We start from the raw sequence: 56,791 nt of genomic DNA on the forward strand, positions 1-56,791 counted from the left end.
GTGTCGGAGGGCGACCGGGTCGTCACGCACTTCTTCGAGTGCAAGGAGTTCGGCTACCGGGGCTGGCGCTGGGCGGTGACGGTGACGCGCGCCTCGCGCGCCAAGCTCGTCACCCTCGACGAGACGGTCCTGCTGCCCGGCCCCGACGCCCTCCAGGCCCCCGAGTGGGTGCCGTGGAGCGAGCGGCTGCGGCCCGGGGACATGGGCCCCGGCGACCTGCTGCCCACCGAGGCCGACGACCTGCGCCTCGAACCCGGCTACACCGGCGAGGACGCGCCGCCGCCCAACTCGGTGCTCTCCCAGGAGCTGGCCGAGCGGATCGAGGCGGAGGACGCGGAGCTGTCCGAGCGCGACACCCCCGCGGGCAGCGCGCGCGGCTCCATCGCGTCCGTCGCCGACGAACTCGGCATGCGCCGGGCGCGGGTCCTCTCGCGGTACGGGCTGCACGCGGCGGCCGACCGCTGGGAGGAGTCCTTCGGCGGCAAGACCGCGATGGCTCAGGCGGCGCCGGCCTCCTGCGTGTCCTGCGCCTTCCTCGTGCCGATCGCGGGATCGCTGTCCCAGGCGTTCGGTATCTGCGCCAATGAATTCGGTCCCGCGGACGGGCGTGTCGTGGCGTTCGACTACGGTTGTGGTGGCCACTCCGAGGCGGCCGTCATGCCTACGCCGCCGCGGCCGGCTTCGCCGGTGCTGGACACGGTGGGGGCGGATCCGCTGGTGTTCCGGCCGGATCGGGGTGGGTCCGTGCCGGATGCGCCGGACGCGACGGAGGATCTGGGCCACTCCTAACCCCCTGGGGCTCCGGCCCGGCCCGGGGGGTTTTCCCACCCACCCACCCGTGCGGCGGGTTGGTTGGTTCCGCCCTCCCTGGGGCTCCGCCCCAGACCCCGGGCCCTTTGCCCACCCGCCCGCCCGTGCGGCGGGGTTGGATAGTTCGGGCCTTCCTGGGGCTCCGCCCCAGACCCCGGGCACCTCGCCCACCCACCCGCCCGTAGGCGCAGGGTTGGTTGGTTCCGGGACCTCTGGGGCTCCGCCCCAGACCCCGTTCGCGCCTGAACGGCGCTCGTCCTCAAACGCCGGACGGGCTGAAATGCCCGATGCCGGCCAGCACCAGTACCGCTAAGGGGCGCGGGGAACTGCGCGAAAAGCGACCACGGCCCGCAGACCGAAGGGCTTTCAGGGGCGCGGGGAACGGCGCGAGAAGCGACCACGGCCCGCACACGACCCATGGTTTTGGGGGCGCGGGGAACTGCGCGAAAAGCGACCACGGCCCGCGGACGAAGGCGGGTTCCTGAGGGGCGCGGGGAACTGCGCGAGAGGCGGGCGCGGGCCGCAGGCGCGAGGAGCGGGCACGGTCCGCAGGCGCGAGCGGGTTCAGGGGTGCGGGGAACTGCGCGGAGAATGTCCTCGGTCCGCAAGGGAGGCGCATCCCCCGGAGGGTCTCGGGAAGGGGCGGGGTGGGGAAGATTCCAGTCCACAGCCCAGCGCGCGGTACCTTCGGGCCGCGGTCCCGGCACGCGGGGCAGGACAGAGCGGAGTACGGCGTGATCGTCAAGGCGATGGCGGCCGAAGGGGCCGACCCCTTCGGGACGGCGCGGCTACGGCGGGGCGTCCTGAACGCCTGGGGCGCGGGCCCCGCCAGATTCCGCGAGGACGCCAACGCCGAGGAGGACCTCGCCCTCGGCGGCTACCGCGACCGCCTCGTCGTGGAGCTCGCCCAGAACGCCGCGGACGCCGCCGCCCGCACCGGCACCGAGGGCCGACTCAGGCTCACCCTGCACCCCGGCGGCCCCGACGGCCCCGCCGTACTGGCCGCCGCCAACACCGGCGCCCCCCTGGACGCCGTCGGCGTCGAGTCGCTCTCCACCCTGCGCGCCAGCGCCAAGCGCGCCGACACCGAGGTCGCCGTCGGCCGGTTCGGCGTCGGATTCGCCGCGGTGCTCGCCGTCAGTGACGAGCCCGCCGTGGTCGGCCGCACCGGAGGCGTGCGCTGGTCGCTCGCCGAGGCCCGCGAGCTGGCCGCCCAGGCCGCCCTCGCCAGCCCCGGCCTCGGCGACGAGCTGCGCCGCCGCGACGGACACGTACCGCTGCTCAGGCTGCCGCTGCCCGCCGAGGGCGCAGCCCCCGAGGGCTACGACACCGTCGTGGTGCTGCCGCTGCGCGACGCCGCCGCCGAGGACCTCGTACGCCGTCTCCTCGACGGCATCGACGACGCCCTGCTCCTCACGCTGCCCGGCCTGAGCGAGATCGTCGTCGAAACCCCGGGCGCCACAAGGGTGTTGAGGCGCTCGGTGCACGACGCGTACGTCCACATCGACGACAGCCGCGACCAGAGCGTGCACCGCTGGCGGACCGTCAGCCACCACGGGCCGATCGGCAAGGAGCTGCTCGCCGACCGCCCCGTGGAGGAGCGGCTGCGTCCGCACTGGACCATCACCTGGGCCGTCCCGGTGGACGAGGACGGCGCGCCCGAGCGGCCCCGTACCGCAGCCGTGGTGCACGCGCCCACCCCCACCGACGAGCCGCTCGGCGTCCCCGCGCTGCTCATCGCCTCGTTCCCGCTCGACACCGCGCGCCGCCACCCGGCGCCCGGCCCGCTCACCGACTTCCTGGTGCGGCGCGCCGCCGACGCCTACGCCGAACTCCTCGGCGCCTGGCGCCCGGTGTCGACCGGCACCGTCGACCTGGTGCCCGGCCCGCTGGGGCGGGGCGAGCTGGACGGCGCCCTGCGCGCGGCGGTCCTGGAGCGGCTGCCCCGCGTCGCGTTCCTGGCGCCCGCCGCGCCCACCGAGGAACTTCCCGCGCTGCGCCCCTTCGAGGCGGAGGTCGTCGAGGGCGCGGGCGCCGACACGGTACGCGTGCTCGCCGAAGTCCTGCCCACGCTGCTGCCCGCCGGGCTCGAACGCCGCCCGGAGCTGCGGTCGTTGGAGGTCGGGCGGCTCTCGCTCGGTGACGCCGTCGAGCGGATCGCGGGCGCCGAGCGGCCCCCCGAGTGGTGGCACCGCCTGTACGACACGCTCGCGGGCGTCGACCCCGACCGGCTCTCCGGGCTCCCCGTGCCGCTGGTCGGCGGCCGCACCGCCATCGGCCCCCGCCAGATCCTGCTGCCGCTCGCCGACACCCCCTCCGACCTGGGGCGTCTGGGTCTGAAGGTCGCCCACCCGGACGCGGCCCACCCCCTGCTCGAAAAGCTCGGCGCGCTGCCCGCCACCCCCTGCGCCGTGCTGACGACCCCTCAGGTGCGGGCCGCCGTCGCCGCCTCGCTCGACAGCGGGGAGATCTGGGACGAGGACGCGCTCGACGCCGACGAACTCGCCGAGACCGTACTGACGTTGGTGCGCGAGGCCAATCTCGCGCCCGGCGACGAACCCTGGCTCGGGGCGCTCGCCCTGCCCGACGAGGACGGTGAACTCGCCCCCGCCGGAGAGCTCCTGCTGCCCGGATCGCCCTTCGCCGACGTCGTCCGGGAAGGTGAACTCGCCGAGGTGGACCGGGAGTTGGCGGAACGCTGGGGCGAGCAGCCGCTCACCGCGTGTGGCGTGCTCGCCACGTTCGCCCTCGTACGGGCCACCGACGTCGTCCTGGACCCCGACGAACTGGAGCCCCGCGAGGGCGACTTCGCCGAGCCCGACGACGCCGGGCTGCTCGACGCGGTGGACGTGTGGTGCGAGGACGTCCTGGACCGGCTGCCCGACACGCCGGTCCCGCCCGTGGCCACCGAGATCGTCGCCGTCCGCGACCTCGACCTCGTCGACGACGACGCGTGGCCGCGGGCCCTCGCCCTGCTCGCCCGGCCGCCACTGCGGGACGCCCTGGTCCAGCCGGTGCGCGTCCTGCTGCCCGACGGCACCACCGAGTCCGTACGCCCCTACACCGCCTGGTGGCTGCGCGACCATCCGGTCCTGGACGGCCGGCGCCCCGCCGGGCTGCGCGCGGCCGGCTCCGATCCGCTCCTGGCCGGCCTGTACGAGTCCGTGGACGCGACCGGCTTCGACGACGCGCAGGTCCTGCGGGCGCTGGGAGTACGCACCTCGGTGGCCGCGCTCCTGGACGAGCCGGGTGGCGCGGCGGAACTCCTCGGCCGCCTCGCCGACCCCGACCGCTCGGTCTCGTCCGCCCAACTCCACGCCCTGTACACGGCGTTGGCGGACCTCGACCCCGAGCAGGTCACCCTGCCGGACGAGCTGCGGGCGGTCGTGGACGGCGAGGTGCGGGTCGTCGACGCATCCGACGCGGTCGTGGCGGACGCCCCCGACCTGCTGCCCCTCGCCTCCGGCCTGGCCCTGCTGCCCGTCGCCCCGGCCCGGGCCGCCGAACTCGCGGAGCTCCTCCAGGTGGGGCGGCTCAGCGAGGCGGCGCCGGGCGAGGTGACGTCCGTCGGGGTCGAGCGCGAAGTGCCCGATGCGGTACGGGTCCTGCTCGGGCCGCTCGCGCCGGCGACCTATGTCGAGCACGAGGCGCTGCTGGCGGGCGGGGTGGAGCTCGACTGGCGTCGGGCGGGGGACGGGGTGGTGCATGCGGCGACCTTGGAGGGGGTTGCGGCGGGGCTCGCCTGGGCGGCGGGGCAGTGGCCTCGGCGGTTTGAGGTGGGGGCGCTTCTGGAGGACCCGTCGCGGACGGCCGAGCTGTCGCGTGACCGCTGGTTCGACTAGGCGCGGCCGCATTGCAACTGGGGCTCTGCCCCAGCCCCCGTTGGCCCCGTTCGGCCGACGGGGGTCCCTGTGCTGGGGCTCCGCCCCAGGCCCCGGTGGCTCCCGTTAAGCCGGCGGGGGTCCCTGCGCTGGGGCTCCGCCCCAGACCCCGTGGGCCCCTCCCCGCCCCTTCCCTAAACCCTCCGGGGGCTACCACCGCCCCTGCGGGCCGTGGTCGCCTTTCGCGCAGTTCCCCGCGCCCCTGAAAACCGGTTTTCGTCTGCGGGCCGCAGGTGGCTGGTCGCGCAGTTCCCCGCGCCCCTAAAAGCGCCGGCCGTCTGCGGGCCGTGGTCGCTTCTCGCGCAGTTCCCCGCGCCCCTTAGCGGTACTGATGCTGGCCCGCATCGAGGCATTTCAGCCCGTCCGGCGTTTGAGGACGAGCGCCGTTCAGGCGCGAACGGGGTCTGGGGCGGAGCCCCAGAGGTCCCGGAACCAACCAACCCGCTGCACGGGCGGGTGGGTGGGCAAAGGGCCCGGGGTCTGGGGCGGAGCCCCAGGGGGCCCGGAACCATCCAACCCCGCTGCACGGGTGGGTGGGTGGGAAAACGCCCCCGGGGTCTGGGGCGGAGCCCCAGGATCTAGTCCGGCCAGCGGTGGGTCACCCAGCGCCAGGTCAGTTCGAGGGCCGCCGAGGCCACCACCGCGATCCCCACCGCCGCCCACGGCAACACCGCCCCCACCAGCTTCAACGCGAAGAAGTCCTGGAGCCACGGCACCGCCAGGACCAGGAGGAAGGCCACGGCCATGGATACGACCAGGGCGATCCGCCACCACGTGTAGGGGCGGGCGATGATCGCCAGGACCCACATGGAGACCAGGAACAGGGTCAGGGTGGTGACGCTGGTCTCCGCGTCCAGCTCGCCCGAACCCGTGTAGTACGCCCGCGCGATCATGTACGTCACGAACGTGGCCACCGCCGCGATGCCCCCGCTGGGGATCGCGTACCGCATCACCCGCCGTACGAAGTGCGGTTTGGCGCGCTCCTTGTTGGGGGCGAGGGCGAGGAAGAACGCCGGGATGCCGATCGTGAAGGTGGACAGCAGGGTCAAGTGGCGCGGCAGGAAGGGGTATTCGACCTGGAAGCACACCACCAGGACGGCGAGCAGGACCGAGTACACGGTCTTGGTGAGGAACAGCGTGGCCACCCGGGTGATGTTGCCGATCACCCGGCGCCCTTCCGCCACCACCGAGGGCAGCGTCGAGAAGCTGTTGTTCAGGAGCACGATCTGGGCGACCGCGCGCGTGGCCTCCGAGCCCGAGCCCATGCTCACGCCGATGTCGGCGTCCTTGAGGGCGAGCACGTCGTTGACGCCGTCGCCGGTCATCGCGACCGTGTGGCCGCGTGACTGGAGCGCGGCCACCATGTCGCGCTTCTGCTGGGGGGTGACCCGGCCGAAGACCGAGTGGGAGTCGAGGACGTCGGCCATCTCGCCCTGTTCGGTGGGGAGTTGGCGGGCGTCGACCGTGTCGGCCGCGCCCGGCAGGCCGAGCTTTCCGGCCACCGCGCCCACCGAGACCGCGTTGTCACCGGAGATCACCTTGGCCCGGACGTTCTGCTCGTCGAAGTAGCGCAGGGTGTCGGACGCGTCGGGCCGCAGCCTCTGTTCGAGGACGACCAGGGCGCTGGGCTCGGCGTCGGAGGCGATGGCGGGGTCGTCGAGTTCGCGGGAGGAGCGGGCGAGCAGCAGCACGCGCAGGCCCTGTTCGTTGAGCGCGTCGATGTCGGCGAGCGCCGGGTCCCCGGTCTTGAGCAGCACGTCGGGCGCGCCGAGCAGCCAGGTGCTGTTCTCGCCGTCGCCCTCGCTGAACGCGGCGCCGCTGTACTTGCGGGCCGAGGAGAACGGCAGCGACTCGGTGCAGCGCCAGGCCTCGCTGTCCGGGTAGGCGTCGATGATCGCCTGGAGGGAGGCGTTGGGCCGGGGGTCGGACTCGCCGAGCGCGCCGAGCACGGTGCGTACGTACGCCTCGTCCGCGCCGTTGAGGGGGCGCAGCTCGGTGACGTCCATGCCGCCCTCGGTGAGCGTGCCCGTCTTGTCGAGGCACACCACGTCCACGCGGGCCAGGCCCTCGATCGCGGGGAGTTCCTGGACCAGGCACTGCTTGCGGCCGAGCCGGATGACGCCGATGGCGAAGGCGACCGAGGTCAGCAGGACGAGCCCTTCGGGGATCATCGGGACGATGCCGCCGACGGTGCGGGCGATGGAGTCCTTGACGTCGTTGTCCTTGACCACGAGCTGGCTCAGGACCAGGCCGAGCGCGGTGGGGATCATCATCCAGGTGACGTACTTGAGGATGGTGGAGATGCCGCTGCGCAGCTCGGAGTGGACGAGGGTGAACCGGCTCGCCTCCTCGGCCAGTTGAGCCGCGTACGCCTCGCGCCCCACCTTGGTGGCCCTGAACGCCCCGCCGCCCGCGACGACGAAGGCGCCCGACATCATCGTGTCGCCGGGCTTCTTCAGGACCGGGTCGGCCTCGCCGGTCAGCAGGGACTCGTCGACCTCCAGGCCGTCCGCCTCGACCGCCTCGCCGTCCACCACGACCTTGTCGCCGGGCCCGAGTTCGATGACGTCGCCGAGCACGATCTCGGAGGTGGAGATCTCCACGGCCCGGCCGTCGCGCCGTACCGTCGGCTTGGCCTCGCCGATGACCGCGAGGCCGTCCAGGGTCTTCTTGGCGCGCATCTCCTGGATGATGCCGATGCCGGTGTTGGCGATGATCACGAAGCCGAAGAGGCTGTCCTGGATCGGCGCCACGACCAGCATGATCGCCCAGAGCACGCCGATGATCGCGTTGAACCGGGTGAAGACGTTGCCCCGGACGATCTCCGAGGTGGAGCGACTGCTGCGCACGGGTACGTCGTTGACCTCGCCGCGCGCCACCCGTTCGGCGACCTCGGCCGCCGTCAGACCGCCCGCCCGCCGCGCCGATTCGGGCGGGCTCATGGGATGGACGGGGTCGAGTTCCGCCCCGGCGTCGATGTTGGCGCGCTGCGTCATGTTGTCGACGGTACGGCGGGAACGGGCGGTTCACCTGCCGGGACGGCCGAACATCCGACCCGGGGAGGAGACGAATGGTCCTGTGGCGGTACGCGCGTCCCGGGTACGGGGGCCTTTGGGCCCTTGCGGCTATTCGGCGGGGGCCGACTGTTGTGCCGCGTGCCGCTTGAGGGCGGCGTCGCGGCCGCGCACGTACCAGATGCCGATGAGGCCGAGGCCGCCGCCGGCCAGGCAGGTCCACACCCACCACAGATGGCCGTGCGCGTCGAACCAGCCGTAGAAGGGGAGCTGGACGAGGAAGAGGACGAACCAGAGGATCGTGCCGCCCGTGATGGTGGCGACCACGGGACCCTCAAGGGGCTCCGGCGCCTCGTGCTTCGGTGATCCCGTGGAAAACGCAGCCATGCGGTCAGTGTAGGGCGCGGGGTGTTCTGGTCCGGCGGGGCGGCCGGACGCCTGCGGCTGCTGGGTCTACGCGCGGAGATGGTGATCTTCGACTGATGTATTCATACTGAAACGGCTTACGGCTGACTCATTCTGTTCGTTAAAACGTCCAAAGAAGTTCGGGTACGTGCCGTTTCCCCGCCCCCGTCACCAGCGAGGTTCCGCATGAACGGCCTGGACCGCTACTTCAAGATCTCCGAGCGGGGCTCCACCGTGGCCCGGGAGGTCCGTGGCGGCTTCGCGACCTTCTTCGCGATGGCGTACATCATCGTGCTGAACCCGATCATCCTCGGCAGCGCCAAGGACATGTACGGACATCAGCTCGACAGCGGACAGCTGGTGACCGCGACCGTGCTCACCGCCGCCTTCACCACGCTGCTCATGGGCGTCATCGGCAACGTACCGATCGCGCTGGCGGCGGGCCTCGGCGTGAACACCGTGGTCGCCCTCCAGCTCGCGCCCCGGATGAGCTGGCCCGACGCCATGGGCATGGTCGTCCTCGCCGGCTTCGTGGTGATGCTCCTGGTCGCCACCGGGCTGCGCGAGCGCGTCATGAACGCGGTGCCGCTCGGCCTGCGCAAGGGCATCGCGATCGGTATCGGCCTGTTCATCATGCTGATCGGCCTGGTCGACTCCGGTTTCGTCTCCCGCATCCCGGACGCCGCGCACACCACCGTCCCCCTCCAGCTCGGCGGCAACGGGCACCTGCTCGGCTGGCCCGTCCTGGTCTTCGTCCTCGGCGTGCTGCTCACGCTCGCTCTGATGGTGCGCAAGGTGCCGGGCGCGATCCTGATCTCCATCGTGGCCATGACCGTCCTCGCGATGATCATCAACGCGGTGGCCACCGTGCCGTCCTGGGGTCTGACCACCCCGAAGTGGCCGGGCAACCCCTTCGACACCCCGGACTTCGGACTCGTCGGCCAGGTCAGCCTGTTCGGCGGCTTCTCGAAGGTCGGCGTCCTGACCGGCGTCCTGTTCGTCTTCACCGTTCTGCTCTCGTGCTTCTTCGACGCCATGGGCACGATCATGGGCATCAGCGACGAGGCGGGTCTGACCGACGAGAAGGGCTACATGCCCGGCATGAACCGGGTCCTGTTCGTCGACGGCATCGCGGTCGCGGCGGGCGGGGCGTCGTCCTCGTCCGCCACCACGTGTTTCGTGGAGTCCACGGCGGGGGTCGGCGAGGGTGCGCGCACCGGCCTCGCGAACGTGGTCACCGGTGGCCTGTTCACCATCGCCCTCTTCCTCACCCCGCTCGCCACGATGGTGCCCTCGCAGGCGGCCACCCCGGCGCTGCTCGCCGTCGGCTTCCTGATCCTGTCCGGCTCGATCCGCGAGATCGACTGGGCGGACTGGACGATCGCGATCCCGGCGTTCGTGACGATGCTGATGATGCCGTTCACGTACTCCATCACCAATGGCATCGGGATGGGGTTCATCAGCTTTACGGTGCTGCGGTTGGTGGCGGGGCGGGGGCGGGAGGTTCCGGTCGCGATGTACGTCGTGTCGGCGGTGTTCGCGTTCTACTACGTCATGCCGGCCCTCAACCTCACCTGACCCCGCCCAGCCCGGCGGCGGGGGCCACCCCCAACTCCCTGGGGGTTTGCCCACCCACCCGTGCGGGGGGTTGGCTGGTTCCGGGACCCTGGGGCTCCGCCCCAGACCCCGGGCCCTTTGCCCACCCGCCCGCCCGTGCATCGGGGTTGGATGGTTCCGGCCCTCCTGGGGCTCCGCCCCAGACCCCGAGGCACCTCTCCCACCCGCCCGCCCGCCCGCCCGTGCGGCGGGGTTGGATGGTTCGGGCCTCCTGGGGCTCCGCCCCAGACCCCGTATCGCGCCTGAACGGCGCTCGTCCTCAATCGCCGGACGGGCTGTAGGTGCCCCAGCACCCCCGGGCGGGGGCTCCGCCCCCTGCACCCCCGTTCGCGCCTTAAGGGCGCTCGTCCTCAAACGCCGGACGGGCTGTAGGTGCCCGATGCGGGCCAGCACCAGTGCCGCTAAGGGGCGCGGGGAACTGCGCGAGAAGCGACCACGGTCCGCAGACCGAAGGGCATTCAGGGGCGCGGGGAACTGCGCGAGGAGCGACCGCGGCCCGCACGCGACCGATGGTTTTGGGGGCGCGGGGAACTGCGCGACCAGCCACGCACGGCCCGCAGACCGAAGGGTCTTTGGGGGCGCGGGGAACTGCGCGAGCAACCACGCGCGGCCCTCGGGCGAGGGCGGGTTTCAGGGGCGCGGGGAACTGCGCAAAGGTTCCGCCGGGGGGCAGAGGCGGCGTAGCCGCGCCGGCGCGGCTACGCCGCCCCGTAGAACCTCTCCGTCTCATCCACCGCCGCCTTGAACCGCTCATCGAAGTCGTCCCGCATAAGCGTCCGCACCACATAGTCCTGAACGCTCATGCCGCGCCTCGCCGCATGGTGCTTGAGCCGTTCGAGCAGCTCACCGTCTATTCGCAGGCTGAGCACACTGGTCCCCATGGAGCGAGGGTGACCGCCCGCCCGGCCGTCGCGGGTCACTTTTCGACCGAGCCTCACTCGTTCGGGTGAAATGTCGGCCGCCCCACCTCGCCGACGCGGCGCACGCACCCCCGTAGCCCCGCCCAGCCCCGAGCCCCAGCCCCGCACCCCCGCGGCGCAACCCCACCCCTGTGACGCCACGACACCCATGTGGCGCTCGACACCTCCGCTGAATCCGGTGGTATTTAGCCAGAGTAATGAGTTAAGCTAACGAACATGTCTGACCTGTCCCACGGCACTGGCGACAACGCCGCCGCCGTGAACTCCCTGCGCTCGGCCGTCATGCGGCTGGGCCGGCGCCTCAAGCATCAGCGCGTCGACGAATCGCTCAGCCCGACGGAGATGTCGGTGCTCGGCACCCTTGCCCGGTGCGGCTCGGCCACCCCCGGTGAGCTGGCTCGCAAAGAGCACGTACAGCCGCCGTCGATGACCCGGATCGTCGCACTGCTGGAGGCGAAGGGCCTGGTCAGGCTGGAGCCGCATCCCGACGACCGTCGGCAGAAGGTGGTCAGCCAGACCGCGGAGGCCGAGGCGATGCTCGAAGAGAGCCGCCGCAAGCGCAACGCCTGGCTCGCCGCCCTCGCGGAAGGTCTGGACGAGGACGAATGGGCGAAGCTGCGCGCGGCCGCCCCGGTCCTGGAGAAGCTCGCACATCTGTAAACGCGCATCGCTAGGAGGCGAGCCCTTTTGAGTACGGGATCCGGAGCACACTCCGCCCCCGCACCGAACCCCACCTACAACAAGCGTGGCGGGGGGACGTTCTCCTCGCTTGCGGTACGCAATTACCGACTGTTCTTCTCCGGCGCCATCGTGTCCAACATCGGCACCTGGATGGCCCGGATCACCCAGGACTGGCTGGTCCTGACGATCACCGGTTCCTCGGTGGCGGTGGGCATCACCACCGCCATGCAGTTCCTGCCGATGCTCCTGTTCGGCCTGTACGGCGGCGTCATAGCCGACCGGTTCGCCAAGCGGAACATCCTCTTCGTGACGCAGGCGGCGATGGGCCTGGGTGGTCTGTTCCTCGCCGCGATGACCCTGTCCGGGCACGTCCAGGTGTGGCATGTCTATCTGACGGCGTTCTTCACCGGCCTGGTCACCGTCGTCGACAACCCGACCCGGCAGTCCTTCGTCTCCGAGATGGTCGGACCCGACCGGGTGCGCAACGCGGTCAGCCTCAACTCGGCGAACTTCCAGTCCGCCCGGCTCGTCGGCCCGGCCGTCGCCGGTGTCGTGATGGCGGCCGTCGGGCCCGGCTGGGCCTTCCTCGCCAACGGCCTGTCGTTCACGGCCCCGCTGATCATGCTGTTCCTGATGCGGACCAAGGAACTCCAGCCGACCCGGCTCGCCCCGCGCGGCAAGGGTCAGCTCAAGGAGGGCCTCGCGTATGTCTCCGAGCGGCCCGAGCTGATCTGGCCGATCGTGCTCGTCGGCTTCGTCGGCACCTTCGGGTTCAACTTCCCGATCTGGCTGAGCGCCTTCGCCTCCGACGTCTTCCACGGCGACTCCGGCCTGTACGGCCTGTTCAACAGCCTGATGGCGATCGGTTCGCTGGTCGGCGCGCTGCTCGCGGCCCGCCGCGCCAGTACGCGGCTGCGGATGCTGGTGCTCGCGGCCGGTCTGTTCGCGGTGCTGGAACTCGTGGCCGCCGGTTCGCCCGGCCTCGGGGTGTTCATGGCGCTGCTCATCCCCGTCGGCATCCTGGGCCTCACGGTCAACGTGACCGCCAACGCCTCCGTGCAGATGGCCACCGATCCCGAGATGCGGGGCCGCGTGATGAGCCTGTTCATGATGGTCTTCACCGGCGGCACCCCGCTGGGCGGCCCGCTCTTCGGCTGGCTGACCGATGTCTACGGCGTCCGCGTCAGCCTCGCGCTCGGCGGCCTCATCTGCGGCGTCGCGGCGATCGGCGTGGGCCTGATGCTGGCCCGCGCGGCCAACCTGCGCCTCAAGGTCGACGTCCGCCCCGGCCACCGCCACCTCGAATTCGTTCCGAGGAACCCGGCGCTCGTGGCGGCCGCCTGACCGTACGTACTGAACGCACGGACTGAATGCGCGTACTGCCCGTACGGACGAGATCCCTCGTGCCACGGCCCGGCCCCCCGCATACCCGGGGGGCCGGGCCGTGGCACGCCCGGTGCCGATCTTGCTTAACTGTTCCCATGCGTCTCTTCGCCGCCGTCCTTCCTCCCGCGTGGGCCGTCGCTGAACTCGGCCTGGCGGTAAGGGAGTTGACGGCGCTGCCCGGAGCGGACGGGCTGCGCTGGACCGGGCGGGAGGGGTGGCACCTGACGCTCGCGTTCCTGGGCGAGGTCGACGAGGCGCTCCTGGACGAGCTGCGCGAGCGGCTGCGCAGGGCGGCCCACCGCACCGACCCGTTCGCACTGCGGCTGCACGGCGGCGGCCGGTTCGACGGGCGTGCGCTGTGGGCCGGCGTCGCGGGCGGCCTCGACGAACTGCGGCTGCTGGCCGAGCGCGCGGACGCCGCCGCCCGCCGCTCCGGCGTCCCGATGGACCAGCACCGCCGCTATGTGCCGCACCTCACCCTGGCGCGTTCGCGTACGCCGATGGACCTGCGGCCGTACGTCACGGAGCTGGCCGCGTTCGAGGGCGGCCCGTGGCAGGTCACGGAGTTGGCCCTGATCCGCAGCAGCCTCCCGCGCGACGGCATCCCGGGGGAGCGCCCCCGGTACGAGGCGGTCGCCCGCTGGCCGCTCGGCGCGGGCGGCTAGGCTCAAGGGGTGGACCCGAAGACCAGGAACCGGATCATGGCCGGTGTGCTCGTGTTGATGTTCGTCGTCGTGGCGGTGGCGGCCGCCGTCGGCTGACCGCCACCGCGCCTCGACCCGTGGGCCACCGGATGAAAGCCGCCCACCGGACGAAAGCCGCCCACCGGACGGAGGCCTCAGTGGTCTGCCGGGGGGCGCAAGGCTCTCCGGTCTACCAGGCGAAGGCCTCCGGTGAGGGGCCGGGGCCCGGGAAGACGTCGTCGAGCGCGCTCAGGAACTCCTGCGGCAGGTCGAGTTCTACCGCCCGCAGCGCCGAGTCGAGCTGATCCGCCGTGCGCGGCCCGACGATCGGACCCGCGACACCCGGCCGGCTGAGCAGCCAGGCCAGCGCCACTTCGGCGGGGTCGAGGTCGTGCTTGGCGACGAGTTCCTCGTACGCCTGGACCTGCCGCCGCACCGCCGGGTCCGAGAGGGCCTGGGCCGCGAGGCCGCCCTGGGAACGGCCCGCCGTGCCCTCGCGCTGCTTGCGCAGGATGCCGCCGAGCATGCCGCCGTGCAGCGGGGACCAGGGGATGACGCCGAGGCCGTACTCCCGCGCGGCCGGGACGATCTCCATCTCGGCGCGGCGTTCGGCGAGGTTGTAGAGGCACTGCTCGCTGACCAGGCCGACGCGTCCGGTCCGGGTGGCGAGCTCGTTGGCCTGGGCGATCTTGTAGCCGGGGAAGTTGGACGAACCGGCGTACAGGATCTTGCCCTGGGCGATCAGGACGTCGATCGCCTGCCAGATCTCCTCGAAGGGGGTGAGGCGGTCGATGTGGTGGAACTGGTAGAGGTCGATGTAGTCGGTGCCCAGCCGCTTGAGCGAGGCCTCCACCGAGCGGCGGATGTTGACCGCCGACAGCTTGTGGTGGTTGGGCCAGGGCTCGCCCGCGGCCATGTTGCCGTTGAGCTTGGTGGCGAGGACGGTCTTGTCGCGCCGGTCGCCGCCCCGGGCGAACCAGCTGCCGATGATCTCCTCGGTGCGCCCCTTGTTCTCGCCCCAGCCGTACACGTTGGCGGTGTCGAAGAAGTTGATGCCGGCGTCCTGCGCGGCATCCATGATCGCGTGGCTTGCGGCCTCGTCGGTCTGCGGTCCGAAGTTCATCGTCCCCAGGACGATCCTGCTCACCTGGAGACCCGTGCGTCCGAGCTGCGTGTACTTCATGAAAGTCCAGCCAACGTCTTCGAGCGCGCTCAAAGCAAGAGGCCGGACCGGAACCGGGCGTTTCCCGGCCCGGCCTCTTCGCGTACGGCCGCGTACGGCCGCGTGCGATCGCGTACGGCCGCGTGCGATCGCATGGGTCCACGCGCGGCCACGCACGGGTTGCCCGCGGCCGCGTACGGGTGCTACCAGGCGAAGGCCTCCGGTGAGGGGCCCGGTCCGGGGAAGATCTCGTCCAGGGCGCCGAGCAGCTCCTCGCTCAGCTCCAACTCCACGGCGCGCAGGGCCGATTCGAGGTGGGCGGGGGTGCGGGGGCCGACGATGGGACCGGTCACGCCGGGCCGGCTGAGCAGCCAGGCCAGCGCCACCTCGCCCGGGTCGAGGTCGTGCTTGGCGAGCAGGTCCTCGTACGCCTGGACCCGGGCCCGGACGGCGGGGTCGGCAAGGCCCGCGGCGGAGCGGCCGGTCTTGGTGGAGCGCGAGCCCGTGCCCTCGCGCTCCTTGCGCAGCGCGCCGCCGAGCAGGCCCTGGTGGAGCGGGGACCAGGGGATGACGCCGAGGCCGTACTCCCGCGCGGCGGGGATGACCTCCATCTCGGCGCGGCGCTCGGCGAGGTTGTAGAGGCACTGCTCGCTGACCAGACCGAGCCGTCCGGTGCGGGCCGCCGTCTCGTTGGCCTGGGCGATCTTGTAACCGGGGAAGTTGGAGGTTCCCGCGTACAGGATCTTTCCCTGGGTGATCAGGACGTCGATCGCCTGCCAGATCTCCTCGAACGGGGTGGCCCGGTCGACGTGGTGGAACTGGTAGACGTCGATGTGGTCGGTGCCCAGCCGCTTGAGCGAAGCCTCCACGGAGCGGCGGATGTTGACCGCCGACAGCCTGCTGTGGTTGGGCCAGGCCTCGGTGTTCCAGGGCTTGCCCTGCGTCATGTCGCCGTACATCTTGGTGGCCAGGACGACCTTGTCGCGCCGGTCGGCGCCCCGCGCGAACCAGGAGCCGAGGCTCTTCTCGGTGAGTCCCTTGTCCTCCGCGACGCCGTAGATGTTGGCGGTGTCGAAGAAGTTGATGCCCGCGTCGAGGGCGGCGTCCATGATCGCGTGGCTGCCGGCCTCGTCGGTCTCGCCGCCGAAGTTCATCGTGCCGAGAACGAGACGGCTGACCTGGAGTCCGGTGCGTCCGAGCTGTGTGTACTTCATGGCGTCATCAAAGCCGGTTCGTGTGCACTCAAGGCAAGGTCTTTCGCCTCAACTGCCCAGCCAGCTGGACGCGTCGAGGCGGAAGGCCTCCGGCGGTACGACCGCGCGGAGCGACGCCTCCAGCTCGCGCACCCGGTCGGGCCCCAGCAACTCGGCCCAGCCGGACCGCAGTTCGCCGAAGATGGCCGCCGATCGCGCGAGGGCGTCCAGGCCGTGCGGGGTGAGCCGGACGAGTTTGCGGCGGGCGTCGCCGGGGTCGTCGGCGCGTTCCGCGTAGCCGAGGGCGATCAGGCGGTCCACGGTCTTGCCGGCCGCCTGCTTGGAGACGCCGAGCCTGCGCCCGATCTCGCCGGCGGTCGACCCGGGAAGCCCGATGGCCTGGAGGGCGAAGCCGTAGGCGGGCCGCACCTCCGGGTGCCCCTGACGAGCGAGCTCGTCGTGCAGCCGGTCGATGAGGGATCGGAACCCGGCGAGGAGGAGCAGGCAGCACACCCTGGAATCGGCTCCGGCCGCCTCGCGCCCGTCCATGGAGGCGACCATCCGGCATCTCGGCCGGCTCACCCCGCCGGTCGCGAGGCTGGCGACCTCGCCCCACCTCCTGGACGGCTTCCTCAAGCTGAACGGCATCTTCGAGCGGACCACCCTGGATCCGGTGGCGCGCGAGGTGCTCGTCATGACGGTGGCCGTCCGCAACGAGTGCCATGTCTGCGTGGCGATGCACACGCACAGGCTGCGCGACCTGGGCGCCGACGAGGAGCTGGTGGCCGCCCTGCACGAGCGGCGGCCGCTCCAGGATCCGAAGCTGGACGCCGTACGCCGCTTCACCCTCGCGGTCCTCGCGACGGCGGGCGGTGTCGGGGACGAGGCCGTGAAGGACTTCCTGTCGTACGGCCACACCGAGCAGAACGCCCTCGAAGTGGTCCTCGGCATCGGCACCTACACGCTGTCCACCTTCGCGAACCGGCTGGCGGGTGCCGGGTTGTGACGCGTCAACTCGGCGCCCCCGAGCGCTATTTGGAGCCGATGGGACCGATGTAGGTACCCGGGTGGGTCGCGCCGTCCTGGAGCAGGACCGAGGAGAAGTCCCAGGGCAGGGTGTGGGAGTGGGTCTCGTTCGGCGGGGTGATCACGATGCTCCTGGGCTTGAACTCCTGGCCGTCGCCCTGGTGGAACGGCAGATAGAAGAGGGTGAAGGTGGTGGTGGCGCCGGGGCGTACCGCCACCGCCTTCGGGGTCTCCGAAGTCCCGCGCGTCAGGGACCACTTGGTGGCGCCGTCGACCAGGTTGACGCCCGGATAGCCCTTCATCGCGCAGGACTTGGCGCCCCTGTTGGTGAGCTCGATGGTGACCACGCCCTGCGAACCCTGCGACTGGGCGCCGCTGCCGGGGGCGACGGCGAAGCCGAGCTGGGAGGTCGCGCAGTGCGAGCCGGCGGCGCCGGTGCCCGCTCCGGTCCCGGCGTCGGTGCCTCCCGTACTGCCGCCGGAGGGGGCCATGGTCCGGCCGCCGCTGGTGCCGGGGGTGCTGGGCCCGGTGCCGGTGCCGGTGCTGGTGCCGGAGCTGGCCGAGGTGGTGCCGCTCGGGGTGTCGGTGGCGACCCGGCTCGATCCGCCGTCGCCGCCGCAGGCGGTCAGGGTCAGGGCGAGGCCGGCGGTGAGTGCGACGGTCGCGGCCAGGGGGGCGGTGCGCAGACGCAACACGGCGATCCTTTCGGTTCGATGTCCGTCCGGGTGCCCCGCGGGGCCGGTCCCAAGCGGACATCATGGGACCGGAGCGGGGGCCGGAGCGGGGGCCGGGAATGGGGTCCGGGACCATGGGGGCCGGGCGCCTTGTGGGCGTCCCGTACACCGACGGTCGCACCGCCCGGCCGCCACCGCCCCCTCGGCGCGCCGGTTCTCCGTCCACACGGTGTGAGCGGCGGGCGGGCGCGCGTTTCGTGGTTCCGTTCGATTGCTGGGACGATCGAGTCCGTACGGACGGAACGGATGGAGGCGCCCCATGCCGGTGAGGGGACCCAGCGCGGTGACGCCGTCGCGCGCGGACGGAGAGGTGCGGTGATGGAAGCCGTCGACCGCGCGTTCGCCGCGGCGCTGTACATCGAGGGCGACGCCGCCCTGGACACCGGCGCCTCGCTGCTCGCCGCCGCACCCGAGGCGGACGTCGAACTCGCCCTGCGCGGGCGGGAGTTCGTGCGCCGCGCCTGGGACCGGGGCTGGCAGCCCGCCGATGTCGTACGGATCGTACGGCGTGACCTGGACGAGCCCCAGGTACGCATCCTGAGCGGGTTGATCCGCGACGAGCTCGCTTCGTACGAGCGGCTGCCCGCGCGGTGGCAGGGGCAGGTCGACGAGTTGCCGGGCGAGCCGTGGCGGGCCGACCGCTTCTCGTACGCCACCGCCGTGCTGGAGCTGTACCGGACGCTGCTCGCGCTGCCCGCGATCGAGCCGGCGGGGCCCGCGCCGGGGGCGTCGGGGGCGGCCGGGCTCGGCCCGCCGGTGCACGGCGAGCCGAAGACGCTGGCCCGCATCAGGGCGCTGCTCGCCAAGGCCGAGGCGACCGGCTTCCCCGAGGAGGCGGAGGCGCTCACCACCAAGGCGCAGGAGCTGATGGCGCGGCACAGCGTGGACGACGCGCTGCTCGCCGGGCGTGGGCTCTCGCCGGGCGGCGAGGTGCCGGGGGCCTGCCGGATCGGGGTGGACGCGCCCTACGAGACGGCGAAGGCGATCCTGCTCGACGCGGTCGCGTCCGCCAACCACTGCCGGGCGGTGTGGAACTCCGCGCTCGGGTTCTCGACGGTCGTCGGGTTCGAGGCGGATCTGGAGGCGGTGGAGCTCCTGTACACCTCCCTCCTCGTGCAGGGTACGACCGCGATGGCCAAGGCCGAGGCGGCGCAGCGGGCGGGTGGGCGGCGCCGCACCAAGACGTTCCGGCAGTCGTTCCTGCTGGCGTACGCCGCCCGGCTCGGCGATCTGCTCGCGGCGGCGGCGCGGGGGGTGGAGGAGTCCTTCGGGGGTGAGCTGCTTCCGGTGCTGGCGTCGCGGGCGGTGGCGGTCGGGGGGCGGGCGGAGGAGATGTTTCCGCGGACGGTGGCTACGCGGGTGCGGGGGGTTTCCGACGAGTCGGGGTGGCGGGACGGCCGCGCGGCAGCCGACCGGGCCCACCGCACCCGCACCCCGGGCCTACCCCTCTGACCCCGGTCCCCCCGGCGGGGGCTCCGCCCCCTGCACCCCCGTTCACGCCTTAAGGGCGCTCGTCCTCAAACGCCGGACGGGCTGTAGGTGCCCCAGCACCCCCGGGCGGGGGCTCCGCCCCCTGCACCCCCGTTCGCGCCTGAACGGCGCTCGTCCTCAAACGCCGGACGGGCTGAAATGCCTCGATGCGGGCCAGCACCAGTACTGCCAGGGGCGCGGGGAACTGCGCGACCAGCCACGCACGGTCCGCAGGCGGAAACGGGTTTTGGGGGCGCGGGGAACTGCGCGAGAAGCGACCACGGCCCGCAGACCTAAGGGCCTTTAGGGGCGCGGGGAACTGCGCGACAAGCGGGCACGGCCCGCGGGCCGGAGAGGGGTTGGGGGCGCGGGGAACTGCGCAAGGCGTGGGGGTGGGCCCAGGGGCGAGGGGGTTACCCTCGGGATCATGAGCTGGCTCCGCGCGCTGAAAGAGACCGCCCGCTCGGGGCTGACGGTCGAGCGGCGAAGGCTCGAACCCCTCGTAGCCCTCCGCGGCGCCACCGGCCTCGCCATCGTCGTCGGCGTGAGCCTCACCCTCTTCGGCCCCTCCGTCGCCGCCAGCTCCGCGTTCGGCGCGTTCCAGGGCGCCATCGCCACGTACCAGCGCAGTTGGCGCCCCAGGCCCGTGCTCGCCCTCGCCTCCGGGCTCTCGCTCGCGATCAGTACCTTTCTCGGCTATCTCGTCGGCACCCACTCCCCGTTCTTCCTGCTGCTGCTCGCGCTGTGGACGTTCCTGGCGGGCCTGGCCTGGGCCGTCGGCCCGACCGTCGGCGTGATCGCCTCGTCGAACGTGGCGATCATGCTGGTCACCGTCACCCTGCCCAGCTCGCTCGCCGAGGCCGCGGGTCACGCCGCGATGATCGCGTTCGGCGGGGTCGTCCAGGCCGCCCTCGTCGTCCTGTTCCCCATCCGGCGCTGGGGCGCCCAGCGCGACGCGCTCGCCGACGCCCTCGCCGCCGAGGCCGACTACGCGCGACGGCTGCGCCACGACCCCGTCGCCCCCTTCGACCCCCAGCCCCTCATGACCGCCCGGCTCGCCGCAGCCGTCACCCCCCGCGAAGCCCGCCGCAGGCCGTCCGAGCTCCACGGCGCCCGGGGCGTCGCGGAGCGGATCCGGCCGGTGCTCGCCTCGCTCGCGGACCCGGCGCTCGGCGTGCCCGACGAGGGCGTCGAACGCGACCGGGCCCGGGAGTTGCTCGCCGCCGCGGCCACCGTCCTGGACGCCGCGGCGCGGGCCGTCCGGCACGGCGAGGCACCCGTCATCCCGCCCGCCGCCGAGGCCGCGCTCGCCACCCCCGACACCGGCGCCATCCTCACCGGCCCGGCCCGCCGCGCCGCCGCCCGGCTCGTCGCCCTGCTCGCGGACGTCGTCGAAACAGCCCAGGGGAGCGGCCCGGGCGGGGGAGCGAAGCCCCTGCTCAGGCCCACCCTGCCCCGACTGGTCCCGCTCGCCCTGCGCACCATGCGCGACGAGCTGGGCCGGCGCCGATCACCGGTGTTCCGGCACGCCGTACGCGTCTGCGCGGTGGCCACGGCGGGCTATCTGCTCGGCCACGTCCTCCCGTTCGGGCACGGCTACTGGGCCCCGATGGCCTCCGTGATGGTCATGCGCCCGGACTTCACGCTCACGTACTCCCGCGCGGTCGCCCGCTTCGGCGGCACCCTCGTCGGCGTCGCCCTGGCCACCGGCATCGTCCAGCTCACCCACCCCGACACCGGCCTGTCCGCCGCCATCGCGGTGGTCTGCGCGTTCCTGGCGTACCTCTTGATGCGCACGGGCTACGCGGTGCTCAGCGGCTGCGTCTCCGCGTATGTCGTCTTCCTGCTCGGCATGGGCGGACTCCAGTGGACGCAGACCGTGCCCGACCGGGTGTTCCTGACGCTGATCGGCGGCGCGCTCGCCATGGCGTCGTACGCCCTCTACCCGGCCTGGGAGACGCCGCGGCTGCGCACCCGGCTCGCCGACTGGCTTGCCGCGAGCGGCCGTTACGCCTCCGCCGTCGTCGCCCACTACGCCGACCCCGACCGCGGTTCCGGCGCGGTCCGTCAGGCCCTGCTCGACACGCGCGCGGCTCGTATCGCCTGGCAGGAGGCGCTTGACAAGGCCACCCATGAGCCGGTGCGCCACCGCGGCCTGTCGCGTTCGGCGGCCGCGGAAGCCGACCACGCGCTCAGCCAACTGGGGCGTACGGCCATGCTGATGGAGGCGCATCTGCCGGAGCGGGACGCGGTGCCGGTACCCGCGGCCGCGAAGCTCGCCGAGGCGCTGAGCGAGGCCACCGAGCAGGGCGCGAAGGCGGTGCGCGAGCGGCGGGTCCCGCGGTGGGAGGGGGTGGAGCAGGCCCTGGACGCCTGGGACGGCGAGGGCGTGCCCGACCGCGTGGTGCGCAGGGGAGCCGGCCTCGTCCTGCACTGCCTGGACGATCTGACCGACGCCCTCACGCTCCCCAACCCGCCCAAACCATAAGGGGGTTGGACCCGCCGCGACGGGGGGCGGCGTTACGGGGTCGGCAGGCCGGCGGTGGGGAGTCCGGTCGGCAGCTTCCCCTTCGTGCCGCGGGTGAAGGTCTCCTTCTTGAAGCCCTCCCAGTCGACCTCAAGCGTGCCGTTGGTCAGCTTGAGCATGCCGCGCGAGCGCTTGTCCTTGTCGTCCCCGTTGCACTCGCTCATCGTGACCATCGTCATGCCGTCCGCGCTGTCGAACTTTCCGACGCACATGTGGCGCCCGGTGAGGGTCACGGTCTTCTGCGAGGTGAAGAGGAGGATGACGTCCTTGTCGGTGTCGGAGAACCAGGCCGGGCCCGTGAGATCCCCGGTCTTCACGGTGCCGACGCCATCGGTGCCGGTCGTGGCGGCCCCGGTGGCCGACGCCCTCGGGGCCGCCTTCTTGTCGCCACCGCCGTCACTGCTCCCGCAACCCGTCAGGACCAGAGCGACCGAGAGCCCGGCCGCGGCGATTGAGGCGGTACGTATGTGCTTGTGCATGGCGTGCGTCTTCCCCCTGTGAACGGTGTTCGGGACCGCGACAAGTTACCAGCCGTTCCACGCCGCACCGGTCTGAACCGGAGCGCCCTCCCCTGCGTCTCTCATAGAGGGGCTGCTTCACCATGTCCTGGGGGTTACGCACCAGTAGGCCCGCACGCGCGCTCCGGCGCGGAAGCGGCTGTAACCGCCCGGGCACCCCGCGTGCACGTGCATCTTCCCATGCATGCGCACATGAACACAGCTATGATCCGGGGCAGTTGACCATTCACAGTTGCATGTCTGCACATCCCGGGAGCGACCTTGCACCACGCGTACAACGGCATGGCGGCAGCGGAGCTTCAGGGTGCCGCGTGGCAGAAGAGCAGGCACAGCAACTCGCAGGGATCCTGCGTCGAATTCGCCAAGCTGCCGGGCGGGGGCGTGGCGGTACGCAACTCACGCCATCCCGAGGGGCCCGCGCTGGTCTACACCAGGGCGGAGATCGAGGCGATGCTGCTGGGGATCAAGGACGGCGAGTTCGACCATCTGATAGCCGACTGACGGCCCAGAGGTAAGGACGGCCGGTAGCCGACCGACGACGGCGCCGCGGCCGCTCAGTCCGCCGGCTGGAGCCGGAACAGCGCCCAGACGACCTTGCCGCGGATCGCCCCGGACAGCGGGTGCCAGCCCCAGCTGTCGGCGAACGACTCGACCAGGAACAGACCGCGGCCCGACTCGGCACCGAAGTCGTCGCCCTCGCGGGCCACCGGGCTCTCGTCGCTGGGGTCGCGCACCGCGCACACCAGCCGGCTGGTCCAGCGCATCAGGTGCAGCCGGACCGGCACCTCGGTCTCGCGCGGAGTGTCGGCGGGCAGGGCGTGCCGCAGCGCGTTGGTGACGAGTTCCGAGACGACCAGGGCGACGTCGTCGAAGCGCTCGGCGAGCTCCCACTGAGTGAGGGTGGACCGGGTGAACTTCCGTGCCCCGCCCACCGCTTCATAGCGCGCGGGCAGCGCGCAGGAAGCAGAACCCGCCACGGTCGAGGGGTCGATGGGGGGAAGCGCATGCCTCAAGGGCTCGTAAGGCTCCAGCATGGTCGATCCATTCGTCCCCATGCGAGGCACTCCCGGGTTCGCGGCCGTGGCGGTACAGGACGCAAGCGACTAGACGCAGTTGAGCACGCAGGTGCGCGAGGGCCATGGTTCCGAATGCTTCGGCCCGATGCAAGGGCAGATGCACGTGCACGCGACCGACCTGTCCCCGACCGTGCCGTTTCTTGCTCATTTCTTCCTCAGAAGTTCCTCAGGCCGATTTCACTCCTTGACCATTTCCGTAATCACGCGGGTACGGGGTGAAGCGTTTTGATGGCAGACTGCCCACCACCATTGGATGGGGAGGACGGCGAAGTGACCGCAGGGGAGGCGTGGGGATCCCCCCGGCCGAGTGCAGTCGAGGCCGGCGGGGGTTCGGTGGTCCGGCGCATTCTGCTGGGCTCTCAACTCAGGCGCCTGCGCGAGTCGCGCGGCATCACGCGGGAAGCAGCCGGCTATTCGATCCGGGCGTCCGAGTCCAAGATCAGTCGTATGGAGTTGGGGCGCGTGAGCTTCAAGGCCAGGGATGTTGAGGACCTGCTCACGCTCTACGGCGTCGGCGACGAGTCGGAGCGCATGTCGCTGCTCGGCCTCGCCAAGGAGGCCAACATCGCCGGCTGGTGGCACAGCTTCGGCGATGTGCTGCCGGGATGGTTCCAGACATACATCGGTCTGGAGGGCGCCGCCTCGCTGATCCGTATCTATGAAGTCCAGTTCGTGCACGGCCTGTTGCAGACCGAGGCGTATGCGCACGCCGTCGTCTCGCGCGGTATGCAGGGGGCGCCGTGCGCCGAGGTCGACAAGCGCGTCGCGCTGCGTCTTGAGCGCCAGAAGGCGCTGGTGTCCGAGCGGGCACCCCAGTTCCACGCGGTGCTCGACGAGGCGGCACTGCGTCGGCCCTACGGTGAACGCGAGGTCATGCGGGGCCAGTTGAAGCATCTCATCGAGATGTCGGAGCAGCCCAACATCACCCTTCAGGTCATGCCGTTCAGCTTCGGCGGGCACGCGGGCGAGAGCGGCGCCTTCACCATGCTGCGGTTCCCCGAGTCGGACCTGTCGGACATCGTGTATCTCGAACAGCTCACCTCCGCACTGTATTTGGACAAGGCCGAAGAGGTCGCCCAGTACGAGAAGGCGATGGTGCGCCTCCAGCGGGACAGTCCGGGCCCGGAGGAAAGCCGCGATCTTCTGCGCGGACTACTCCAACTCAGCTGACCCGCCAGTAGGATGACGTCACATCAGGCCAGTGACGCGGTTGACCGCGCGAAGCCGGCGGACACAGCAGTAGGGGATGGCATGTCCTTCTTCACCGACCTCGCCCACCAGTTCATAGACGGCCAGTGGCGCACCGGCAGCGGGTCGTGGGACATCATCGACTTCGATCCGTACAACGGGGAGAAGCTCGCCTCCATCACGGTCGCCACCGTCGAGGAGGTCGACGAGGCCTATCGCGCGGCCGGGCGTGCGCAGCGCGAGTGGGCCCAGACCAATCCGTACACCCGCAGACTCGTCTTCGAGCGCGCCCTGCGCATCACCGAGGAGCGCGAGGCCGAGATCATCGAGGCCATCGTGAGCGAGCTGGGCGGCACCCGCCTCAAGGCGGTGTACGAGGTCCACCTCGCCAAGGAGTTCCTGCGCGAGGCGATCCAGCTCGCCCTGCGTCCCGAGGGCCGCATCCTGCCGTCGCCGGTCGACGGCAAGGAGAACCGGGTCTACCGCCTGCCGGTCGGCGTGATCGGGGTGATCAGCCCGTTCAACTTCCCCTTCCTGGTCACCCTCAAGTCCGTGGCGCCCGCACTGGCGTTGGGCAACGCGGTCGTCATCAAGCCGAACCAGAACGCCCCGGTCGTCGGCGGTGGGCTCATCGCCAAGATCTTCAAGGATGCCGGGCTGCCCGCCGGTCTGCTGAACGTCCTGGTCACCGACATCGCCGAGATCGGCGACGCGCTGATAGAGCACCCCGTCCCCAAGGTGATCTCCTTCGCGGGCTCCGACCGCACCGGCCGCCATGTCGCCTCGGTGGCCGGCAGCCACTTCAAGCGCGTCATCCTGGAGCTGAGCGGCAACAGCGCCCTGGTCGTCCTCGACGACGCGGACATCGACTACGCGGTGGACGCGGCGGTTTTCAGCCGCTTCGTCTACCAGGGCCAGGTCTGTATGGCCGCCAACCGGATCCTGGTCGACCGGTCGGTGGAGGAGGAGTTCACCGGCAAGTTCCTCGCGAAGGTCGCCTCGCTCAGGACCGGCGACCCGGCCGACCCCGCCACCGACATCGGCCCCGTCATCAACAACTTCCAGGCGGAGTCGCTGACTTCACTGGTCGAGCAGGCGCTCGCGGAGGGCGCCACCGCGCTGGTACGGGGCCGCACGCGCGGCAATCTGGTGGAGCCCACCGTCCTGACGGGGCTGCCCGCCGATTCCTCCGTACTGCGCCAGGAGATCTTCGGTCCCGTCGCCCTGCTCATCTCCTTCGACGGTGAGGAGGAGGCCGTACGCATGGCGAACGACAGCCCGTACGGGCTCAGCGGGGCCGTGCACACCGCCAATGTGGAGCGCGGGGTGCGGTTCGCCAAGCGGATCGAGACGGGGATGATGCACGTCAACGACTCGACGATCCAGGACGAGCCGCTGGTCGCCTTCGGCGGCGAGAAGTACTCGGGGCTCGGGCGGCTCAACGGCGACTCGACGGTCGAGGCGTTCACGACCCAGAAGTGGATCTCGGTCCAGCACGAGCGCAGCCCGTTCCCGTTCTAGCGGGCATCCAGCGGACATCCAGCGGGTATCCAGCGGGCACTTACGCCCGGTCGGCTGTTCCGACCGGGCCGTCCAAGCGGACAGGATCTGACCTCTATCCGCCCTACCGTGTTTCTTGTCAGCAGCCAGCACCCGGGGCACAGGACTTGAAAGAAGGCGGTTGAACATGGTCACGCACGTTCCCTCAGAGACCCGTGGCGACGAGCGCGGCGCGCTTCTCCAGTTCGTCGAGGCTCAGCGCGGCGGGCTGCGGCGCGCGCTCATCGGCCTGACCGAGGAGCAGGCCGCGAGCCGTCCGAGCGCCGGCGAGCTGTCCCTGTCCGGGCTGCTCAAGCATGTCGCCGAGTGCGAGCTGAACTGGCTGCGGATGGCGCAGCAGATCCCCAACGAGAAGCAGCGCGACGAGTCGAACTGGCACGAGAGCTTCCTGCTGGTCGGCGACGAGACCGTCGAGGGCATGCTGGCGTTCTGGGACGAAGTGGCCGCCCAGACCGAGGAGTTCATCCGGAAGGTGCCTTCCCTCGACGACACGTTCCCGCTTCCCGAGGCGCCCTGGTTCCCCAAGGACGGGCAGGTCTCGATGCGGTGGCTGATGCTCCACCTCCTGGAGGAGTTCGCGCGGCACGCCGGGCACGCGGACATCATCCGCGAATCCATCGACGGCAAGACGGCGTTCGAGTTGGTGGCGCTCGCAAACAGCTGAGGCCATAGGCTGGCGGCCATGTCAACCATCCGCCTCCTCGTCCTCGGTTCGGTACGCGGGCACGGCCGGGCGCACGGCTATCAGGTGCGGAGCGACCTGGAGTACTGGGGAGCCCATGAGTGGTCCAACGCCAAGCCCGGGTCGATCTACCACGCACTCAAGCAGATGGCGAAGCAGGGCGTGCTGCTGGCCCACGAGGTGGCGCCCAGCACTGCGGGCGGGCCGCCGCGCACCGAGTACGAGCTGACGGAGGCGGGCCGCGAGGAGTACTTCCGGCTGCTGCGCGAGGCGCTGTCCTCGTACGACCAGAAACTGGACGCGCTCTCCGCGGCGCTCGGCTTCATGGTGGACCTGCCGCGCGCGGAGGTCCTTGCGCTGCTGCGTGACCGGCTGGACCGGTTGGCGCGGTGGCGGGGGTCGGTGACGGAGTACTACCTCGCGGGGGCGGAGCCGGAGCGGTACGGGCACATTGGGGAGATCATGAAGATGTGGGTGCACTCCTCGGATGCGGGGGCGGAGTGGACGCGGGGGTTGATCGGGCGGATCGAGGGTGGGGCGTATGTCTTCGCGGGGGAGGGTGATTCCCCCACCCCGCCCCTTCCCGAAACCCTCCGGGGGTAACGGCCCCGGACGCGGTCCGTGCCCGCCTTCTGCGCAGTTCCCCGCGCCCCTTAGCGGTACTGGTGCTGGCCCGCATCGGGCATTTCAGCCCGTCCGGCGTTTGAGGACGAGCGCCCTTTAGGCGCGAACGGGGTCTGGGGCGGAGCCCCAGGGGGCCGGGGCCGGTCAGTGGTGGAAGGCTGTGGACTCCGATTCGTCGCGGCCCAGGGGGGCGGACTGGCGGCGGAGTTCCGGCAGGAGGCGGCCCAGGTCCTCCAGGAGGAGGCCCGCCAGGTCGGAGGAGAAGCCGTTGCGGCAGACCACCCTCAGCACCGACAGGTCCTCCCGGTTCGCCGGGAAGGTGTAGGCGGGCACCAGCCAGCCCCGCTCGCGCAGCCGGCGCGACACGTCGAACACGTCGTACCGGCGCACCTCCGGCGTCGTGGTGAAGGCGAACACCGGCAACTCGTCGCCCCGGGTGAGGAGTTGGAAGTCCCCGAACGCCTCGATCCGCTCGGCGAGGCCCCGCGCGACGTCCCGGGCGGCCTGCTGCACCGCCCGGTAGCCCTCCCGTCCGAGCCGCAGGAAGGTGTAGTACTGCGCCACCACCTGCGCGCCCGGCCGCGAGAAGTTGAGCGCGAAGGTCGGCATGTCGCCGCCGAGGTAGTTCACCCGGAAGACCAGCTCCTCGGGGAGCTCGTCCGCCGTGCGCCACAGCGCCCACCCCACCCCGGGGTAGACGAGCCCGTACTTGTGCCCCGAGGTGTTGATGGAGGACACCCGCGGCAGCCGGAAGTCCCACACCAGGTCCTCGTCGAGGAAGGGTGCGACCATCGCCCCGGACGCCCCGTCGACATGGACGGGCACGTCCAGACCCGTACGCTCCTGCAAATCGTCGAGCGCCGAACACAGCGCGGCGATCGGCTCGTACGACCCGTCGAAGGTCGAGCCGAGCACCCCGACGACGCCGATCGTGTTCTCGTCGCACAGCGCGGCCGCGGCCTCGGGGTCGAGGTGGAAGCGGTCGCCCTCCATGGGCACTTGACGCGCCTCGACCTCCCAGAAGGTGCAGAACTTCTCCCAGCAGACCTGCACGTTGACGCCCATGACGAGGTTGGGGCGGGCCTCGCGGGAGGGGTAGCGGTCCGCGTTGCGCTTCATCCAGCGCCGCTTGAGAGCCATCCCGGCCAGCATGCAGGCCTCGCTGGACCCGGTCGTCGAGCAGCCGACGGCGGCGCCGGGGTCGGGCGCGTGCCACAGGTCGGCGAGCATGGCCACACAGCGCCGCTCCAGTTCGGCGGTGCGCGGGTACTCGTCCTTGTCGATCATGTTCTTGTCCCGGCACTCCGCCATGAGCACCCCGGCCTGCGGTTCCATCCAGGTGGTGACGAAGGTGGCCAGGTTGAGCCGGGCGTTGCCGTCGAGCATCAGCTCGTCGTGGACGAGCTGGTACGCGGTCGCCGGGGCGAGCGGCCGGTCGGGCAGCCGGTGCCGGGGCGGCGCGGAGGTCATGGAGCCGACCGGGTCGGCCTCCCCGAAGAAGGGGTTCAGGGCGAGCCGCGCGTACTCCTTCTCGTCGAGGTGCCGGTCCTTCTCGCTGCCGCCGCGGTGCAGTGCCATGGGACGTCAACAACCTTTCAGCAGGCGGGAGTTGGGGGGTGCGGTCAGGCGCGGGTGAGGACCACCGCGGTTCCGTACGCGCAGACCTCCGTCCCCACGTCCGCCGCCTCCGTCACGTCGAACCGCATCATCAGGACCGCGTTCGCGCCCCGGGCCTTCGCCTGGGCCACCAGCCGTTCCATCGCCTGGTTGCGGGTCTCGACCAGCGTCTTGGTGAGGCCCTTCAGCTCGCCGCCGATCATCGACTTGAGGCCTGCGCCGATCTGGCTGCCCAGGTGGCGGGAGCGCACGGTCAGCCCGAAGACCTCGCCGATGACCTGTTGCACGGTGTAGCCGGGTACGTCGTTGGTGGTCACGACCAGCACGTCCGACTGCGGAGTCTGTCCGCCGCCGTACTCCTCGATGCCCATGGGGTTCGCCTTCCGTCGGGCCTTGTCGGCTCTCCCCAGCCTGCCCCTGGAACCACGCTTCCGCGCGTTACGTTGATAACTTTGGCTGCCGATGGCGGACAGCCCGTCCGACACCCACACCCAGGAGCCCGGTACCCGTGACTTCCCTCGCCCTCGGACCGAGCTGGCTGGACCCCGACTATCTGCTGGGCACCTTCGGCCTCGCCGGACTGCTGATCATCGTCTTCGCCGAGTCGGGGCTGCTCATCGGCTTCTTCCTGCCCGGTGACTCGCTCCTGTTCACCACCGGCCTTCTGGTCACCACCGGCAAGCTGGACACCCCGCTGTGGCTGGTGTGCGTCCTCGTGGTGCTCGCCGCGGTCCTCGGCGACCAGGTGGGCTATCTGTTCGGCAAGAAGGTGGGCCCCTCCCTCTTCACCCGGCCCGACTCCCGGCTCTTCAAGCAGGAGAACGTGGAGAAGGCCCACGAGTTCTTCGAGAAGTACGGGCCGAAGTCGCTGGTGCTGGCCCGCTTCGTGCCGATCGTGCGGACGTTCACGCCGATCATCGCGGGCGTCAGCGGAATGAACTACCGCTCGTTCGTGACCTTCAACGTCATCGGCGGCACCCTGTGGGGCGCGGGCGTCACGCTGCTCGGCGCGTCGCTCGGCAATGTGGAGTTCGTGCACAAGCACATCGAGCTGATGCTCGTGGCGATCGTGCTCATCTCGGTCGTGCCGATCGCCATCGAGTTCCTGCGGGCCCGCTCCAAGGCGAAGAAGAACCCGCCGGTGTCCGAGGGCCCCGGCGGCCAGGCCACCCAGCGCGGCGGGCGGCACGCCAAGCGCTGAGCCCGGTCAGAAGCCGCGGGTCCGCTTCGCGGCGGCGCGGCCCGCGCCGGGTGCCCGCAGGAACAGGCGGGCGATCTCGTTTCCGAGGTTCACGCCGATCGCGATGGCCAGGGCGAGCGCCGCCGCCTTGGCCAGGGAGGTGACGCCCTGGTTGAGGTGGTTCTGGGCGATCGCCAGGACGCCGAAGTACGTGGCGCTACCCGGCAGCAGCGGGCCGATCGCGGCGGTCACGTACAGCAGCGCCGAGGTGTTCCAGTACCGCGAGAGCAACTGGCCGAACAGGCCGACCAGGCCGGCCGCGACGGCCGTCGCCATGATCGGGGAGCCCCCCGCGGTGACCGCGATCGCGGCGTACACCACCCAGGCGACACCGCCGTTCGCGGCCACGATCAGCACGGTGGAACGGTCCTGCTGGAGCAGGACCGCGAAGGTCAGACAGAGCACGATCGAGGCGAGGGTCTGCACGATCGGCTGGTCCTTGGGCTGGAAGATGCCCTCCGGATTGAGCTGTGCGTCGATCTGGAGCCCGCCGTACAGGACGGTCAGGACACCGACGACGATCGCGACGAAGAAGTACCCCACTTCGAGCAGCCGGGCCGCCGCGGTGACGTAGAAGCCGGTCAGGCCGTCCTGGACGGCGGCCACCAGGGCCCGCCCGGGGATCAGGGCGAACAGGCCACCGGTGATGACCGCGGACGCGCTGAGGTCCCACTGGAGCAGGCTGAGGGCCACGCCCATCGCCGCGGGCGGCATCGCGGCCACGGCGAACTGGTAGAACTCCGGCAGGCCGCGGGAGGCGCACAGCCAGGCGAGACGGTCGCCGAGGACCGCGCCGACCGCCGCCACCAGGAACACGGTGATGCCGCCGCCGAGCAGCACGGAGGCCGCCCCGGCGAGCAGCCCGCAGGCGGTGGTGAGGACCCACCCCGGGTAGGGGTGGCGGTTGCGGCGGATCTCCGCGAGGCGCCGGTAGGCCTCTTCGAGCGAGACCTCGTGCTCCTCGCTGGTCATGTCCGTCACGAGCCGGTGCACGGCGGCGAGGCGGGTGTAGTCGGTGCCGCGGCGGCGCACGGTGCGGTTGGCGGTCACCGGGTCGTCCACGAGGGAGGGCTGGTGGGTGATGGCCAGCATGGTGAAGGTGACCGTCGGCTCGCAGCGGTCCAGGCCGTAACTGCGGCAGATCGCGAACATCGCGGCCTCGACGTCCTCGGCGCCCTCGCCGCCCGCGAGCAGCAGCTCGCCGATACGCAGCGTCAGGTCGAGGACGCGGGGCACCGCCGGGCCCGCGTCGTCGTGCTTCTGGATCGGCTCGGCCACCGGCCGGTCGCCGACCGGCATGCGCAGCATGGTGCGCATCCGGTCCTGCCAGGGCGCGTCCTTGGACAGTCGCACGAGCGGCATGGACCCGGTGGTGGCCATCGGGTTCGGCTCGCGCGCGGTGTAGGCGCTGGGCGGGGTGAACGCGGAGGCCGGCTGTTCGGCGGGGGCCTCGATCACCGGGGTGGCAAGCCCCGCGGGGAGGGCGAACTCGGAGGTCGGGGACTCCTCCTCGGGCACCTGCGGCTGCTCCACGCCCTCGGGGGGCGTGAAGGCGCTGCGCGCTTCGTCGGACTGCGGCTTGCGGTCCTCGATCACATCGTGCTGCTCGGCCATCACTGGCCCCTCGCCTCCCTCCGGCCGCTTGCGTGCGTCTGCCCAGTATGTGGGTGGTCATGAGCTGGTACGACTGCGGGCGGCGCACCCCGTAGGTGCACCGCCCGCAGTCGTACCGGAAGATCGCGCGTCAGTGCGCGCCGCCCTGCGCCTCGAGGCGCTTGTAGGAGGCCTCGACCTCGGCCTCGGCCTCGACGCGGCCCACCCAGTCGGCGCCCTCGACGGACTTGCCGGGCTCCAGGTCCTTGTAGACCTCGAAGAAGTGCTGGATCTCCAGGCGGTCGAACTCGGAGACGTGGTGGATGTCGCGCAGGTGCTCCACGCGCGGGTCGGACGCCGGGACGCACAGCAGCTTGTCGTCGCCGCCGGCCTCGTCGGTCATCCGGAACATGCCGATCGCGCGGCACTTGATGACGCAGCCCGGGAAGGTCGGCTCGTCGAGCAGGACCAGGGCGTCCAGCGGGTCGCCGTCCTCGCCGAGGGTGTTCTCGACGAAGCCGTAGTCGGCCGGGTAGCTGGTCGAGGTGAAGAGTCGACGGTCCAGGCGGATCCGGCCGGTCTCGTGGTCGACCTCGTACTTGTTCCGCGATCCCTTCGGGATCTCGATGGTGACGTCGAACTCCACGGGTGGCTCTCCTCCATGATCAGCACATGCATCGGACGGGGCTGCGTCGGCTGCCGTGTACACGGCGGGACGCAGTTCTGGTGATTAAGTGTCCCTCACGCAGGTGTGTGATCGCGAAAGGGGCTGGTCCTCGGTGCCGAGGCCCAAGACATGGCAGCTCACAGCGGGTGCGGCGGCGGTCGGCCTGGCACTGTCGGCCGGGAGCGTGGCCCTGGCCGGACCGTGGGACTCAGGCCAGCGTACGGCCGAGCGGGAGCGGGCCGCATCGTGGGGCGCCAGGGGTGGCGCACATCACCAGAGCCCCATGGATCCGGAGGCTCCGGCTCCGGCCCCGAGCGCGCCCGGCGTCCTCGCGGCCCTCGGTGTTCCCGGCGGCGCCCCGGTCCCCGCGTCCCTTCCCGCGGCCCTCGCCCCCCTGCTCGCCGACCCCGCGCTCGGTCCGCACCCGGCCGCCTCGGTCCTGGACACCGCCACCGGGCAGGAGGTGTACGGCGCCCGCGCGGACGCGCCCATGACGCCGGCCTCCACGGTCAAGATCGCCACCGCGGCCGCGGCCCTCACCGCGCTCCCGCCCGACCACCGCTTCACCACCACCGTGCTGGCCCCGGCCGGGGGTGGGGCGCTCACCCTCGTCGGTGGCGGCGACCCGACCCTGGACACGGCGCGGCTGGCCGCTCTCGCCGACGACACCGCCCGCGCCCTGCGCGCGCGCTCGGTCGGCTCCGTACAACTGGCGTACGACACCTCGCTGTTCAGCGGGTCCGCCGTCCATCCGATCGGGCCGAACGAGAACCTCGCGCCGGTCGTCGCCCTGATGACGGACGAGGGCCGCCAGGACGGCTCCGACAGCGGGCCCGCGGCCCGCACCGGCGACCCCGCGGGCGACACCGCGCGGGCCTTCGCCCGGCTCCTGCGCGCCCGCGGGCTGACGGTCGCCGACCCGGCGCCGGGGACCGGGCCCGCGGACGCCAAGGCCCTGGCGAGCACCCGGTCCGCGCCGCTGCCCGCGATCGTCGAGCGGATGCTGACCAACAGCGACAACGACATCGCCGAGGCCCTGGGCCGCCAGACCGCGCTCGCCACCCACAAGCCCGGCAGCTTCGAGGGCGTGGCCGAGGCGGTGCCCGCCCAGCTCGCCAAGCTCCAACTCCCTTTGCACGGGAGCGTGTTCGCGGACGGCAGCGGGCTGGACCGGACCGACAAGGTCACCGCGGGCCTGCTCACCCGGCTGCTGGCCAAGGCCGGCGAGCCCGGGCACCCCGAGCTGCGCCCGATCCTCACCGGCCTGCCGGTCGCCGGATTCACCGGCACCCTCGGCACCCGCTACGGCACCGCCTCCGCCGCGACCGGCCTGGTCCGGGCGAAGACCGGCACGCTGGCGGGGGCCGGGGTCAACACGTTGGCCGGCACCGTCGTGGGCGCGGACGGCCGGCTGCTGGCGTTCGCGTTCCTGTCCACCTCGGCGCCCGGCGCCGACCCGGCCCCCGCCCAACGGGCCCTGGACCGGCTCGCGACCCGCCTCCTGGAGCACTGAGCGCCGCCGACCGGGTTCCCTTGCGGGGCCGACAACGTACGGTTGACGCATGACTGGCATCGGCGGTGCAGGTACCTCTGGGATGGTCGACTGGAACCTCGCGGTCGCGACCGCGACCCGACTGGTGCGGCCGGGCCCCGACGTGAGCCGTGACGAGGCGCGCGAAATCGTCGCCGAGCTCCGCCGGCACGCCAAGGCCGCCGAGGAACACGTACGGGCGTTCACCCGGATGATCCCGGAGGGCGTCGAACCCGAGGACACCCCGGTCCTGGTCGTGGACCGGGCCGGCTGGGTGAAGGCCAATGTGGCGGGCTTCCGCGAGGTGCTGCGGCCGCTGCTCGACAAGATGCAGGAGCGGCGCGGCGGCGGCCCCGGCGGTGCGGTGTTCGGCGCGGTCGGCGGCAAGGTGACCGGCGTCGAGCTGGGCATGCTGCTGAGCTTCCTGTCCTCGCGGGTGCTCGGCCAGTACGAGACCTTCGCGCCCGCGACCCGGGACCTTCCGGCGGCGCCCGGCGGCGGCGGACGGCTGCTCCTGGTGGCGCCCAACATCGTGCACGTGGAGCGCGAACTCGACGTCGACCCGCACGACTTCAGGCTCTGGGTGTGCCTGCACGAGGAGACCCACCGCACCCAGTTCACGGCCGTGCCCTGGCTGCGCGACCACCTGGAGGGCGAGATCCAGTCGTTCCTGGACGCGACCGAGGTCGACCCGATGAGCGTCCTTGAGCGGCTGCGCGAGGCGGCGCAGTCCCTGGCGGGAGGCCGGCCCGAGGGCGAGGAGGACGACGGCGGACGCTCCCTGGTGGAGCTGGTCCAGACCCCGGAGCAGCGCGAGATCCTCGGCCGGCTCACCGCCGTGATGTCCCTCCTGGAGGGGCACGCGGACTTCGTGATGGACGGGGTCGGCCCGCAGGTCGTGCCGTCGGTGCGCGAGATCCGCGAGAAGTTCAAGGAGCGCCGGGCCAAGGGCGCCTCCCGGCTCGACCAGGCGCTGCGCAAGCTGCTCGGCCTCGACGCGAAGATGCGCCAGTACCGCGACGGCGAGCGCTTCGTGCGGGCCGTGGTCGACGAGGTCGGCATGGACGGCTTCAACCGGGTGTGGACCTCTCCGAACACGCTTCCGACCAAGGCCGAGATCGCGAAGCCCGCGGACTGGGTCGCGCGGGTGCACCACCCCGCGGAGTCCTGACCCGAAGCCGCCGGTGGGCGGGTGTCAACGCGGGAATCACCCATCCGAGGGACCGTGGCGCATGGGTAGGCGTGCAATGCTCGGGTAACGGCTCTGTTCTGTCACCATCTACGCACTCTGTGTGACTGAACGGCCCTCCTGCTCCCCCCGCTTCCTCTCCGCGCCAGAGGCACCCCAACTTCACCGAAGGGCACCGGACATGGGTCCCCATCCTGCGGTCGCAGCGATACGCCTGGCGGTTCGCCGCGTACTCCACGACGTACTGAACGAACACTCCCGCGACCACGAGGCCGCCGCCGTGACCGCGGGGGCCCCCGCCGGCCCCGGGACCGGCGCGCGCACCGCGCCCGAGCCCCTCGTCCTGGTGGCCTGCTCCGGCGGCGCCGACTCCATGGCGCTCGCCTCCGCCCTCGCCTTCGAATCCCGCAAGCTCTCGCTGCGCGCCGGCGGCATCACCGTCGACCACGGCCTCCAGCACGGGTCCGACCTGCGGGCCGCCGAGGTCGTCTCGCGGATGACCGGCCTTGGCCTGGAGCCCGCCGAGTCCATCGCCGTCCAGGTGGGCCGCGAGGGAGGCCCCGAGGCCGCCGCCCGGGACGCCCGCTACGCGGCGCTGGACGCCGCGGCCGAGCGCCACGGCGCCGCCGCGATCCTGCTCGGCCACACCCGTGACGACCAGGCCGAGACCGTGCTGCTCGGCCTCGCCCGGGGCTCCGGTACGCGCTCCCTGTCCGGCATGGCCGCCGTCTCGGGGGCGGCGGGCCGCTACCGGCGCCCCTTCCTGGAGCTCGACCGCCAGACCGCGCGCAAGGCCTGCATGGTCCAGTCGCTGCCCGTCTGGGACGACCCGCACAACGCCGACCCCGCCTACACCCGCTCCCGGCTGCGCCAGGAGGGGCTGCCCGCCCTGGAGAAGGCGCTCGGCAAGGGCGTCGTCGAGGCCCTGGCCCGCACCGCCCAGCTCTCCCGCGACGACGCCGACGCCCTGGACGCCTGGGCCCTCCAGGCGGACGCGACGGTGCGGGACGACGCCGGGCTCCTGGAGTGCGCGAAGCTCTTCGCGCTGCCGCCCGCCGTGCGCCGCCGCATCGTGCGCCGGGAGGTCATCGGGGCGGGCGCGCCCGCCGGTTCGCTCTTCGCCCGCCATGTCGAGGAGGTCGACAAGCTGATCACGAGCTGGCGCGGGCAGCGGGCGATCAATCTCCCGGGCCGCGTCGTCGCGCGTCGGCAGGGTGGCAGACTGGTGATTCGGCAGAGCTGAGCTCACGCACGTACTCGGCTCCCGCACGGACAACAGAAACCCCCCAAGAAAGCGGCCCGGGTGAACGAGAAGGACATGGGCACCGACCTCCAGTCGGTGCTCATCACCAAGGAAGAGATCGACGCGAAGCTGGCGGAGCTGGCCGGGAAGATCGACGCGGAGTACGCGGGCAAGGACCTGCTCCTCGTCGGGGTCCTCAAGGGCGCCGTCATGGTCATGGCGGATCTGGCCCGCGCGCTGTCCACCCCGGTCACCATGGACTGGATGGCCGTCTCCTCGTACGGTGCGGGCACCCAGTCCTCCGGCGTCGTGCGGATCCTCAAGGACCTCGACACCGACATCAAGGGCAAGCACGTCCTGATCGTCGAGGACATCATCGACTCGGGTCTGACCCTGTCGTGGCTCCTTTCCAACCTCGGATCGCGCGAGCCCGCCTCCCTGGAGGTCTGCACGCTGCTCCGTAAGCCGGATGCCGCAAAGGTCGCGATCGACGTCAAGTGGATCGGTTTCGACATCCCCAATGAATTCGTCGTGGGCTACGGCCTCGACTATGCCGAGAAGTACCGGAACCTCCCCTTTGTCGGCACGCTCGCGCCGCACGTCTACGGCGGCTGACGCAAGCACGGGCCGTTTGGGGAACCACAGCACGGCTCCCGCCGTTGGAGCAGGAGAAGGTGCCTTTGTCAGCCGTACCGTGCGACCGCGGGTGACAATGCTGGGGTACCGTCCGAAGAACAGCCTTTACATACAGCCTTAGTCACACTCACAGCAGCATTTACCTACGGGCAGGAGGGACGGGGCGTTCTCGCTCCGTATGGATGGACGTGAAGCGATACTTCCGTGGGCCGGTCATGTGGATCGTGCTGGCCGTCCTCGCCGTGGTCGTGCTGATGCAGGTCGTCGGCTCGGGTGGCGGCTACAAGACGGTCGACACATCCGAGGTCGTTCAGGCGATCAGCAACAAGCAGGTCGAACAGGCCAAGATCACCACTGGCGACAGTCAGGTCATCAAGATCGACCTGAAGAAGGGCCAGAAGGTCAAGGGCAGCAGCAAGGTTCAGGCCAACTACATCGGCGACGCCCAGGCGACCGCCGTGGCCGACCAGCTCCAGTCCGGAGTGAAGGCCGGTGACATCCCCAGTGGGTACACCGTCTCGCCCGACAAGCAGAACCCGTTCCTCGGGATCCTGCTCTCCCTGCTCCCCTTCGTCCTCATCGTCGTGGTCTTCCTGTTCCTGATGAACCAGATGCAGGGCGGCGGCTCCCGAGTCATGAACTTCGGGAAGTCCAAGGCCAAGCTCATCACCAAGGACACCCCGAAGACGACCTTCGCCGATGTGGCGGGGTCCGACGAGGCGGTCGAGGAGCTCCACGAGATCAAGGAGTTCCTCCAGGAGCCGGCGAAGTTCCAGGCCGTCGGCGCCAAGATCCCCAAGGGCGTGCTGCTGTACGGCCCGCCCGGTACGGGCAAGACGCTGCTCGCCCGCGCCGTCGCGGGTGAGGCCGGTGTCCCCTTCTACTCGATCTCCGGCTCCGACTTCGTCGAGATGTTCGTGGGTGTCGGCGCCTCGCGCGTCCGCGACCTCTTCGAGCAGGCCAAGGCGAACGCCCCGGCGATCGTCTTCGTCGACGAGATCGACGCCGTCGGCCGGCACCGTGGTGCGGGTCTCGGCGGCGGTCACGACGAGCGCGAGCAGACCCTCAACCAGCTGCTCGTCGAGATGGACGGCTTCGACGTGAAGGGCGGCGTCATCCTGATCGCCGCCACCAACCGGCCCGACATCCTCGACCCGGCGCTGCTGCGCCCGGGCCGCTTCGACCGCCAGATCGCGGTCGACCGGCCGGACATGCAGGGCCGTCTGGAGATCCTCAAGGTCCACCAGAAGGGCAAGCCGGTCGCCCCGGACGTCGACCTGTCGGCCGTCGCCCGTCGCACCCCCGGCTTCACCGGCGCCGACCTGGCGAACGTGCTGAACGAAGCGGCGCTCCTGACGGCGCGCAGCGACAAGAAGCTGATCGACAACCACGCGCTGGACGAGGCGATCGACCGCGTCGTGGCGGGTCCGCAGAAGCGGACGCGGATCATGTCCGAGAAGGAAAAGAAGATCACCGCGTACCACGAGGGCGGACACGCCCTGGTCGCCGCGGCCTCCCCCAACTCGGACCCGGTCCACAAGATCACCATCCTGTCGCGCGGCCGGGCCCTGGGCTACACCATGGTCCTGCCGGACGAGGACAAGTACTCGACCACCCGCAACGAGATGCTCGACCAGCTCGCGTACATGCTGGGCGGGCGCGCGGCCGAGGAGCTCGTCTTCCACGACCCGACGACGGGCGCGGCCAACGACATCGAGAAGGCCACGGCCACCGCTCGCGCGATGGTCACGCAGTACGGCATGACCGAGCGGCTCGGCGCGATCAAGTTCGGTGGCGACAACACCGAGCCGTTCCTCGGCCGCGAGATGGGCCACCAGCGCGACTACTCGGAAGAGGTCGCGGCGCTCGTCGACGAAGAGGTCAAGAAGCTCATCGAGACGGCGCACAACGAGGCCTGGGAGATCCTGGTCGAGAACCGCGACATCCTCGACAAGCTGGTCCTGGAGCTCCTGGAGAAGGAGACCCTCAGCAAGGAGCAGATCGCCGAGGTGTTCTCGGGCATCGTCAAGCGCCCGGCCCGCCCGGCCTGGACCGGTTCCTCGCGGCGTACGCCGTCCACGAGGCCCCCGGTGCTCTCGCCGAAGGAGCTGGCGCTCACCAACGGCGCCACCACCAGCACCAACGGCTCCATCCCGCTGGACACCCCCACGGAGGCCGCTCCGGCCCCCGAGGACCGTCCCGAGAGCTGAGTCCCGGGGCCCGCGACGGCCCCGGAATGCATGCCGCGCCCCCCGGGTTCTAGCCTGTGGGGGCGCGGGTGTTTTTCGGCCACGCGCATGGATGACGTTCGAGGAACGAGGCACAGATGACCGACCCGGTGACGCTGGACGGCGAAACCAAGATCGGCGAGTTCGACGAGAAGCGGGCCGAGAACGCCGTACGCGAGCTCCTCATAGCCGTCGGCGAGGACCCGGACCGCGAAGGCCTCCAGGAGACGCCGGCGCGGGTGGCCCGTGCCTACCGGGAGATCCTGGCGGGTCTGCGTCAGACGCCCGAGGAGGTGCTGACGACCACCTTCGACCTGGGTCATGACGAGATGGTCCTGGTCAAGGACATCGAGATCGTCTCGCTCTGCGAACACCATCTGCTGCCCTTCCACGGCGTGGCCCATGTCGGCTACATCCCGGCCGAGTCGGGCAAGATAACCGGTCTTTCGAAGCTGGCCCGCCTGGTGGACGTGTTCGCCCGCAGGCCCCAGGTGCAGGAGCGCCTCACCACGCAGGTGGCGGACTCGCTGATGCGCATCCTGGACGCCCGGGGAGCCATCGTGGTGATCGAGGCGGAGCACATGTGCATGTCGGTACGCGGCATCCGCAAGCCCGGCGCCAAGACGACCACGTCGGCGGTGCGCGGCCAGCTGCGCGACCCTGCCACGCGCAGCGAGGCGATGAGCCTGATCGTGGCCCGCTGAGCGGGTTCTCGCGAAGTTACGGCCCCTGCCGACGGCGGCCGAGGCCCCGCCCGTACCGGCCGATGACAGGACTCAACTCCCGTACGCCGACCGGTGGTTGGGGCGGACGATCGCATGGAACGGCCCCGGCCCCCGCGCAGAGCGGGGAGCCGGGGCCGTTCGGTGTCCCGGGCCGGCGGCGGGTCAGGTGACCGGGGCCGTGGTGTCGTCCTCGTCGTCGGGGAGCTTGCAGACGCGTTCCAGGAACAGGGCGGCGGCCACGACGGCGATACCGGCCAGGACCGAGAAGCCGGCGTAGATCGCCTGGTCGCGGCGGGGCGGTACGTCGAGATAGCTCAGCAGATAGACGCCGGTGCCGCCGTACATCCCGCACACCAGGGCCGCGACGAGGGCGCTGGCCTGGCCGAAGACCACCGCGCGCGCGGCCATCAGGGGCTCCACGCCCTTGGCTCCCGGCCGGCGCTCGCGCTGGGCGCGCAGCCGGGCGCGGATGGACAGGCCGGTGGCGAGCAGGACGACGGCGATCACCCCGAGCACGATGGGCGCCGCGAGCGGCACGCTCGGGAGGGTGGACACCGAGTCCCACAGCCGGGCGATCGCCCAGGAGAGCACTCCGGCGACGACGAACAGCCCGGCCAGCACACCCAGGCGCAGTTGCTTCACGGAGTAGTGCCCTTCGCGTCTTTGCGGTCGTGTGGAGTCCGGTGCGCTTCCGGCGTCCCGAAGGACGCCGGAGCCGCGTGACCGGCCACGGACGGCGCACGCTCCACGCGCTCCACGTCCGCGGAGCACCCGGTGGCCGACCTCAGAAGCGTAACGACTACTCGGGCAGGCGGAGTTCCAGGTCGGCGCGGGGTTCCACGCCGGCGCGGCCCACGGCGCTCAGCAGGTCGGCGATCGCGCCGTGTCCGGTGAGCTGCGCCTCGGGGTCCACGTCGAACCAGGGGGCGAGCACGAAGGCCCGCTGGTGGGCGCGGGGGTGGGGGAGGGTGAGGACCGGGTCGTCGGAGACGACGTCCGCGTAGGCAACGATGTCCACGTCGATGGTGCGCGGACCCCAGCGCTCGTCGCGGACCCGGGCGAAGGCCTCTTCGATGGCGTGGCCGCGCTCCAGGAGCGAGGCCGGCGGCAGGGTGGTCTTCACGACGACGACCGCGTTGAAGTACGAGGGCTGGGAGCCGGGGTCGACGCCCCAGGGCTCGGTCTCGTACACCGGGGAGACGGCTTTCACGCGCAGCCCGGGCGTGTCCTCCAGGGCGTCGATGGCGCCCTGGAGCGTCTCCAGGCGGTTGCCCAGGTTCGAACCGAGCGCGATGACGGCGCGGCGCGGGTTGGAGAGCGTCACATCGGCCGCGTCGACCTGCTCGACCACGGAGGCGGGCACCGGCTGTACGGTCGGGTCGCTCTGGGCGGCCCCCTGCGAATACACGCTCATACTCGGCTCCGGGTGATGGTGATGGTCACGTCGTCGAACGGGACGGTGATCGGCGCGTCCGGCTTGTGGACGACCACTTCCACCTCCTGGACGCCTTCGTGCTTGAGGCACTGCTGGGCGATGCGCTCGGCGAGCGTCTCGATCAGGTCGACGGGCTCGCCCTGGACGACGTCCACGACCTCCTCGGCCACCACGCCGTAGTGCACGGTCTTCGCCAGGTCGTCGTCGACCGCCGCGGGGCGGGTGTCGAGGCCGAGCACCAGGTCCACGATGAAGGTCTGGCCCTCCTCGCGCTCCCGGGGGAAGACGCCATGGTGCCCACGGGCCTTGAGGCCGCGCAGCGCGACACGATCCACGCGAATCACTCCTGCTGTCGTTGGTCAGACGGGCATGCGGCCGCGTGCGGGCGGCACGGTGCCCACGATCGAATCTACCTGCGGGCACTGACAGTGCTTGCCCACGGGGGCTATGGACAGATCGGGACAGGCCTGGTAGCCGCCCCTACCCGATGGTCCCCGGTTCAATCCTCGGGGAGCCCCAATCCTGCCCGGATTCAGTCCTCTTCCGGCTCTTCGTCGCCCGATTCGGCCAGCACCGGCGAGCCGTGGTGGGACCAGAGCCGCCAGCCCCCGGATGTGCGGCGGAACACATTGGTGGCGACCACGAGCTGGCCGACGAGCGGGCCCAGCTCGCCGCTCTCCTCGGCGGGGCCGCCGCTGAGGATGTTCTCGGTGCAGGTGACCAGCGCGGTGTCGCCCAGGATGACGACCTTCACATCGGTCAGGAAGAACTGGATGTACTCCGTGTTCGCCATGATCAGGGCGTACGAGCGGAGCACCTCGCCGCGCCCGGAGAGCACCGGCCAGCCCGGGTGGACGCAGGAGATCCCGGTGTCGCCGGCCTCGGTGGCGTCCAGCCGGAGGGCGGACAGCTCGTCGAAGTCGCCCCGCTCCAGGGTCTCGTAGAACGCGGTGTTGGCGCGCTCGACCGCCTCGCTTTCGGTACGCGGGCTCACCGGGCTCCCTCGACGGCGCGCGCCACGCGGACGGCGTCGGCGGTGGCCCGCACCTCGTGGACGCGCACCGCCCAGGCGCCCTCGTGGGCGGCTATGGCGGAGACGGCGGCGGTGGCCGCGTCGCGTTCGCGGGCGGGGGGCGGGGGCGCGCCCTCGGGGCCGGCCAGGACGTGGCCGAGGAAGCGTTTGCGGGAGGCGGCGACCAGGACGGGCCGGCCCAGCCCGCGCAGTTCGGCGAGGTGGGCGACGAGGGCGAGGTCGTGCTCGGCCTGCTTGGCGAAGCCGAGGCCGGGGTCGATGACGAGGCGCTCGGGGGCGATGCCGCCCTCGATGACGGCCTCGATGCGGGCGCGGAGTTCGGCGACGACCTCGGCCACCACGTCGGTGTAGACCGCGCGGCTGTTCATGTCCTGGCTGAAGCCGCGCCAGTGCATGACGACGAAGGGGGCGCCGGTGGCGGCGACGGCGGGGATCATCGCGGGGTCGGCGAGGCCGCCGCTGACGTCGTTGACCAGGACCGCGCCCGCCGCGACGGCCTGTTCGGCGACGCGGGCGCGCATGGTGTCGACGGAGACGGTGACGCCCTCGGCGGCCAGGCCCCGTACGACGGGGACGACGCGGCGCAGCTCCTCGGCCTCGTCCACGCGGGAGGCGCCGGGGCGGGTGGACTCGCCGCCGACGTCGACGAGGTCGGCGCCCTCGGCGACGAGGTCGAGGCCGTGCTTGACGGCGGTGGAGGTGTCGAACCACCGGCCGCCGTCGGAGAAGGAGTCGGGCGTCACATTGACCACGCCCATGACCGCGCAGCGGTCCCATTCGGGCAGGCCTTCGACGGACCCCCGTCCGTGCAACGTACTCATACGTCCAGCGTAGGCGTCAGCCGCTGGTTCCCGGACCACGCTCGGGGGTGGCGAAAAGGCGCTGGAGGAGATCGTGCAGGGCGACCCGGTCGGCGTCCGGGAGGCCGTCGAGGGCGGTGTGGGTGGCGAGCATGCCGGTGCGGACCGTCTCCACCGTGCGCATGCCGTCCTCGGTGAGGACGACGTTCTTGACGCGGCGGTCGGTGGGGCTCGGCTCGCGGCGCACCAGGGAGCGGGCTTCGAGGCGGTCGATGATGCCGGTCACGTTCGAGGCGTCGCAGTGCAGCGTGGTGGCGAGCGAGCGCATGGAGGCGGGGCCCCGGCGCAGCACGGTCAGGGTCTTGGCCTGGCTGGAGGTGAGCCCCTCGTCGGCCGCGGCCGACGAGAAGTCGCCGTAGAAGCCGGCCAGGGAGTCCCAGATGGCATCCATGAGCGCGGCGTTGCTGACGGCGGGGGGCGGGCTGGTTCCAGGCATGACGCCCACTGTACCCGCGATTCGAGCGAAACTTGACTACCTCAACCTTTGATGTTTACCTTCATTAAGTTGCTTGAGGTAATCAAGCTTCGCTTTGCACCCGTTCCTCCTCAGCCGTACGGAAGAAACAGTGACCACTAACCAACGCCCCCGCGGCGGTACCGGGCTCGTCCTGGTCCTCGGCCTCGCGGCCATGGTCGTCTCGATGATGCAGACCCTGGTCGTGCCGATCCTCGGGATCATCCAGAACGACCTCGGCACCACCACCTCGGGCGTGAGCTGGGTCACCACCGCGACCCTGCTGTCCGCGGCCGTCTTCACCCCGCTGCTCGGCCGCTTCGGCGACATGCACGGCAAGAAGCCCACGCTGATCGGTGTGCTCGTGGTCATGGTCGCGGGCTCCGTGCTCGCCGCCACCACCAGCTCGCTCGTCCTGCTCATCGTCGGCCGGGTGCTCCAGGGCGCGGCCACCGCGATCTTCCCGCTGGCGCTGTCCGTGCTGCGCGAGGAGATCCCGCCGCAGAAGCTGCACGGCGCCATGGCGCTGGTCAGCGGCACCCTGGCGTTCGGCAGCGGCCTCGCGCTCGTCGGCGCGGGCCTGCTCACGCAGGGCTCGCACCCCGACTACCACCGGGTCTTCTGGCTCGCCGTGATCCTCGCGGTCCTGGCGCTGGTCGCCGTCATCGTGGTCGTGCCCGCCTCCCGTACGAAGACGGGCGGACGCACCGACTGGTTCGGCGCCGCCACCCTGGCCGCCTTCCTCGTCCTGCTCCTGCTGCCCATCTCCCAGGGGCACGAGTGGGGCTGGTCCTCCGGCCGTACGATCGGGCTCTTCGTCGCCGCCGTCCTGATGGCCGGGGTCTGGGTGTTCGTCGAGCGCAAGGTCGCCGCGCCCATGGTCGACATGCGGATGTTCGCGCACCGGCCGGTCCTCTTCACCAACCTCGCCGGGCTGCTCCTCGGCTTCGCGATGTTCTCGCAGTTCATCGGCGTCTCGTACCTGGTGCAGATGCCGGACGAGCTGACCGGATACGGCTTCTCGGCGTCCGTGCTGCGCGCCTCCGTCGAGTACCTGCTGCCGACCACGCTCGTCTCGCTCGTCGCCGCCCCCCTCGGCGGGCTCCTCGTGGGCCGCATCGGGGCGCGCTTCACCCTCGCGGCGGGCGCGGCCTTCGGTGTCCTCGGCTTCGCCTGGCTGACCGGGGCGCACGACTCGACGTCGTCCGTCATCCTCGCGGGCATGCTGATCGGTGCCGCGATCAGCTTCGGGTACGCCGCGATGCCCGCGCTCATCGTGGCGAGCGTCCCGCACCACCAGACGGGTATCGCGAACGGGATCAACTCCATCTCGCGTTCGGTGGGTTCGGCGATCGCCAGTGCGGTGATCACCTCGCTGCTGGCCTCGAAGGTGCTGTCCGGGCTGCCCAAGGGTGTGCCTCCGCTGCCGGCGGAGAGCCAGTTCACGCTGTCGTTCGCGCTGGCCGGGGTCGCGTTCGTGCTGGTGGTCGGGGTGGCTCTGGTGGGCCTCTCCTCCGACCGGTCCCGCTCGAAGGTCACGTCCTCCGCCCCGGCGCCGGCGGAGCCGGCCCTGGAACGCGCCTAGCCCTCCGGGGGGCTCGGGGTGGGGGGTGCCTTTGCCCAGGGCGGGCTGGTTCGGCCCACCTGGGGCTCCGCCCCAGACCCCGGTGTGTTTTCCCACCCACCCGCCCGTGCGGCGGGGTTGGCTGGTTCCGGGACCTCTGGGGCTCCGCCCCAGACCCCGTTCGCGCCTGAACGGTGCTCGTCCTCAATCGCCGGACGGGCTGAAATGCCCGATGCGGGCCAGCACCAGTACCGCCAAGGGGCGCGGGGAACTGCGCGAGACGCGAGCACGGTCCGCAGGATCGAGCGGGTTTCAGGGGCGCGGGGAACTGCGCGAGAAGCGACCACGGTCCGCAGGGTCGAGAGGGGTTAGGGGCGCGGGGAACTGCGCGACCAGCCACCTGGGGCCCGCAGACGAAAGCGGGTTGGGGGGCGCGGGGAACTGCGCGAGAAGCGAGCACGGTCCGCAGGCCGAAGGGCATTCAGGGGCGCGGGGAACTGCGCAAACCAGCCCACCCACCCCGGGCCCCGGCCCACGAAAAGCAGAACCCCGGCACCGCACCCCCCGCAGGGGGCCCGGCACCGGGGTGTGGGCGGGAGGGGGGGACCCCTACGCCGCTCTCATCTCGCGCTCCTTGGACGGCGCATGCGCACACGCCCGATCCCGCCGAGCCGCCCGCGTCAGGCGGGCCAGCGGGCCCGGCAGGCCCAGGTTCACGAAGCCCTCCGCCTGCATCACGGCGAAGCCGATGCGGGGGAGGTCGGCGTGGGCCCGGTAGACCATGAAGCGCGGCTCCCAGCGCGGCTGGAACTTCGCGTTGAACTTGTACAGCGACTCGATCTGGAACCAGCGGGAGAGGAAGACGAGCAGGCCCCGCCACAGGCGCAGGACCGGGCCCGCGCCGATCTTCTCGCCGCGCGCCAGCGCCGAGCGGAACATCGCGAAGTTCAGCGAGACCTGGCGTACGCCGATCTTCTCGCAGGCCTGGAGCGAGGCCACGATGAGCAGCTCGTTCATGCCGGGGTCGGCCGAGCGGTCGCGGCGCATCATCTCCAGGGACATTCCGTCCTTGCCCCAGGGGACGAAGTGCAGGATGGCCTTCAGGTCGCCGAAGGGGGAGGGGGCCGCGCCCTCGTCGTCGGCCTTGTGGGCGGTGGCGATCACGCAGTCGCCGTCGTTGGGGTCGCCGATGCGGCCGAGCGCCATCGAGAAGCCGCGCTCGGTGTCGGTGCCGCGCCAGTCCTCGGCGGCCCGCCGGATGCGCTCGAGCTCTCCGTCGGAGAGGTCACGAACGCGCCGTACGCGGGTTTCGTAGCCATTGCGCTCGATGCGCTTGACCATCTGACGTACGTTCCGCATGGCGCGTCCGGCCAGGGAGAAATCCGCGACGTCCACCACCGCCTCGTCACCCAGCTCCAGGGCGTCGAGCCCGGTCTCGCGGGTCCAGACCTCGCCGCCGGTCTCGGAGCAGCCGACGACCGCCGGGGTCCAGGAGTGCGCCTTGGCCTCGTCCATGAAGCGTTCGATGGCGCCGGGCCAGGCCTCGACGTCGCCGATGGGGTCGCCGGAGGCGAGCATCACGCCGGAGACCACGCGGTAGGTGACGGCCGCCTTGCCGCTGGGCGAGAAGACGACGGCCTTGTCGCGGCGCAGCGCGAAGTGGCCGAGCGAGTCGCGGGCGCCGTGCTTGGCGAGGAGGTCGCGGAGCTTGTGCTCGTCGTCCTGGGTGAGCCGGGCGGCCGGGTGCTCGGGGCGGAAAGCCAGGTAGATGGTGGTGACGGCGGTGAGCAGGCCGAGCGCGCCGAGCGAGTAGCCGACGGTCCAGCTGGTCTTGCCCTGGTACTCGACCGGGCCCTCGAAGCCGAAGAGGCCGTACATCACGTGCTGGATGCGGTCCACGATGCTCGGGTTGCCGACGGTGCGGTGCGGGTGGACGCTCACGATGACCAGGCCCAGGCCCAGCGAGCTCGCCCCCATCAGGAAGAAGTTCGCCACCGCCTTCCAGCGGCTGCGCGGGTCGGGCAGCGCGTTGAACTCGCTCCGGTGGCGGACGAGCAGCGTGAGAAGTACCAATGAGATCAGTACGCCGACGACGGAGTGCCGGTACCAGAACTGGGCCACCGCCCCGATGGGCAGCAGCACCACGGCGGCCCGCCAGGCACGCCGCTTGCGGCGCTTCAGACCGTGGGCGAGGAGCAGCAGGAGGATGCCGGCGCTGAGCGCCACGGCTGCCGCGAAGGGGCCGAAGGTGCCCGGCAGCACCTCGCTGACCGTGTGGAACCGACTGTGCCGGACGCGATCGAAGACTCCGGCCGCGATGTCCAGGAGGCCCACGATCGTGCAGGCCGTACCGACCAGCTTGGGAACCGACTCCGCGCGCGGTCCGCCGAGGACCTTTCGTACACGAGTCGGAACCGATCCGTTTTTGTCCCCATCTATCCTGACAGACATCGCTTCCCGTGACTCCGCGAGAGATTCAGTTGGCCGGGGGACGGCGTCCGCGCCGTCCAGCCGGACAATTTGCGCCCTCTAGGACGGGACTTGAGGGGGGCGGGTTCCCTCGGTCCCAGGAAAATCTCAGCCAGAAAGTTTCATCGACTCATGGGTCTCACGAGCAACAAGGTGCTGGCACTCGCCGCGTTCCTGGCGGTGGTGCTGTTCGCGGTCACCATCTGGTTGTGGCCGCGCCTGGCGCGTCGCAGCTGGAAGGCAGTGACGGGCCGGATCGGGCTGCTGCTCGCGACCCAGCTGGCGATCTTCGCCTCGGTCGGTCTCGCCGCCAACAACTCGTTCCTCTTCTACGGATCCTGGGCGGATCTGTTCGGACAGGAGCAGGACCTGGGCACGGTCGTCGACCATTCGGCGGGCGGCAAGAACATCAAGGTCGTCGGCACGCAGAAGCCGGACACCCCGGGCGCGGGAAAGCCGCAGCTCGGGGGCGAGATCCAGAAGATCGTGCTGGGCGGTGAGAAGTCGAAGATAACCAGCCCCGCCTATGTGTATCTGCCGCCCGAGTACTTCCAGAAGGCGTACGAGCACAAGACGTTTCCCGCCTCGATCGTGCTGACCGGGTACCCGGGCACGGCCGAGAACCTGCTCAAGGGACTGCGGTATCCCAAGACGGCCTGGGCGCAGGCCAAGCAGAAGAAGATGCAGCCGATGATCCTGGTGATGATGCGGCCCACCGTGGCGGGCCAGCGCGACACCGAGTGCGTCGACATACCCGGCGGCCCGCAGACCGAGACGTTCTTCGCCAAGGACGTGCCGGACGCGATATCGGCGAACTACCGCGTCGGCACCAAGCCCGCGAACTGGGGCTTCATCGGCAACTCCACGGGCGGCTACTGCGCCCTGAAGATCGGCATGCACCACCCCGAGAGGTTCGCGGCGAGCGCGGGCCTCTCGGCGTACTACGACGCGGCGGACGACCCGACGACCGGTGACCTCTTCCACGGCGACAAGCGCGAGCGCAACCGCGCCAACCTGCTGTGGAGCCTGGACCACATCAAGCCCGGCCCCTCGTCCTTCCTGGTCACCAGCTCGCTGTCGGGCGAGGAGAACTACAAGCCGACCCAGTCCTTCATCAAGAAGGTCAAGGCGCCCGGCCGGGTCTCCTCGATCACCCTGGACAGCGGCGGCCACAACTTCAACACCTGGCGCCGCGAGATACCGCCGACGCTGGAGTGGATCAGCGGGCGGCTCAGCGCGAACTGACCGGCCGGGCCCCTCCCCGCGCGCTCAGCGCGAGCTGACCGATTCGACCTTCACCTCGGTACGGGGCACGGCGTGGGCGTCCGCGTCGATGGAGCGGCGCAGCGCCTCGTGGAGGCGGGCCGGGGTGAGGACGCCGAGGAAGCGGCCCCGCTCCTCGCGGTCGATCACCGCGATCCAGCCCGCGTCGTGCTGGAGCATCGTGGCGAAGGCCTGCTTGAGGGAGGCGCCGACCGGCAGCCAGGCCTCCATGCGCCGGGCGTGCTCGCGGACCGTGCCCGTGCCGAGGCGGGCCTGCTCGCCGGAGATCCAGCCGTGCAGATTGTCGTCGCCGTCCAGGACGACCGCCCAGCGCGCGATGTCGGCGGGCAGCGGGTCGTCGAGATGGACCACGGGCGGCTGGTCGAGGTCGCCCTCCTCGATGGGCGTCACCGAGAGCCGCTTCAGGCCCCGGTCGGCGCCGACGAAGTCCGCGACATAGGGGGTGGCGGGGGCGCCGAGCACGGTGGCAGGGGCGTCGAACTGCTCGATGGCGCCCTGCCCGTAGACCGCGATGCGGTCGCCGAGCCGGACCGCCTCCTCGATGTCGTGGGTGACGAACAGCACCGTCTTGCGCACCTGCGACTGGAGGCGGAGGAACTCGTTCTGGAGCCGCTCGCGCACCACCGGGTCGACCGCGCCGAACGGCTCGTCCATCAAAAGCACCGGCGGGTCGGCCGCCAACGCCCTTGCCACGCCCACCCGTTGGCGCTGGCCGCCCGAGAGCTGCTCGGGGTAGCGCGAGCCGTAGGTCTTGGGGTCGAGCCCGACCAGGTCGAGCAGTTCGGCCGCGCGCTCGTGGGCCGTGGCCTTCTTGACGCCGAGCAGATGCGGGACGGTCGCGGTGTTCTCCAGGACCGTCCTGTGCGGGAAGAGCCCGACCTGCTGGATCACATAGCCGATGCGGCGCCGCAGTTGGACGGGATCGACGGTCGCTATGTCCTCGCCGTCCAGGAATATCCGGCCCTCGGTCGGCTCGATGAGCCGGTTGACCATCTTCATGGTGGTGGTCTTGCCGCACCCCGACGGGCCGACCAGGGTGACCAGTTCACCCTCGGCCACCTCGAAGGACAGATCGTCCACGGCGGTGGTGCCGTCGGCGTACCGCTTGGTGACGTGCTCGAACCGGATCATGGTTCCCCATTGTGAAGGCTGGTGGGCGCGCTTGTGTGAAGCCCATGTTGCTGTACGGCAAAGGCCCACGGCGATTGTCAGTGGGCGGGGATAGGGTTTGGTACGTACGTTCGGGGCAGAGGTATCGGCATGCCCGGGGGAGGTGGGGGAGTGGCGCGGAACTGCCTGGCGGCCAACGACTGGATCTGTTGGGAGTACGTCAGCTCCCGCAGCCAGGAGCTCACCGACGCGACGGTCCAGCACATCTGGATCACCGCGGTCTCGGTCCTGATCGGCCTGCTCGTCGCCTTCCCCCTCGCGCTGCTCGCGCGCGGCCGCAAGGGCGTCGCGGCCACCGTCCTCGGCGTGACGACCGTGCTGTACACGGTGCCGTCCCTTGCCATGTTCGCGCTGCTGCTCCCCTTGTTCGGCCTCTCGGCCGGTCTGGTGATCACGGGGCTCGTCCTCTACTCCCTGACGATCCTGGTGCGGAACATCCTGGCCGGGCTCGAATCCGTGCCGCCCGACGCCCTGGAGGCGGCCCGCGGCATGGGGTACGGGCGCATACGGCTGCTGTTCGAGGTCGAGCTGCCGCTCGCGCTGCCCGCGCTGATGGCCGGGCTCCGGATCGCCACGGTGGCCACCGTCGCGCTGACCACGATCGGCTCGCTGGTCGACCACGGGGGCCTGGGCAACCTCATCGAGCAGGGTCTGCCCACCTTCTTCAAGGCGCAGATCCTCACCGCCTCCGTGCTCTGCGTGGTGCTGGCGATCGCCGCCGACCTGCTGCTCCTCGGCCTCCAGCGGCTGCTGACACCGTGGACGCGGATCCGTACGGCGAAGGCGGGCTGAGCGATGGGAGTCTTCACACAGGCCTGGTCGTGGCTGGCCACCGGCTCCAACTGGTCGGGGGAGGACGGCGCCTGGCACCGGCTCGGCGAGCATGTGTACGTCAGCGCGCTGGCCCTGCTGGTGTCCTGCCTGGTCGCCCTGCCGCTGGCGCTGTGGCTCGGCCACATCGGCAAGGGCGGCGCGCTCGCCGTGAACCTGTCCAACGTGGGCCGGGCCATCCCCGTGTTCGCGGTGCTGGCCCTGTTCATGGTGACGCCGCTGCGCAACGCCGGCTATCTGCCCACCGTGATCGCCCTGGTGCTCTTCGCGGTGCCGCCGCTGCTGACCAACGCCTATGTCGGCATGCGCGAGGTGGACCCGGCGGCGGTGGAGGCGGCCCGCGGCATGGGGATGTCGGGGCGCCAGCTCTTCCTCCGGGTCGAACTGCCGCTCGCCTACCCGCTGATCATGACCGGGCTCCGCTCGGCCGCGGTGCAGATCATCGCCACCGCGACGATCGCGGCGATGGCGGGCCTCGGCGGGCTCGGCCGCATCGTCACCGAGGGATTCGCGGTGTACGACACCCCGCAGGTGGTGGCCGGCGCGATGCTGGTGGCGGCGCTGGCCCTGCTGGTGGAGGGCGTCCTGGTGATGGTGGACCGCGTCTTCAGCCCGGTGCGGGGGCGTTCGTGACCCGGTGACCCCACCCCACCGTGCACACCCCGCACACCCCGGCACGCCCGGCACGCCCGGCTCCCCCGATCCCGCAACTCCCGTGATTTCGCGATGTCTCCTGGATGGTGAACCCCTCATGAGCAAGATCCTGCGCACGACCGGTGCGGTGCTCGGCACGCTGGCCCTGGCCGGCACGCTCGCCGCGTGCGGCGGCGACAGCCTGGAAAAGAGCAAAGCCAAAGACGGTACGAGCGGTACGAGCGGTTCGAGCAGTTCGGGCGGCTCCAGCAGTACGGGCGGCGGGAAGAAGGGCTCGCTGGTGGTCGGCGCGGCCGGCTTCACCGAGTCCGCGGTCCTGGCGGAGCTGTACTCGCAGGTCCTGGCCGACGCCGGGTACGCGACCTCCATCACCACCGTGAAGAACCGCGAACTGTACGAACCCGCCCTGGAGAAGGGCGAGATCGACGTCGTGCCGGAATACGCGGCAACGCTCACCGAATTCCTCAATGCCAAGGTGAACGGCGACAAGGCGAAGGACAAGCCGCTCGCCTCCAGCGATGTCTCCGCCACGGTGGCCGAACTGACCAAGCTCGCCGGGCCGCGCGGTCTGAAGGTTCTCCCCGCCGGTGAGGCCGTCGACCAGAACGCGTTCGCGGTGACCAAGGAATTCGCCACCAAGAACAACCTCAAGTCCCTTTCGGACCTCGGCGCCGCCAAGGTGAAGGTGAAGGTCGCCGCCGGTGACGAGTGCAAGATCCGGCCGTTCTGCGCGCCGGGTCTGACCTCCAAGTACGGCATCGACGTCACGGGCATCGACCCCAAGGGCGTCGGCACCCCGGGCGCCAAGCAGGCCGTCAAGGACGGGGTGGACCAGTTGGTGCTGACCACCACGACGGACGCGAGCCTGGACACCTACGGCCTGGTGCTGCTCCAGGACGACAAGAAGCTCCAGAACGCGGACAACGTACTGCCGGTCGTCCATGCGAAGGACGCGGGCGGCCAGGAGATAACCGACGCGCTCGGCAAGCTCACCAAGGCGCTGACCACGGCCGATCTGGTCGATCTCAACCGGAAGGTCGACGCCGAGCGGGCCAAGCCGGCGGATGTCGCGAAGGCGTATCTCCAGTCGAAGGGCCTGATCAAGAAGTAGCCGAATTCGGCGATCGGAGTAACTACCGGGGAACAGATTGACGGGCGGGGGTCCATGGGGGCGCTACGCACGGTAAATTTCAGGCCATGCCACGTGGACGCCACCGTCATTCCCCTCCGCTGCACCGGCTCCTCCAGCCGTCGGCCGTCGCCGGCGTCTCCGTCATCTGCGCCGGGGGCGCCTGGCTCGTCGATCAGCCAACGGCGCTGCGGGCGTTGGCCGCCGCGGCCGCCGCGGCCTGCGTCACCGGCTCGGTGCTCATGCGCGCCTGGGACCGGGCGGCGGGCCGCCGGGTCGCCGAGCTGACCCGCTCGCGCGCCGCCGACCAGTGGCGCACCGAGGAGCGGATCGCCGAGCTGGAGACGGAGTTGGAGGAGTCGCGCGAGCTGCGCGGCCGCCTCGACGCCAAGCTCCGCACCAAACGCATGGAGCTGGCCGCGCTGCGCGGCGAGCACGCGGCCCTGCTGCGCCGCTACGCCAACGCCGAGACCGAGCGGGCCAGCGCCCTGGAAGGCCGGCGGCAGCTCGCCCTGGAGTCCACCGGACCCAAGGCGCTCATGCCGTCCGGCAGCACGCCCACCCCTGCCTCCTACCTCGCGGCGGCCCGCGCCCTGGAGAGCCTCGCGCTCAGTGCCGAACGCCAGGCGAAGGCGCGGGCCGAGGCCGAGGCGTCCCGGGCGCGCGAGTCCGGCGACGCAGGGCCCGGCGAGTTCCAGCAGGCCCGCGCGTCCAGGCCGTCCCGGGAGGATGAGGAGCCGCAGGGGAAGCGCGCGGCGGCCCTCGGCAACGGGGAGCACTCCCGTCCGTCGGCCGCCCTCACCACCGGCCCCCGCCGGGCCGAACTGCCCGCGCCCCCGGCGCCGGTGGCCGCCGCGGTCGTCCCCCATCTCGCCCGCCGCGCGGTGCGCCCCGAGGGCAGCTTCGACTTCTTCGGCACGGGCGGCGCCCAGGCGGAGGCCGCCGAACAGAAGGCCGCCGCGATCGAGGCCGTCCAGGACGAGGACCTCGCCGACGTGGTGGGCGCCGAAGTACTGGCGAACCGGGCCCAGCAGGGCCCCGGCAAAGTGGTCGGCGAGGTCATCGACCTGACTGTCCACGACGAGACGGAACAACTGGACGTGGCGGAACTGAGGACCGCGATCTCGTAGCGTCCGCCCGCTTGTGCGGTGCGGACGGTGACCTCGCGCGGCGGTGCCGCGCGGGGGTGAGCGGCCGCGCACGCCGGGCGGTCGACCGGACGGCATCGGGGAGGGCACGTGGCGCGGGCTCACGAGCACAGGCGCCCCTGCGCAGGGCGCCCGGGCCGGACGGGTGCGTACGCGATGGGGCACCCGGTCCGCACGACGGCCGATGACGATGGGCGCTCGCCCCGGACGACCGCCGACGGAACGACGCGCGGGAACGGGGCCGAGGCGCGCGGCAAAGGTCTGCGGCCGGTACCGAGGCCGCTGCGTCGTGGCGAGTGTCGGTACCTGCCGCAGAGTCCGGACGCACGGGACAGACGGCGTCCGGTCGGCCGCTCCCCCCGGGCGGCCATGGCACCCATTGTGATCGGGAACCCCGCCGTCTTTCCAGGGGGCACGGATGCAGATAATTGCCCGGCGGTCCGCTTCGCGCGCCACGACCGCCCCCACCGACCGCCCCCGCCACGGAAGGCGCTCCCCTTGCACCTCGCCGCCGCCGACCGCGCCGCTCTGCGGGCGCTGCTGCGTGAGCGGCGCGCCGCCGTCAGCCCCGCCTCCGTCGGTTTCCCGCCGCGCCGGCCCGGCCCCGGGCGTCGCGCCGCCGGGCTCAGCCAGGAGCAGCTCGACCTGCTTCTGGAGCGCACCCCGGGCACGTACAACCGGTTCGAGAACGGTCAACTGGCGTCTCCTTCGGCCGAGTTGCTGACCGCCGTGGCCACCGTGCTGCGCCTCGACGAGCAGGAGTGGGTGTTCCTGTGGCGGCTCACCCGGCGCGAGCACCCGCCCGGTCCGCTGCACCGCGCATCGGGTCTGACCGTGCCCGGCGAGTGGCAGCGGGTGGTCGACGGCATCAGCGGGGCGCTCGCGTACATCAATGACGCGGAGTGGAACCTGCTGGCCCACAACAAGGAGTTCGCCGCGCTCTTCCCCGGCGGCGAGCCCCCGGCCAACCCCATGCGCTGGATGCTGCTCGACCCGCAGGCGCGCGAGGTGGTCCTCGCCGACTGGGCGAGGTCCTGGGCGCCGGTGGTGATGCCCCAGCTGCGGCACGCCGTGGAGCTGCGCCCGGGGAACGCGGCGCTGGCCCGCCTGGAGGACGACGTACGCCGGGATCCGGTGGCCGGGCCCCTGTACGAGGGGGCGGCGGCTGCGCCCATCGCCTACCCCGACGGGTCGGAGCGGCCGCTCAACCACGCGCTGTACGGCCCCGGTTGGGTCACGACCTGTGTCGCCCAGCCGGTCACGTCACCGGGGGCGCGGGTGATGCTGCTGCTCTACACACCGGGCGATTCGCTCGCGAGCCGTAGCTCCTCGCCTCGTGCGCCACAGATGAGTTGACCAAGTTTTTGGATTCCCGGGATTGTTTCTGGCCACCTGCCGTACGGTGATGTTCCACCCTTTTTCGATTCGTTGAGGGAGATCGTCCGTGCCCGCTCACATAGCACCTCCCTGTGTGGTTCTGCCAGGGAATGTGGTGACGACCGACGAGATCTGCGCAGACATTCGCCGGGCCCACCCCGATCTGCCGCGCCTGGAGGCGATGCTGCGGGTCGCCCGGGCGACCACCGTGCGGACCCGTAACTTCACCCGGCCCCTGAACGCGCCAACAGTGGCCGGAAACGCACTGGTCGAGGAGCGCAACAGGACGGCTTATGAAGACACGTTGGAGCTCGCGACCGAGGCCGGGCGCCGGGCGCTGGCCGCGACGGGGCTGCGGCCCTCGGACATCGACGCGATCGTAACCAGCCACACCACGTCCTGGACCGTGCCCTCCCTCGACGTCCACCTGGTCGGCGCGCTGGGCCTGCCGCCCACCGTGCGGCGCCATCCGCTGGCCACGCTCGGCTGCGCGGGCGGCGCCCAGGGACTGGTCCGCGCCCACCAGGACATCGCCGCCCACCCCGGCGCCAACATCCTGGTCGTCACCGCGGAGTGCCTGTCGGCGGCGACGTACAACCACGAGGACACCAGCCTCGAATCGATGGTCTACAAGGTGCTGTTCGGGGACGGCGCCGCCGCCACCGTGGTCTCCGGGCGCCCGGTCCGGGACGGGCCGGGCTTCGTCGTCGACGACGCCCTGGAGTACGTGCTGCCGGACAGCTCCGACCGCTACCGGGGCAGACTGAGCGGCGCGGGCCTGCACTTCGACTCCACCCGCGCGGCCACCGCCGCCTTCAACGACTGCCTGCCCGAACTCGCCAAGTGGCTCGACGGCCGACCGCTCGACTTCGCGGTGGTGCACCCCGGCGGCCCGCGCATCCTGGACGACACCGCGGCCGGCCTCGCCATGGACGCCACCGCCCTGCGGCACGCCTGGGAGAGCCTCGCCGTCAACGGCAACCTGGGCGGCTCGGCGGTCCTGGACGTCCTGTCCCGTACGGCCACCACGCCGCCGGCCGACGGAGACGCGGGCCTGGTCATCGCGTTCGGCCCGGGCTTCGTCCTCGCGGCGCTCCACGGCCACTGGTCGAACTGACCGGCGGCGAGGGTCACTTGGCGATGTGGCCCGCACCGGCCGGGGATGGCACCGCCTACTTGTCGATGTCACCCACGACGAAGAACAGGGACCCCAGGATCGCCACCATGTCGGCGACCAGGGTCCCCGGCAGCAGTACCGCGAGCGCCTGGATGTTGTTGTACGAGGCCGAGCGCAGCTTCAGCCGGTACGGGGTCTTCTCGCCCTTGCTGACCAGGTAGTAGCCGTTGACGCCGAGGGGGTTCTCGGTCCAGGCGTAGGTGTGGCCCTCGGGTGCCTTGAGGACCTTGGGGAGGCGCTGGTTGATGGGGCCCGGCGCCAGCTCGGCCATCGCGTCCAGACAGGCGTCGGCGAGGTCGAGCGCGTTGTGGGTCTGCTCCAGGAGGCATTCGAACCGGGCCAGGCAGTCGCCCTCGGTGCGGGTGACGACCTTCAGGGTG

At 71.4% G+C, this 56,791-nt stretch carries 51 protein-coding genes (2 of these 51 cut by a window edge); 29 read left to right on the plus strand and 22 right to left on the minus strand.

The genetic code is table 11. The annotated features are described in order from the left end of the window. Both N4G70_RS20745 and N4G70_RS20750 read left to right on the plus strand, forming a co-directional pair. A protein-coding gene (locus N4G70_RS20745; RefSeq protein ID WP_261714165.1) for a DUF3027 domain-containing protein crosses the window boundary here: on the plus strand, positions 1–789 show its 3' portion. The gene continues 123 nt to the left of window position 1, outside the view; the window shows 789 of its 912 coding nt (coding positions 124–912); its start codon lies beyond the left edge, outside the window; the stop codon is at positions 787–789. 770 nt (positions 790–1,559) lie between these two features. Beyond that, positions 1,560–4,652: a sacsin N-terminal ATP-binding-like domain-containing protein gene (locus N4G70_RS20750; RefSeq protein WP_261714262.1), complete on the plus strand. Its 3,093-nt coding sequence runs from the start codon at positions 1,560–1,562 to the stop codon at positions 4,650–4,652. Positions 4,653–5,269: 617 nt separating this feature from the next. Here N4G70_RS20750 and N4G70_RS20755 read toward each other — a convergent pair. After that, on the minus strand, positions 5,270–7,687 hold the full coding sequence (locus N4G70_RS20755; RefSeq protein WP_261714166.1) for a cation-translocating P-type ATPase: 2,418 nt from the start codon (positions 7,685–7,687) through the stop codon (positions 5,270–5,272). A 129-nt stretch (positions 7,688–7,816) separates the two neighbouring features. Continuing rightward, the gene (locus N4G70_RS20760) at positions 7,817–8,092 is read right to left on the minus strand and encodes a DUF2530 domain-containing protein (protein ID WP_261714167.1); all 276 of its coding nucleotides are present in this window, start codon (positions 8,090–8,092) and stop codon (positions 7,817–7,819) included. Positions 8,093–8,296: 204 nt separating this feature from the next. Between N4G70_RS20760 and N4G70_RS20765 the strand changes: the two genes are divergently transcribed. Continuing rightward, entirely contained in the window at positions 8,297–9,688 is a 1,392-nt protein-coding gene (locus N4G70_RS20765; protein WP_261714168.1) for an NCS2 family permease, read from the plus strand. A gap of 737 nt (positions 9,689–10,425) precedes the next feature. Here N4G70_RS20765 and N4G70_RS20770 read toward each other — a convergent pair. Beyond that, positions 10,426–10,608, minus strand: a complete 183-nt coding sequence (locus N4G70_RS20770; protein ID WP_120722145.1) for a ribbon-helix-helix protein, CopG family — start codon at positions 10,606–10,608, stop codon at positions 10,426–10,428. Positions 10,609–10,863: 255 nt separating this feature from the next. Here N4G70_RS20770 and N4G70_RS20775 point away from each other — a divergent pair, with 255 nt between their 5' ends. The 3 genes from N4G70_RS20775 (at position 10,864) to thpR (ending at position 13,379) form a co-directional block, all read left to right on the plus strand. Next, on the plus strand, positions 10,864–11,307 hold the full coding sequence (locus N4G70_RS20775; protein WP_120722144.1) for a MarR family winged helix-turn-helix transcriptional regulator: 444 nt from the start codon (positions 10,864–10,866) through the stop codon (positions 11,305–11,307). A gap of 27 nt (positions 11,308–11,334) precedes the next feature. Further along, the gene (locus N4G70_RS20780) at positions 11,335–12,672 is read left to right on the plus strand and encodes an MFS transporter (protein ID WP_261714169.1); all 1,338 of its coding nucleotides are present in this window, start codon (positions 11,335–11,337) and stop codon (positions 12,670–12,672) included. A gap of 137 nt (positions 12,673–12,809) precedes the next feature. Then, a complete protein-coding gene (thpR, locus tag N4G70_RS20785) occupies positions 12,810–13,379 on the plus strand; it encodes an RNA 2',3'-cyclic phosphodiesterase (RefSeq protein WP_261714170.1) in 570 nt (189 codons plus the stop codon). 208 nt (positions 13,380–13,587) lie between these two features. Here thpR and N4G70_RS20790 read toward each other — a convergent pair whose 3' ends face one another. The 3 genes from N4G70_RS20790 to N4G70_RS20800 form a co-directional block, all read right to left on the minus strand. After that, positions 13,588–14,580: an aldo/keto reductase gene (locus N4G70_RS20790; protein WP_261714171.1), complete on the minus strand. Its 993-nt coding sequence runs from the start codon at positions 14,578–14,580 to the stop codon at positions 13,588–13,590. 182 nt (positions 14,581–14,762) lie between these two features. Then, positions 14,763–15,773 (minus strand): aldo/keto reductase, encoded by a 1,011-nt coding sequence (locus N4G70_RS20795; protein WP_261714172.1) that lies wholly within the window; start codon positions 15,771–15,773, stop codon positions 14,763–14,765. 48 nt (positions 15,774–15,821) lie between these two features. Beyond that, positions 15,822–16,301 carry a MarR family winged helix-turn-helix transcriptional regulator gene (locus N4G70_RS20800; protein ID WP_261714173.1) on the minus strand — a complete coding sequence of 160 codons (480 nt, stop codon included), beginning with the start codon at positions 16,299–16,301 and terminating at the stop codon, positions 15,822–15,824. Here N4G70_RS20800 and N4G70_RS20805 point away from each other — a divergent pair. Continuing rightward, complete coding sequence (locus N4G70_RS20805) at positions 16,300–16,758, plus strand: carboxymuconolactone decarboxylase family protein (protein ID WP_261714174.1); 459 nt, start codon at positions 16,300–16,302, stop codon at positions 16,756–16,758. The two genes, N4G70_RS20800 and N4G70_RS20805, sit on opposite strands and share 2 nt — an antisense overlap. A 25-nt stretch (positions 16,759–16,783) precedes the next feature. Here the strand turns inward: N4G70_RS20805 and N4G70_RS20810 are convergent, their stop codons facing one another. Next, positions 16,784–17,470 (minus strand): DUF4232 domain-containing protein, encoded by a 687-nt coding sequence (locus N4G70_RS20810; protein WP_261714175.1) that lies wholly within the window; start codon positions 17,468–17,470, stop codon positions 16,784–16,786. A gap of 360 nt (positions 17,471–17,830) precedes the next feature. On the opposite strand from N4G70_RS20810, the gene N4G70_RS20815 reads away from it, so the two are divergent. Together N4G70_RS20815 and N4G70_RS20820 are read left to right on the plus strand one after the other, a co-directional pair. Continuing rightward, positions 17,831–18,964 (plus strand): DUF2786 domain-containing protein, encoded by a 1,134-nt coding sequence (locus N4G70_RS20815; protein WP_261714176.1) that lies wholly within the window; start codon positions 17,831–17,833, stop codon positions 18,962–18,964. A gap of 445 nt (positions 18,965–19,409) precedes the next feature. Beyond that, positions 19,410–21,470 carry an FUSC family protein gene (locus N4G70_RS20820; protein ID WP_261714177.1) on the plus strand — a complete coding sequence of 687 codons (2,061 nt, stop codon included), beginning with the start codon at positions 19,410–19,412 and terminating at the stop codon, positions 21,468–21,470. A 32-nt stretch (positions 21,471–21,502) separates the two neighbouring features. Here the strand turns inward: N4G70_RS20820 and N4G70_RS20825 are convergent, their stop codons facing one another. Further along, positions 21,503–21,988 (minus strand): hypothetical protein, encoded by a 486-nt coding sequence (locus tag N4G70_RS20825; protein WP_261714178.1) that lies wholly within the window; start codon positions 21,986–21,988, stop codon positions 21,503–21,505. Between the two features lie 300 nt (positions 21,989–22,288). On the opposite strand from N4G70_RS20825, the gene N4G70_RS20830 reads away from it, so the two are divergent. Beyond that, positions 22,289–22,528, plus strand: coding sequence for a DUF397 domain-containing protein (locus N4G70_RS20830; RefSeq protein WP_261714179.1), 240 nt, complete (start codon positions 22,289–22,291; stop codon positions 22,526–22,528). 53 nt (positions 22,529–22,581) lie between these two features. Here the strand turns inward: N4G70_RS20830 and N4G70_RS20835 are convergent, their stop codons facing one another. Continuing rightward, positions 22,582–23,082, minus strand: a complete 501-nt coding sequence (locus N4G70_RS20835) for an ATP-binding protein (protein WP_261714180.1) — start codon at positions 23,080–23,082, stop codon at positions 22,582–22,584. A gap of 291 nt (positions 23,083–23,373) precedes the next feature. Between N4G70_RS20835 and N4G70_RS20840 the strand changes: the two genes are divergently transcribed. The 4 genes from N4G70_RS20840 to N4G70_RS20855 all read left to right on the plus strand — a co-directional run bounded on the left by N4G70_RS20840 (position 23,374) and on the right by N4G70_RS20855 (position 27,136). After that, positions 23,374–24,273 (plus strand): helix-turn-helix transcriptional regulator, encoded by a 900-nt coding sequence (locus tag N4G70_RS20840; RefSeq protein ID WP_261714181.1) that lies wholly within the window; start codon positions 23,374–23,376, stop codon positions 24,271–24,273. A gap of 81 nt (positions 24,274–24,354) precedes the next feature. Then, a complete protein-coding gene (locus tag N4G70_RS20845) occupies positions 24,355–25,812 on the plus strand; it encodes an aldehyde dehydrogenase family protein (RefSeq protein WP_261714182.1) in 1,458 nt (485 codons plus the stop codon). Positions 25,813–25,978: 166 nt separating this feature from the next. Continuing rightward, positions 25,979–26,515 (plus strand): DinB family protein, encoded by a 537-nt coding sequence (locus N4G70_RS20850; RefSeq protein WP_261714183.1) that lies wholly within the window; start codon positions 25,979–25,981, stop codon positions 26,513–26,515. Between the two features lie 18 nt (positions 26,516–26,533). Next, positions 26,534–27,136: a PadR family transcriptional regulator gene (locus N4G70_RS20855; protein WP_261714184.1), complete on the plus strand. Its 603-nt coding sequence runs from the start codon at positions 26,534–26,536 to the stop codon at positions 27,134–27,136. A 165-nt stretch (positions 27,137–27,301) separates the two neighbouring features. Here the strand turns inward: N4G70_RS20855 and N4G70_RS20860 are convergent, their stop codons facing one another. Then, the gene (locus N4G70_RS20860; RefSeq protein WP_261714185.1) at positions 27,302–28,735 is read right to left on the minus strand and encodes a glutamate decarboxylase; all 1,434 of its coding nucleotides are present in this window, start codon (positions 28,733–28,735) and stop codon (positions 27,302–27,304) included. 44 nt (positions 28,736–28,779) lie between these two features. Beyond that, on the minus strand, positions 28,780–29,145 hold the full coding sequence (locus N4G70_RS20865) for a YbjQ family protein (protein ID WP_261714186.1): 366 nt from the start codon (positions 29,143–29,145) through the stop codon (positions 28,780–28,782). Between the two features lie 137 nt (positions 29,146–29,282). On the opposite strand from N4G70_RS20865, the gene N4G70_RS20870 reads away from it, so the two are divergent. Then, positions 29,283–29,975: a DedA family protein gene (locus N4G70_RS20870; protein WP_261714187.1), complete on the plus strand. Its 693-nt coding sequence runs from the start codon at positions 29,283–29,285 to the stop codon at positions 29,973–29,975. 6 nt (positions 29,976–29,981) lie between these two features. On the opposite strand, the gene N4G70_RS20875 is transcribed toward N4G70_RS20870, so the two are convergent. Continuing rightward, positions 29,982–31,628, minus strand: a complete 1,647-nt coding sequence (locus tag N4G70_RS20875) for a threonine/serine exporter family protein (RefSeq protein ID WP_261714188.1) — start codon at positions 31,626–31,628, stop codon at positions 29,982–29,984. Between the two features lie 130 nt (positions 31,629–31,758). Next, the gene (locus tag N4G70_RS20880; RefSeq protein WP_100577700.1) at positions 31,759–32,253 is read right to left on the minus strand and encodes an inorganic diphosphatase; all 495 of its coding nucleotides are present in this window, start codon (positions 32,251–32,253) and stop codon (positions 31,759–31,761) included. Between the two features lie 133 nt (positions 32,254–32,386). Between N4G70_RS20880 and dacB the strand changes: the two genes are divergently transcribed. The 6 genes from dacB to folE all read left to right on the plus strand — a co-directional run bounded on the left by dacB (position 32,387) and on the right by folE (position 39,805). Then, positions 32,387–33,787, plus strand: coding sequence for a D-alanyl-D-alanine carboxypeptidase/D-alanyl-D-alanine-endopeptidase (dacB, locus tag N4G70_RS20885; RefSeq protein WP_261714189.1), 1,401 nt, complete (start codon positions 32,387–32,389; stop codon positions 33,785–33,787). A 49-nt stretch (positions 33,788–33,836) separates the two neighbouring features. After that, a complete protein-coding gene (locus tag N4G70_RS20890) occupies positions 33,837–34,976 on the plus strand; it encodes a zinc-dependent metalloprotease (RefSeq protein WP_261714190.1) in 1,140 nt (379 codons plus the stop codon). Between the two features lie 199 nt (positions 34,977–35,175). After that, on the plus strand, positions 35,176–36,237 hold the full coding sequence (gene tilS, locus N4G70_RS20895; RefSeq protein WP_261714191.1) for a tRNA lysidine(34) synthetase TilS: 1,062 nt from the start codon (positions 35,176–35,178) through the stop codon (positions 36,235–36,237). Between the two features lie 75 nt (positions 36,238–36,312). Further along, on the plus strand, positions 36,313–36,852 hold the full coding sequence (gene hpt / locus N4G70_RS20900; protein ID WP_120727895.1) for a hypoxanthine phosphoribosyltransferase: 540 nt from the start codon (positions 36,313–36,315) through the stop codon (positions 36,850–36,852). Between the two features lie 203 nt (positions 36,853–37,055). Beyond that, positions 37,056–39,083 (plus strand): ATP-dependent zinc metalloprotease FtsH, encoded by a 2,028-nt coding sequence (gene ftsH, locus N4G70_RS20905; RefSeq protein ID WP_261714192.1) that lies wholly within the window; start codon positions 37,056–37,058, stop codon positions 39,081–39,083. A gap of 116 nt (positions 39,084–39,199) precedes the next feature. Then, positions 39,200–39,805: a GTP cyclohydrolase I FolE gene (gene folE, locus N4G70_RS20910; protein WP_261714193.1), complete on the plus strand. Its 606-nt coding sequence runs from the start codon at positions 39,200–39,202 to the stop codon at positions 39,803–39,805. Positions 39,806–39,988: 183 nt separating this feature from the next. On the opposite strand, the gene N4G70_RS20915 is transcribed toward folE, so the two are convergent. The 6 genes from N4G70_RS20915 to N4G70_RS20940 all read right to left on the minus strand — a co-directional run bounded on the left by N4G70_RS20915 (position 39,989) and on the right by N4G70_RS20940 (position 43,590). Next, complete coding sequence (locus N4G70_RS20915; RefSeq protein WP_261714194.1) at positions 39,989–40,468, minus strand: DUF3180 domain-containing protein; 480 nt, start codon at positions 40,466–40,468, stop codon at positions 39,989–39,991. A gap of 157 nt (positions 40,469–40,625) precedes the next feature. Continuing rightward, on the minus strand, positions 40,626–41,240 hold the full coding sequence (folK, locus tag N4G70_RS20920) for a 2-amino-4-hydroxy-6-hydroxymethyldihydropteridine diphosphokinase (RefSeq protein ID WP_261714195.1): 615 nt from the start codon (positions 41,238–41,240) through the stop codon (positions 40,626–40,628). Further along, positions 41,237–41,596, minus strand: coding sequence for a dihydroneopterin aldolase (gene folB, locus N4G70_RS20925; protein WP_120722122.1), 360 nt, complete (start codon positions 41,594–41,596; stop codon positions 41,237–41,239). Before folB ends, folK begins: the two co-directional genes overlap by 4 nt. Positions 41,597–41,793: 197 nt before the next feature. Further along, on the minus strand, positions 41,794–42,255 hold the full coding sequence (locus N4G70_RS20930; RefSeq protein ID WP_261714196.1) for a nuclear transport factor 2 family protein: 462 nt from the start codon (positions 42,253–42,255) through the stop codon (positions 41,794–41,796). Beyond that, positions 42,252–43,115, minus strand: a complete 864-nt coding sequence (gene folP / locus N4G70_RS20935; RefSeq protein WP_261714197.1) for a dihydropteroate synthase — start codon at positions 43,113–43,115, stop codon at positions 42,252–42,254. The genes N4G70_RS20930 and folP overlap by 4 nt, the downstream gene beginning before the upstream one ends. 16 nt (positions 43,116–43,131) lie before the next feature. Next, positions 43,132–43,590, minus strand: a complete 459-nt coding sequence (locus N4G70_RS20940) for a MarR family winged helix-turn-helix transcriptional regulator (protein WP_261714198.1) — start codon at positions 43,588–43,590, stop codon at positions 43,132–43,134. A 130-nt stretch (positions 43,591–43,720) separates the two neighbouring features. Here N4G70_RS20940 and N4G70_RS20945 point away from each other — a divergent pair, with 130 nt between their 5' ends. Further along, positions 43,721–45,193, plus strand: coding sequence for an MFS transporter (locus tag N4G70_RS20945; RefSeq protein ID WP_261714199.1), 1,473 nt, complete (start codon positions 43,721–43,723; stop codon positions 45,191–45,193). A 588-nt stretch (positions 45,194–45,781) separates the two neighbouring features. Here N4G70_RS20945 and N4G70_RS20950 read toward each other — a convergent pair. Continuing rightward, entirely contained in the window at positions 45,782–47,623 is a 1,842-nt protein-coding gene (locus N4G70_RS20950; RefSeq protein ID WP_261714200.1) for a phosphatidylglycerol lysyltransferase domain-containing protein, read from the minus strand. Between the two features lie 150 nt (positions 47,624–47,773). On the opposite strand from N4G70_RS20950, the gene N4G70_RS20955 reads away from it, so the two are divergent. Beyond that, on the plus strand, positions 47,774–48,886 hold the full coding sequence (locus N4G70_RS20955) for an esterase family protein (protein WP_261714201.1): 1,113 nt from the start codon (positions 47,774–47,776) through the stop codon (positions 48,884–48,886). Positions 48,887–48,910: 24 nt separating this feature from the next. Here the strand turns inward: N4G70_RS20955 and N4G70_RS20960 are convergent, their stop codons facing one another. Further along, entirely contained in the window at positions 48,911–50,056 is a 1,146-nt protein-coding gene (locus N4G70_RS20960) for an ABC transporter ATP-binding protein (protein ID WP_261714202.1), read from the minus strand. A 150-nt stretch (positions 50,057–50,206) separates the two neighbouring features. Here N4G70_RS20960 and N4G70_RS20965 point away from each other — a divergent pair, with 150 nt between their 5' ends. The 6 genes from N4G70_RS20965 to N4G70_RS20990 all read left to right on the plus strand — a co-directional run bounded on the left by N4G70_RS20965 (position 50,207) and on the right by N4G70_RS20990 (position 56,351). After that, entirely contained in the window at positions 50,207–50,887 is a 681-nt protein-coding gene (locus N4G70_RS20965; RefSeq protein ID WP_315904275.1) for an ABC transporter permease, read from the plus strand. A gap of 3 nt (positions 50,888–50,890) precedes the next feature. Further along, the gene (locus N4G70_RS20970) at positions 50,891–51,559 is read left to right on the plus strand and encodes an ABC transporter permease (protein WP_261714204.1); all 669 of its coding nucleotides are present in this window, start codon (positions 50,891–50,893) and stop codon (positions 51,557–51,559) included. Between the two features lie 118 nt (positions 51,560–51,677). Beyond that, positions 51,678–52,691, plus strand: a complete 1,014-nt coding sequence (locus N4G70_RS20975; protein ID WP_261714205.1) for an ABC transporter substrate-binding protein — start codon at positions 51,678–51,680, stop codon at positions 52,689–52,691. 86 nt (positions 52,692–52,777) lie between these two features. Further along, complete coding sequence (locus N4G70_RS20980) at positions 52,778–53,839, plus strand: hypothetical protein (protein ID WP_261714206.1); 1,062 nt, start codon at positions 52,778–52,780, stop codon at positions 53,837–53,839. Between the two features lie 516 nt (positions 53,840–54,355). After that, entirely contained in the window at positions 54,356–55,213 is an 858-nt protein-coding gene (locus N4G70_RS20985; protein ID WP_261714207.1) for a helix-turn-helix domain-containing protein, read from the plus strand. Between the two features lie 136 nt (positions 55,214–55,349). Then, complete coding sequence (locus N4G70_RS20990; RefSeq protein WP_261714208.1) at positions 55,350–56,351, plus strand: PhlD; 1,002 nt, start codon at positions 55,350–55,352, stop codon at positions 56,349–56,351. 55 nt (positions 56,352–56,406) lie between these two features. Here the strand turns inward: N4G70_RS20990 and N4G70_RS20995 are convergent, their stop codons facing one another. Further along, positions 56,407–56,791, minus strand: the final stretch of a protein-coding gene (locus N4G70_RS20995; RefSeq protein ID WP_261714209.1) for an NADH-quinone oxidoreductase subunit D. The gene runs 758 nt beyond the window's last position; 385 of the gene's 1,143 nt are visible here — the last part of the coding sequence; its start codon lies off the right edge, out of view; its stop codon occupies positions 56,407–56,409.

It is taken from the genome of Streptomyces sp. ASQP_92, assembly GCF_025399895.1.
Taxonomy (GTDB): domain Bacteria; phylum Actinomycetota; class Actinomycetes; order Streptomycetales; family Streptomycetaceae; genus Streptomyces.

Coding starts and splice junctions, on each gene's coding strand:
- N4G70_RS20750 (WP_261714262.1), top strand. CDS start 1,560: ATGGCGGCCGAAGGGGCCGACCCCTTCGGGACGGCGCGGCTACGGCGG.
- N4G70_RS20755 (WP_261714166.1), bottom strand. CDS start 7,687: ATGACGCAGCGCGCCAACATCGACGCCGGGGCGGAACTCGACCCCGTC.
- N4G70_RS20760 (WP_261714167.1), bottom strand. CDS start 8,092: ATGGCTGCGTTTTCCACGGGATCACCGAAGCACGAGGCGCCGGAGCCC.
- N4G70_RS20765 (WP_261714168.1), top strand. CDS start 8,297: ATGAACGGCCTGGACCGCTACTTCAAGATCTCCGAGCGGGGCTCCACC.
- N4G70_RS20770 (WP_120722145.1), bottom strand. CDS start 10,608: ATGGGGACCAGTGTGCTCAGCCTGCGAATAGACGGTGAGCTGCTCGAA.
- N4G70_RS20775 (WP_120722144.1), top strand. CDS start 10,864: ATGTCTGACCTGTCCCACGGCACTGGCGACAACGCCGCCGCCGTGAAC.
- thpR (WP_261714170.1), top strand. CDS start 12,810: ATGCGTCTCTTCGCCGCCGTCCTTCCTCCCGCGTGGGCCGTCGCTGAA.
- N4G70_RS20790 (WP_261714171.1), bottom strand. CDS start 14,580: ATGAAGTACACGCAGCTCGGACGCACGGGTCTCCAGGTGAGCAGGATC.
- N4G70_RS20795 (WP_261714172.1), bottom strand. CDS start 15,773: ATGAAGTACACACAGCTCGGACGCACCGGACTCCAGGTCAGCCGTCTC.
- N4G70_RS20805 (WP_261714174.1), top strand. CDS start 16,300: ATGGAGGCGACCATCCGGCATCTCGGCCGGCTCACCCCGCCGGTCGCG.
- N4G70_RS20800 (WP_261714173.1), bottom strand. CDS start 16,301: ATGGACGGGCGCGAGGCGGCCGGAGCCGATTCCAGGGTGTGCTGCCTG.
- N4G70_RS20815 (WP_261714176.1), top strand. CDS start 17,831: ATGGAAGCCGTCGACCGCGCGTTCGCCGCGGCGCTGTACATCGAGGGC.
- N4G70_RS20820 (WP_261714177.1), top strand. CDS start 19,410: ATGAGCTGGCTCCGCGCGCTGAAAGAGACCGCCCGCTCGGGGCTGACG.
- N4G70_RS20825 (WP_261714178.1), bottom strand. CDS start 21,988: ATGCACAAGCACATACGTACCGCCTCAATCGCCGCGGCCGGGCTCTCG.
- N4G70_RS20835 (WP_261714180.1), bottom strand. CDS start 23,082: ATGGGGACGAATGGATCGACCATGCTGGAGCCTTACGAGCCCTTGAGG.
- N4G70_RS20845 (WP_261714182.1), top strand. CDS start 24,355: ATGTCCTTCTTCACCGACCTCGCCCACCAGTTCATAGACGGCCAGTGG.
- N4G70_RS20850 (WP_261714183.1), top strand. CDS start 25,979: ATGGTCACGCACGTTCCCTCAGAGACCCGTGGCGACGAGCGCGGCGCG.
- N4G70_RS20855 (WP_261714184.1), top strand. CDS start 26,534: ATGTCAACCATCCGCCTCCTCGTCCTCGGTTCGGTACGCGGGCACGGC.
- N4G70_RS20860 (WP_261714185.1), bottom strand. CDS start 28,735: ATGGCACTGCACCGCGGCGGCAGCGAGAAGGACCGGCACCTCGACGAG.
- N4G70_RS20865 (WP_261714186.1), bottom strand. CDS start 29,145: ATGGGCATCGAGGAGTACGGCGGCGGACAGACTCCGCAGTCGGACGTG.
- N4G70_RS20875 (WP_261714188.1), bottom strand. CDS start 31,628: ATGGCCGAGCAGCACGATGTGATCGAGGACCGCAAGCCGCAGTCCGAC.
- N4G70_RS20890 (WP_261714190.1), top strand. CDS start 33,837: ATGACTGGCATCGGCGGTGCAGGTACCTCTGGGATGGTCGACTGGAAC.
- tilS (WP_261714191.1), top strand. CDS start 35,176: ATGGGTCCCCATCCTGCGGTCGCAGCGATACGCCTGGCGGTTCGCCGC.
- hpt (WP_120727895.1), top strand. CDS start 36,313: ATGGGCACCGACCTCCAGTCGGTGCTCATCACCAAGGAAGAGATCGAC.
- ftsH (WP_261714192.1), top strand. CDS start 37,056: ATGGACGTGAAGCGATACTTCCGTGGGCCGGTCATGTGGATCGTGCTG.
- folE (WP_261714193.1), top strand. CDS start 39,200: ATGACCGACCCGGTGACGCTGGACGGCGAAACCAAGATCGGCGAGTTC.
- folK (WP_261714195.1), bottom strand. CDS start 41,240: ATGAGCGTGTATTCGCAGGGGGCCGCCCAGAGCGACCCGACCGTACAG.
- folP (WP_261714197.1), bottom strand. CDS start 43,115: ATGAGTACGTTGCACGGACGGGGGTCCGTCGAAGGCCTGCCCGAATGG.
- N4G70_RS20940 (WP_261714198.1), bottom strand. CDS start 43,590: ATGCCTGGAACCAGCCCGCCCCCCGCCGTCAGCAACGCCGCGCTCATG.
- N4G70_RS20950 (WP_261714200.1), bottom strand. CDS start 47,623: ATGTCTGTCAGGATAGATGGGGACAAAAACGGATCGGTTCCGACTCGT.
- N4G70_RS20955 (WP_261714201.1), top strand. CDS start 47,774: ATGGGTCTCACGAGCAACAAGGTGCTGGCACTCGCCGCGTTCCTGGCG.
- N4G70_RS20960 (WP_261714202.1), bottom strand. CDS start 50,056: ATGATCCGGTTCGAGCACGTCACCAAGCGGTACGCCGACGGCACCACC.
- N4G70_RS20970 (WP_261714204.1), top strand. CDS start 50,891: ATGGGAGTCTTCACACAGGCCTGGTCGTGGCTGGCCACCGGCTCCAAC.
- N4G70_RS20975 (WP_261714205.1), top strand. CDS start 51,678: ATGAGCAAGATCCTGCGCACGACCGGTGCGGTGCTCGGCACGCTGGCC.
- N4G70_RS20980 (WP_261714206.1), top strand. CDS start 52,778: ATGCCACGTGGACGCCACCGTCATTCCCCTCCGCTGCACCGGCTCCTC.